Annotated in this window: 48 protein-coding genes and 2 pseudogenes (1 of these 50 running past the window's edge); 15 read left to right on the top strand and 35 right to left on the bottom strand. The window is 60.8% G+C overall.

All coding sequences use genetic code 11. The features are described from left to right. Positions 1-124: 124 nt before the first annotated feature. From IFT99_RS24135 to IFT99_RS24085, 11 genes are all read right to left on the bottom strand, one after another. Positions 125-769: a methionine ABC transporter permease gene (locus IFT99_RS24135; protein WP_192135597.1), complete on the bottom strand. Its 645-nt coding sequence runs from the start codon at positions 767-769 to the stop codon at positions 125-127. After that, complete coding sequence (locus IFT99_RS24130; protein ID WP_192135595.1) at positions 759-1,889, bottom strand: methionine ABC transporter ATP-binding protein; 1,131 nt, start codon at positions 1,887-1,889, stop codon at positions 759-761. The genes IFT99_RS24135 and IFT99_RS24130 overlap by 11 nt, the downstream gene beginning before the upstream one ends. Positions 1,890-1,891: 2 nt before the next feature. Beyond that, positions 1,892-2,686, bottom strand: a complete 795-nt coding sequence (locus IFT99_RS24125; RefSeq protein ID WP_192135586.1) for a MetQ/NlpA family ABC transporter substrate-binding protein — start codon at positions 2,684-2,686, stop codon at positions 1,892-1,894. A 90-nt stretch (positions 2,687-2,776) separates the two neighbouring features. Beyond that, entirely contained in the window at positions 2,777-4,141 is a 1,365-nt protein-coding gene (locus tag IFT99_RS24120) for an LLM class flavin-dependent oxidoreductase (RefSeq protein ID WP_192135584.1), read from the bottom strand. Continuing rightward, entirely contained in the window at positions 4,141-5,346 is a 1,206-nt protein-coding gene (locus IFT99_RS24115; RefSeq protein ID WP_192135618.1) for an SfnB family sulfur acquisition oxidoreductase, read from the bottom strand. The genes IFT99_RS24120 and IFT99_RS24115 overlap by 1 nt, the downstream gene beginning before the upstream one ends. A 37-nt stretch (positions 5,347-5,383) precedes the next feature. Further along, complete coding sequence (locus tag IFT99_RS24110) at positions 5,384-6,625, bottom strand: SfnB family sulfur acquisition oxidoreductase (protein WP_192135583.1); 1,242 nt, start codon at positions 6,623-6,625, stop codon at positions 5,384-5,386. A gap of 506 nt (positions 6,626-7,131) precedes the next feature. Beyond that, positions 7,132-7,866 carry a hypothetical protein gene (locus tag IFT99_RS24105; protein WP_192135581.1) on the bottom strand — a complete coding sequence of 245 codons (735 nt, stop codon included), beginning with the start codon at positions 7,864-7,866 and terminating at the stop codon, positions 7,132-7,134. A 571-nt stretch (positions 7,867-8,437) separates the two neighbouring features. Then, positions 8,438-9,181, bottom strand: a complete 744-nt coding sequence (gene tcyN, locus IFT99_RS24100; RefSeq protein WP_065991020.1) for an L-cystine ABC transporter ATP-binding protein TcyN — start codon at positions 9,179-9,181, stop codon at positions 8,438-8,440. Positions 9,182-9,184: 3 nt separating this feature from the next. After that, positions 9,185-9,853 carry a cystine ABC transporter permease gene (gene tcyL, locus IFT99_RS24095; protein WP_192135579.1) on the bottom strand — a complete coding sequence of 223 codons (669 nt, stop codon included), beginning with the start codon at positions 9,851-9,853 and terminating at the stop codon, positions 9,185-9,187. Beyond that, positions 9,850-10,647 (bottom strand): cystine ABC transporter substrate-binding protein, encoded by a 798-nt coding sequence (gene tcyJ / locus IFT99_RS24090; RefSeq protein ID WP_065991028.1) that lies wholly within the window; start codon positions 10,645-10,647, stop codon positions 9,850-9,852. Before tcyJ ends, tcyL begins: the two co-directional genes overlap by 4 nt. Positions 10,648-10,877: 230 nt before the next feature. Continuing rightward, positions 10,878-11,879 carry a D-cysteine desulfhydrase gene (locus tag IFT99_RS24085; protein ID WP_192135577.1) on the bottom strand — a complete coding sequence of 334 codons (1,002 nt, stop codon included), beginning with the start codon at positions 11,877-11,879 and terminating at the stop codon, positions 10,878-10,880. A 215-nt stretch (positions 11,880-12,094) separates the two neighbouring features. Between IFT99_RS24085 and epsC the strand changes: the two genes are divergently transcribed. Together epsC and betT are read left to right on the top strand one after the other, a co-directional pair. After that, the gene (epsC, locus tag IFT99_RS24080; RefSeq protein ID WP_197986109.1) at positions 12,095-13,039 is read left to right on the top strand and encodes a serine O-acetyltransferase EpsC; all 945 of its coding nucleotides are present in this window, start codon (positions 12,095-12,097) and stop codon (positions 13,037-13,039) included. 709 nt (positions 13,040-13,748) lie between these two features. Further along, positions 13,749-15,743 carry a choline transporter BetT gene (gene betT, locus IFT99_RS24075; protein ID WP_192135575.1) on the top strand — a complete coding sequence of 665 codons (1,995 nt, stop codon included), beginning with the start codon at positions 13,749-13,751 and terminating at the stop codon, positions 15,741-15,743. 110 nt (positions 15,744-15,853) lie between these two features. Here betT and IFT99_RS24070 read toward each other — a convergent pair. Continuing rightward, positions 15,854-15,997: pseudogene (locus tag IFT99_RS24070) on the bottom strand (SDR family oxidoreductase); the annotation flags it as partial. Between the two features lie 152 nt (positions 15,998-16,149). Here IFT99_RS24070 and mgrA point away from each other — a divergent pair. Then, positions 16,150-17,088, top strand: a pseudogene (gene mgrA, locus IFT99_RS24065) (L-glyceraldehyde 3-phosphate reductase); the annotation flags it as partial. A 176-nt stretch (positions 17,089-17,264) separates the two neighbouring features. On the opposite strand, the gene ntrC reads toward mgrA, so the two are convergent. From ntrC to glnA, 7 genes are all read right to left on the bottom strand, one after another. Next, positions 17,265-18,701: a nitrogen regulation protein NR(I) gene (gene ntrC, locus IFT99_RS24060; RefSeq protein ID WP_074890141.1), complete on the bottom strand. Its 1,437-nt coding sequence runs from the start codon at positions 18,699-18,701 to the stop codon at positions 17,265-17,267. Beyond that, positions 18,698-19,783, bottom strand: coding sequence for a nitrogen regulation protein NR(II) (glnL, locus tag IFT99_RS24055; RefSeq protein ID WP_065991042.1), 1,086 nt, complete (start codon positions 19,781-19,783; stop codon positions 18,698-18,700). Before glnL ends, ntrC begins: the two co-directional genes overlap by 4 nt. A gap of 303 nt (positions 19,784-20,086) precedes the next feature. Next, complete coding sequence (locus tag IFT99_RS24050; protein ID WP_192135573.1) at positions 20,087-20,731, bottom strand: DUF4124 domain-containing protein; 645 nt, start codon at positions 20,729-20,731, stop codon at positions 20,087-20,089. Next, complete coding sequence (locus IFT99_RS24045; RefSeq protein ID WP_192135571.1) at positions 20,715-21,251, bottom strand: DUF4124 domain-containing protein; 537 nt, start codon at positions 21,249-21,251, stop codon at positions 20,715-20,717. Before IFT99_RS24045 ends, IFT99_RS24050 begins: the two co-directional genes overlap by 17 nt. Before the next feature lie 127 nt (positions 21,252-21,378). Beyond that, positions 21,379-21,945, bottom strand: a complete 567-nt coding sequence (locus tag IFT99_RS24040; protein ID WP_192135569.1) for a chorismate mutase — start codon at positions 21,943-21,945, stop codon at positions 21,379-21,381. 28 nt (positions 21,946-21,973) lie between these two features. Then, entirely contained in the window at positions 21,974-22,423 is a 450-nt protein-coding gene (locus IFT99_RS24035; protein ID WP_065991050.1) for a cupin domain-containing protein, read from the bottom strand. Positions 22,424-22,590: 167 nt separating this feature from the next. Further along, complete coding sequence (glnA, locus tag IFT99_RS24030; protein ID WP_037018763.1) at positions 22,591-23,997, bottom strand: glutamate--ammonia ligase; 1,407 nt, start codon at positions 23,995-23,997, stop codon at positions 22,591-22,593. A 332-nt stretch (positions 23,998-24,329) separates the two neighbouring features. Here glnA and thiI point away from each other — a divergent pair, with 332 nt between their 5' ends. Together thiI and typA are read left to right on the top strand one after the other, a co-directional pair. Beyond that, positions 24,330-25,784: a tRNA uracil 4-sulfurtransferase ThiI gene (thiI, locus tag IFT99_RS24025; protein ID WP_192135567.1), complete on the top strand. Its 1,455-nt coding sequence runs from the start codon at positions 24,330-24,332 to the stop codon at positions 25,782-25,784. Positions 25,785-25,924: 140 nt separating this feature from the next. Then, positions 25,925-27,745, top strand: coding sequence for a translational GTPase TypA (gene typA / locus IFT99_RS24020; protein WP_065991054.1), 1,821 nt, complete (start codon positions 25,925-25,927; stop codon positions 27,743-27,745). A 207-nt stretch (positions 27,746-27,952) separates the two neighbouring features. Here the strand turns inward: typA and IFT99_RS24015 are convergent, their stop codons facing one another. From IFT99_RS24015 to IFT99_RS24005, 3 genes are all read right to left on the bottom strand, one after another. Continuing rightward, positions 27,953-28,408, bottom strand: a complete 456-nt coding sequence (locus IFT99_RS24015; RefSeq protein WP_065991059.1) for a YkgJ family cysteine cluster protein — start codon at positions 28,406-28,408, stop codon at positions 27,953-27,955. 121 nt (positions 28,409-28,529) lie between these two features. Then, positions 28,530-29,915, bottom strand: coding sequence for a GTPase/DUF3482 domain-containing protein (locus IFT99_RS24010; protein WP_065991061.1), 1,386 nt, complete (start codon positions 29,913-29,915; stop codon positions 28,530-28,532). After that, complete coding sequence (locus IFT99_RS24005) at positions 29,908-31,287, bottom strand: DUF2868 domain-containing protein (RefSeq protein ID WP_192135565.1); 1,380 nt, start codon at positions 31,285-31,287, stop codon at positions 29,908-29,910. The genes IFT99_RS24010 and IFT99_RS24005 overlap by 8 nt, the downstream gene beginning before the upstream one ends. A gap of 254 nt (positions 31,288-31,541) precedes the next feature. On the opposite strand from IFT99_RS24005, the gene IFT99_RS24000 reads away from it, so the two are divergent. Further along, a complete protein-coding gene (locus tag IFT99_RS24000; protein WP_192135563.1) occupies positions 31,542-32,054 on the top strand; it encodes a dihydrofolate reductase in 513 nt (170 codons plus the stop codon). 217 nt (positions 32,055-32,271) lie between these two features. Further along, positions 32,272-33,327: a haloacid dehalogenase-like hydrolase gene (locus IFT99_RS23995; protein WP_192135561.1), complete on the top strand. Its 1,056-nt coding sequence runs from the start codon at positions 32,272-32,274 to the stop codon at positions 33,325-33,327. Between the two features lie 44 nt (positions 33,328-33,371). On the opposite strand, the gene IFT99_RS23990 is transcribed toward IFT99_RS23995, so the two are convergent. Further along, positions 33,372-34,640: a DASH family cryptochrome gene (locus IFT99_RS23990; protein ID WP_192135559.1), complete on the bottom strand. Its 1,269-nt coding sequence runs from the start codon at positions 34,638-34,640 to the stop codon at positions 33,372-33,374. A 142-nt stretch (positions 34,641-34,782) separates the two neighbouring features. Here IFT99_RS23990 and IFT99_RS23985 point away from each other — a divergent pair, with 142 nt between their 5' ends. Next, positions 34,783-35,247, top strand: coding sequence for a DUF3429 domain-containing protein (locus IFT99_RS23985; RefSeq protein ID WP_192135557.1), 465 nt, complete (start codon positions 34,783-34,785; stop codon positions 35,245-35,247). Between the two features lie 143 nt (positions 35,248-35,390). Here IFT99_RS23985 and ilvD read toward each other — a convergent pair whose 3' ends face one another. After that, positions 35,391-37,238: a dihydroxy-acid dehydratase gene (ilvD, locus tag IFT99_RS23980; protein WP_192135555.1), complete on the bottom strand. Its 1,848-nt coding sequence runs from the start codon at positions 37,236-37,238 to the stop codon at positions 35,391-35,393. Between the two features lie 471 nt (positions 37,239-37,709). Here ilvD and IFT99_RS23975 point away from each other — a divergent pair, with 471 nt between their 5' ends. Continuing rightward, positions 37,710-38,168, top strand: a complete 459-nt coding sequence (locus tag IFT99_RS23975) for an REP-associated tyrosine transposase (protein WP_065991076.1) — start codon at positions 37,710-37,712, stop codon at positions 38,166-38,168. Between the two features lie 232 nt (positions 38,169-38,400). Here IFT99_RS23975 and IFT99_RS23970 read toward each other — a convergent pair whose 3' ends face one another. Next, a complete protein-coding gene (locus IFT99_RS23970; protein WP_065991078.1) occupies positions 38,401-39,597 on the bottom strand; it encodes a class I SAM-dependent rRNA methyltransferase in 1,197 nt (398 codons plus the stop codon). A 167-nt stretch (positions 39,598-39,764) separates the two neighbouring features. Between IFT99_RS23970 and IFT99_RS23965 the strand changes: the two genes are divergently transcribed. The 3 genes from IFT99_RS23965 to IFT99_RS23955 all read left to right on the top strand — a co-directional run bounded on the left by IFT99_RS23965 (position 39,765) and on the right by IFT99_RS23955 (position 41,993). Continuing rightward, the gene (locus tag IFT99_RS23965) at positions 39,765-40,631 is read left to right on the top strand and encodes an HDOD domain-containing protein (protein ID WP_074890184.1); all 867 of its coding nucleotides are present in this window, start codon (positions 39,765-39,767) and stop codon (positions 40,629-40,631) included. 36 nt (positions 40,632-40,667) lie between these two features. Continuing rightward, positions 40,668-41,480, top strand: a complete 813-nt coding sequence (mutM, locus tag IFT99_RS23960; RefSeq protein WP_192135553.1) for a bifunctional DNA-formamidopyrimidine glycosylase/DNA-(apurinic or apyrimidinic site) lyase — start codon at positions 40,668-40,670, stop codon at positions 41,478-41,480. A 177-nt stretch (positions 41,481-41,657) separates the two neighbouring features. Next, positions 41,658-41,993: a multidrug transporter gene (locus IFT99_RS23955; protein WP_065991088.1), complete on the top strand. Its 336-nt coding sequence runs from the start codon at positions 41,658-41,660 to the stop codon at positions 41,991-41,993. On the opposite strand, the gene ggt is transcribed toward IFT99_RS23955, so the two are convergent. The 4 genes from ggt to IFT99_RS23935 all read right to left on the bottom strand — a co-directional run bounded on the left by ggt (position 41,975) and on the right by IFT99_RS23935 (position 46,813). Further along, the gene (ggt, locus tag IFT99_RS23950; RefSeq protein WP_446731153.1) at positions 41,975-43,717 is read right to left on the bottom strand and encodes a gamma-glutamyltransferase; all 1,743 of its coding nucleotides are present in this window, start codon (positions 43,715-43,717) and stop codon (positions 41,975-41,977) included. The two genes, IFT99_RS23955 and ggt, sit on opposite strands and share 19 nt — an antisense overlap. An 80-nt stretch (positions 43,718-43,797) precedes the next feature. Further along, a complete protein-coding gene (locus IFT99_RS23945; protein WP_065991092.1) occupies positions 43,798-44,049 on the bottom strand; it encodes a YfhL family 4Fe-4S dicluster ferredoxin in 252 nt (83 codons plus the stop codon). A 99-nt stretch (positions 44,050-44,148) separates the two neighbouring features. Beyond that, the gene (gene coaD, locus IFT99_RS23940; protein ID WP_065991094.1) at positions 44,149-44,628 is read right to left on the bottom strand and encodes a pantetheine-phosphate adenylyltransferase; all 480 of its coding nucleotides are present in this window, start codon (positions 44,626-44,628) and stop codon (positions 44,149-44,151) included. A gap of 745 nt (positions 44,629-45,373) precedes the next feature. Further along, positions 45,374-46,813 carry a coniferyl aldehyde dehydrogenase gene (locus IFT99_RS23935; protein ID WP_192135551.1) on the bottom strand — a complete coding sequence of 480 codons (1,440 nt, stop codon included), beginning with the start codon at positions 46,811-46,813 and terminating at the stop codon, positions 45,374-45,376. Positions 46,814-46,959: 146 nt separating this feature from the next. Here IFT99_RS23935 and IFT99_RS23930 point away from each other — a divergent pair, with 146 nt between their 5' ends. The 3 genes from IFT99_RS23930 (at position 46,960) to IFT99_RS23920 (ending at position 49,833) form a co-directional block, all read left to right on the top strand. Further along, positions 46,960-48,156 carry an MFS transporter gene (locus IFT99_RS23930; RefSeq protein ID WP_192135549.1) on the top strand — a complete coding sequence of 399 codons (1,197 nt, stop codon included), beginning with the start codon at positions 46,960-46,962 and terminating at the stop codon, positions 48,154-48,156. Positions 48,157-48,228: 72 nt separating this feature from the next. Next, complete coding sequence (locus tag IFT99_RS23925; RefSeq protein ID WP_192135547.1) at positions 48,229-48,915, top strand: TetR/AcrR family transcriptional regulator; 687 nt, start codon at positions 48,229-48,231, stop codon at positions 48,913-48,915. A 63-nt stretch (positions 48,916-48,978) separates the two neighbouring features. After that, positions 48,979-49,833, top strand: a complete 855-nt coding sequence (locus tag IFT99_RS23920) for a sulfurtransferase (protein ID WP_192135545.1) — start codon at positions 48,979-48,981, stop codon at positions 49,831-49,833. Between the two features lie 18 nt (positions 49,834-49,851). Here the strand turns inward: IFT99_RS23920 and IFT99_RS23915 are convergent, their stop codons facing one another. From IFT99_RS23915 to IFT99_RS23890, 6 genes are all read right to left on the bottom strand, one after another. Then, the gene (locus IFT99_RS23915) at positions 49,852-50,175 is read right to left on the bottom strand and encodes an AzlD domain-containing protein (protein ID WP_192135543.1); all 324 of its coding nucleotides are present in this window, start codon (positions 50,173-50,175) and stop codon (positions 49,852-49,854) included. Next, the gene (locus IFT99_RS23910) at positions 50,172-50,900 is read right to left on the bottom strand and encodes an AzlC family ABC transporter permease (RefSeq protein WP_192135542.1); all 729 of its coding nucleotides are present in this window, start codon (positions 50,898-50,900) and stop codon (positions 50,172-50,174) included. Before IFT99_RS23910 ends, IFT99_RS23915 begins: the two co-directional genes overlap by 4 nt. A 68-nt stretch (positions 50,901-50,968) precedes the next feature. Continuing rightward, a complete protein-coding gene (locus IFT99_RS23905; protein WP_342214641.1) occupies positions 50,969-51,985 on the bottom strand; it encodes a hydrolase in 1,017 nt (338 codons plus the stop codon). After that, entirely contained in the window at positions 51,969-52,589 is a 621-nt protein-coding gene (gene rsmD / locus IFT99_RS23900; RefSeq protein WP_065991110.1) for a 16S rRNA (guanine(966)-N(2))-methyltransferase RsmD, read from the bottom strand. Before rsmD ends, IFT99_RS23905 begins: the two co-directional genes overlap by 17 nt. Beyond that, positions 52,589-54,085: a M16 family metallopeptidase gene (locus tag IFT99_RS23895; RefSeq protein ID WP_065991112.1), complete on the bottom strand. Its 1,497-nt coding sequence runs from the start codon at positions 54,083-54,085 to the stop codon at positions 52,589-52,591. Before IFT99_RS23895 ends, rsmD begins: the two co-directional genes overlap by 1 nt. Beyond that, positions 54,082-54,417: the 3' end of a M16 family metallopeptidase gene (locus tag IFT99_RS23890; protein ID WP_192135540.1), read on the bottom strand. 1,017 nt of this gene lie beyond the right edge of the window; the window shows 336 of its 1,353 coding nt (coding positions 1,018-1,353); the start codon falls outside the window, past its right edge — the gene reads right to left on this strand; it ends in the stop codon at positions 54,082-54,084. Before IFT99_RS23890 ends, IFT99_RS23895 begins: the two co-directional genes overlap by 4 nt.

Raw genomic sequence — 54,417 nt, 5'->3', positions numbered from 1 at the left:
TTTCTGGTCATGTAGAACTCCTCGATAAATGTATTTTCCACTTATCGAGGTGTCCGGGGAAATTAGACCACTGCACTGGCGCTTTCCCGGCTAAAGCCCGTCCTGCAGGGAAAGCACCCTTCGATCAGCGCTTGTTCAGCCGCAACGCCAATCGATCCCCGCCCAACTGGATCACCGCCACCAATATCACCAGCAACACGATCACGGTGAGCATCACTTGGGTGTCAAACCGCTGATAACCGTAGCGATAAGCGATGTCGCCCAACCCTCCGGCGCCAATCGCGCCCGCCATGGCCGATGAATTGATCATCGTCACGAGGGTGATGGTGAATCCCCCAACGATGCCCGGCAGCGCTTCGGGCAGCAGCACGTGCCAGACGATGTGCCAGCGGCGGCAACCCATCGCTTGTGCGGCTTCGACCAAACCGTGGTCCACCTCGCGCAAGCTGACTTCCGCAATGCGCGCGAAGAACGGCGTCGACGCAATGGTCAGCGGCACCACCGCCGCCCACACGCCGTAGGTCGTGCCGACGATCAGCCGCGTGAACGGGATCAGCGCGACCATCAGAATCAGGAACGGCACCGACCGGAAGATATTCACGAACGCCCCCAGCACCCGGTTCACAGTGGGCGCTTCAAAGATCCCGCCCTTGCCGCTGGTCACCAGAATCACCGCCAATGGAATGCCCAGCATCAACGCGATCAACGACGACACGCCGACCATCAGGAAGGTATCGATGACGCCCTGCCAGAGACGATCAAGCCACATAACCCAGTACCTCCGCCTGCTGCGCGTGTTTGCGGGCGCGATTGAGCAATTCTTCCGCCGACAGTGGCGAATGACTCACCGCCAGCAGCAGATGACCCAGCGCACGCCCTTGAATGCGTTCGACGCCGCCATGCAGCAGGCTCACCCGCCCGCCAAAGGCGCTGAACAACGCCGACAGATCAGGCTCCTTGCCGTCGCTGCCGGTGAACTGCAGATCCAGCACAACGCTGGCGTGATGATCGGAAGGGTGCGGCTGCAAGCGCGCTTGAACATCCTCCGGCAGCGCCTGTTGCAGCGGCGCCAGCAGCGTCTTGCTCACCTCATGCTGCGGGTTGCCGAACACCTGCCAGACCGGGCCTTGCTCGACAACCTGACCTTTTTCCAGCACCACCACCCGGTCACAGATCTCCCGGATCACCGCCATCTCGTGGGTGATCAAAATGATCGTCAGCCCCAGGCGCCGGTTGATCTCACGCAGCAGGCCGAGAATTGATTGCGTGGTCTCCGGGTCGAGTGCCGAAGTCGCCTCGTCGCACAGCAGAATCGCCGGATCATGCACCAATGCCCGGGCAATGCCGACGCGCTGCTTCTGCCCACCCGACAACTGCGCAGGATAAGCCTTGTGCTTGCCCTCCAGCCCGACCAACGCCAGCAGCTCGGCGACTTTGCGCTGACGCTGTGCCTTGGGCACGCCCGCGACCTTGAGCGGCAGCTCGACGTTCTGCCACACAGTCTTGGCCGACATCAGATTGAAATGCTGAAAGATCATGCCGATGCGTCGGCGCAGCGCCACCAGCGTGTCTTCGTTGAAGTCGCCGATGTCCACCTGATCGATCAGCACGCGGCCGTTGCTGGGTTTCTCCAGACGATTGATGGTGCGGATCAGCGACGACTTGCCTGCGCCGCTGCGGCCGATGATGCCGAACACCTCACCGCGCTGGATATCCAGGTCGATGCCCTGAAGCGCCGGCACCGGCCCTTGCGGACCTTCATAGACCTTGCCCAGATTAATGAAACGCACATGGGCGTGTTGCTTCTGCGGAAGGAGTTCGGCTTGCTCGGCGGCATGGGGAGCCTCAGCCCCCTCAAGCGTCAAAGCGCGTTGCGCGGATGCGGTCATGGTCAGTTCTTCCAGCCAACTTGATACAGCGAGCCATTGACCTTATCCAGCGAGGCGCGCACGACGGGCGAGTGCTGGTAGATATCGATGAACTTGGCCAGACGCGGGTCATCCTTGTGGTCCGGTTTGATGACGAACTGAATCACGTATTCCGGGTGGTCGAGGCCGTCGAACAGAATCGCCGAGCCAGCATCGAAGGTCTTCGACAAACGAATGTAGGCCGGGTAGCCCTGCACCAGATCGGCATCGTCATAAGCGCGCACCAGTTGCACGGCTTCGACCTGGATCAGCTTGATCTTCTTCGGATTGGCGGTGATGTCGTCTTCGGTGGCCTTGTAACCCACCCCCGGTTTCAAGGTAATCAGGCCGGCCTTGGCCAGCAGTTGCAGACCGCGTCCGCTATTGATCGGGTCGTTGGCGATCGCCACAGTCGCACCGGTTGGCAGCTCATCGAAGCTTTTGTACTGCTTCGAATACAGCCCGACGTTGTTGATGATGCCCGGCGCGTAGGGCACCAGATCGAAGCCGGACGCGGCCTTGGCGTTTTCCAGAAATGGAATGTGCTGGAAGTAGTTCACGTCGATGTCACCGGCGTTGAGGCTGACGTTGGGCGCGATCCAGTCGGTGAATTCCACCAGCTCGACCTTCAGGCCTTGTTTCTCGGCTTCGGCGACGGCGGTTTCCAGCGGGATGGCGAACGCCGCCGTGGTGCCGACTTTGAGCGGTTGATCAGCGGCGTGGGTGATCCCGGTAAACAGGCCCAGGGACAGCGCGAGGGTGAGGAGGGTTTTGGTCATGGGTGGTAATCCGGGTCAGTGGTCTGGTTTGAATGCTTAGATGTCTGTGAAGCCGTCTTCGTCCGGACGCGGCCCAGACCAAGCGCGCTCCTACACGTTGCGGCGCGTTCTGTAGCTCGCCCCTGCGTGGCGATCCGGCAGTCGCGCGTCGCCTTCAAATAACTTCTCGCGCAAGGTGCCGTGTTCGTACGCGGTCTTGTACGAACCCCGTCGTTGCAGCTCGGGGATCACCAGATCGATGAAATCCTCGTAGCTCTCCGGGGTGATGATGCGGGTGAGGTTGAAGCCGTCCAGACCGGTTTCGGCGATCCACGATTCCAGCTCGTCGGCGACCTGCTCGGGCGAGCCAATCAGCGTGAGGTAACGGCCGCCCAGGGCGTGCTGATCGAGCAACTTCTGGCGGGTCCAGTCGTTGTTCTTGAGGATCTTCGTCGCTGACTGAATGGCATTGCCTTTCACGTGCTGGATCGGCTCGTCGAGCGCGTAGTCGGCGAAGTCGATGCCGGTGGACGCGGCAAAATGGGCGAGCCCGGCCTCCGCGCTGGCGTAAGACCGGTACTCCGCATGCTTGGCCCGCGCCGCTTCTTCGGTGGCGCCGACGATCACGTTGAGGCCCATGAACACCTTGATGTCATCGGGATTGCGCCCGGCGGCCACGGCACTGGCGCGAACCTTGTCGACCTGTTCGCGGGTCGCGGGTTTGTTCTGCCCGCTGATAAACACGCACTCGGCGTTGCTGCCGGCAAACTGCAAACCGCGCTCGGAACTGCCCGCCTGAAACAACACCGGCGTGCGCTGCGGCGACGGCTCGCACAAGTGATAACCCTCCACCTGATAGAACTCGCCGCTGTGCTGCGCGGAGTGGACCTTTTCCGGCTGGGCATAAATGCGCGCCTGACGGTCCTCGATCACCGCGTCGTCCTCCCAACTGCCTTCCCACAGCTTGTACAAAACCTCCAGGTACTCATCGGCCTGGTCGTAGCGGCGGTCGTGTTCGATCTGCTCGGTCAGGCCCATCGCGCGTGCGGCGCTGTCCAGATACCCGGTGACGATGTTCCAGCCCACGCGTCCGCGGGTGAGGTGATCCAGCGTCGACATGCGCCGGGCGAACAGATACGGCGCCTCGTAGGTGAGGTTGGCGGTCAGGCCGAAGCCGAGGTTTTTCGTGACCGCTGCCATGGCCGATACCAGCAGCAACGGATCATTCACCGGCAACTGGATCGACTCCTTCAGCGTCACGTCCACCGACTTCTGATAGACGTCGTAGACCCCGACGATGTCCGCGATGAACAAACCGTCGAACAGCCCGCGCTCCAGCAACTGCGCCAGATCTGTCCAGTACTCCAGGGTCTTGTACTGGGTGGACGTGTCCCGCGGGTGTGTCCAGAAGCCGTGATTGATGTGGCCAATGCAGTTCATGTTGAACGCGTTGAGCAGGATCTTTTTCTTGCTCATCAGATCGTCCCCCGGCGTGGCGGGTTGACGTCATTGAGGTAGTAATTGCCGATGGCGTGATACTTCCAGCGCACCGGGTCGTGCAGCGTGTGAACCCGCGCGTTGCGCCAGTGCCGGTCAAGGCCGTGCTCCGCCAGCGTGGCCTGGGAACCGGCGAGTTCGAACAACGTGCTGCCGGCATCCAGTGAGATTTCGGTGCTGATCGCCCGCGCTTCCGCCACCGCAATCGATGCCTGGGCCAGCGTTTCGGGCGTGGTCTCGGCCTGTGCGCGATCAAGGTATTCCCCTGAACGTTCAAGCAGGGCTTCGGCGGCGTGCAGACGAATGCCGAGCCTGCCGAAGCTGTGCAGCGTCAGCGGATCATCGACAGCTTTTTCGATGCCGGAGTCGATCCATGGCCGGGTGCGGGTGCGCACGAAATGCAGCGCGTCTTCAAAGGCCGCGCGGGCGATGCCGGTGTCGATGGCGGCATGGAGAATCTGCGCCAGCGGGCCGACGGTGGTCGGGCGTTCGAACGCTGTCTGAAAAGGCACCACGTCATCGGCTTCGACGTACACGTTATCGAACACCACCGAGCCGCTGCCCGTGGTGCGCTGTCCGAACCCGCTCCAGTCGTCGATCACGCTCAGCCCCGCCGCATTCGCCGGCACGAATGCCAGCTGCTGCACGCCGTGGTCATCGACCACCGAGGTCGGTATGCGTTGGGCGTAAAGAGCGCCGGTGGCGTAGAACTTACGGCCGTTGATGCGCCAGCCGTTGCCGTCGCGGCTCAGGCGGGTGGTGCGGTCGTGGGCGGTTTTGGTGCCCAGTTCGGCCAGCGCGTTGCCGAAGCGCTGACCGGCAAGGACCTCTGCATACAGCCGCGCCTGCTGCGCCGGGCTGCCATTCACCCGCAGCACTTCCAGCGCGTAGAAGTGGTTCTGTGGAATTTGCCCCAGGGAGGCGTCGGCGGCAGAGATGATCCGAATGACGTCGGCCAGGGTGACATTGGAAACGCCTGCGCCGCCGAAGGCCTTCGGCACGCTGATGCCCCACAGTCCGGAGCGGGAAAACGCTTCCAGTTCCTGATGGGGCAGACGCCGTTCGCGATCACGCGTAGCGCTCTGTTGTTTAAAATCTTCCGCCAGCGTGCGGGCGATGCGCAGTGCCTCGGCGTCGTCACGAATGATCGCGGTCACGGCGGTCGCCTGCGTGTCACGCGGCAAGGTTTGAAGGCTCATAGGTGTGCTTCCAGTGGTCTGGTTATATCCAGGAATGACGGGCAGGCAGGGTGCCGTTCAGGTGCCAGGCGCCGACGGCGTGCACCTTCCAGCGCACCGGGTCATGGAGGGTATGAACCCGCGCGTTGCGCCAGTGCCGATCCAGATTGAATTCAGCCAACGTCGCGCGACTGCCCGACAGCTCGAACAGTTTTTCACTGGCGAGCAGGGCGATCTGAGTGGTCAGCACCTTGGCTTCGGCGACCACGATGGACGCCCGCGCCGCTGAGTGTTCGTCGATGGGTGCGGCGGCAATGTCATCGAGCACGCGACCGGCCTTGCGCAACAGCGCTTCAGCGGCGTGCAGTTCGAGCTTTAACTTGCCGATGTCGGCGATCACATAGGGATCGTCACTGGCGCGCTCCACATTGGCGTCGATCCATGGCCGTGAGCGCTCGCGCACAAAACGGATGCTTTCGTCGATGGCTTCCCGGGCAATGCCCGCATCGATGGCCGCCTGAATCAGTTGCGAAACCGCGCCCTGAATGTTCGGCGACAGGCCGAGCTTCCAGTTATCCACAACGAGCTCGCCACTCACGCGCACGTTTTCCAGCAGCACGCTGCCGCTGGCGGTGGTGCGCTGACCGAAGCCGGACCAATCATCGATGATGTGCAGCCCCGGCGTCCCGCGTGGCACGAACACCAGCACCTGTTTGCCGTCGTCATTGATGGCCTTGACCGCCACCCAGTGGGCGAACAGCGCGCCCGTCGAATAGAACTTGCGGCCGTTGAGCAAATAATGATCACCGTCCGCAGTCAGTCGGGTTCGCACGTCGAGGGTGTTTTTGGTTCCTCGCTCGGGGCCGCCGTTGCCGATGCGTGCGCCGCCCAGGATGCTGGCGAACAGGGTTTCCTTCTGAGCCTCTGTGGCGCTGCCCGTCAGCGAGTAGAGGATGCCGAAGTGGTTCTGTGGAATCTGGCCCACGGCAGGGTCAGCTGCCGAGAGGATGGCGAAAACCTCGGCCACTGTGACGAATGACACTTGGGGCCCGCCGTACGCGCGCGGCACCGAGATGCTGCCCAGACCGCTGCGGGTAAACAGTTCGATTTCCGACCAGGGCAGTTGCCGCTCGCGGTCTCGCGTAGCGGCATTGGGGCGCACGATCGCGGCCAGTTCATGGGCCGCGGCAATGGCGTCGGCGTCGTTACGCAATACGTTGGCAGGAAGCAGGGGAGGAGCCACGTCCAGGGTGTGCTGGACAGAAAGGGCGTTCAGATCAGTCATGGTGGTGACCTTCTCGAGCGCGAGCACTGGGGTCGTTGTGCTTGACCATTCGAACCTCGAATCAATACCGCGATGGCGGCGGGAAAATTGACGATGGTCCGGTGGTCCGGTGCATATACCCTAAGCGTGTATAAAAATTAAATAAACTCACATTTAGGCATAAGCATAGAAGGCGAAATGGCGGCGGCCGTCGCCAGCGCCGTGGCTTGGGTGTAGGTCAGGCATGAGCCGAAAGCCAGCGCCAGAATCATGTACTTGACGATATGTCTGCAGGGCATGGCGAACACCTCGTGAAGGGTTTCACCGCAGGCTAGCAGTCAGTCTTCGCTGGACGAGGGAGGAATTTGTAGGACGCTGATGCAGATCATGTGGGAGCTTTCTTCTCCTCTGCGGATCTGTGGAGGTGTTCACATTGCACGACGCCATGTGGCGGGCATGTGGCGGGCAGCACACGTGTCGCAGCGCGCAGAAGGTGCGCCGCGACAGCGTTCTGGGCAGGGTCGATATCAAACTTCGGCCCCATCGGTCACGTCGGTCGATACCTTGATCAGCCGTGCCGGCGCCCAGCGCGAGTTGTTGCCGACCCGGTCAATCACGCAGTAGCTCACCTCCAGATGGGGATCATCGCCGGTCTCGCGCACCAGCTCTGCCGGTATGTCAACAACGATGGGCCGGCCGACGTCGTCCTGGGTGAGGGGTGGCAAGTCCAGACGCAGGTCGCCCCAGCGCAGGGTGATCTCGTCGTAGGCATCCATGTTGGGATAGGCGTCGAGGGTGAGCTGCACGCCCTCGTCGAAATGGCGCGCCGTCAAACCGTCGTGCATGACCGACTCGGCGAAGGTCACCGGTGCCAGCCCCTGATTCTCATCGCCCTCGCCGCTGACCAATTGACCGCCGGGAGTCTCCAGTTTGACCCACAGTTTGGCGCCAGGAGACTTAATGGGTTCGCTGCCAATTTTGGTAACGCGATAGTAGGTTTTAACTTTTCCGCTTCGAAGAAAACTTTCGGGTACATGTAGGACGGATGTATGCCCGATGTCGGACTCCGATAAAAGTTTTGACGCGGCATAACAGCCTCCCCAAAACAATTCGATCAAGTCACCACAGTCCATTTCTGGCCAGGGGTCAATGTGTACCTGCAGATCGGCCGCCGCAAGGGCGCCAATCCCGTGCTTGTTCGACTGTGGGAGATACGGGGCCATCAACTTGAAAGACTGAGTCATTACAGGGGTATGGATCATCTTTTAATACTCTTCGAATGTGTGCCTGGGTCAAGGCAAGTCAGGTAGTTAATTCATCGCAACTGCAACGTGGAAACGACTGGCACTAGTACACGCCGGGATGCGCAGGCATGGCAAACATTACAAACGGTGGCAATTGGTGAGTTGCCGTTTGGGAAAGAAAATAAACACGGAGCGATTTCAGCTAATTGTGTTGCGGTGTTTGTGTCAACGGCATTTAAGTTTTTAAAGTCTGTGAGAGACAAATGCAGAAGTTTCCTACACTCGGGCGTTGCTTATGGGAGGGAGTTACGACTCCGGTCCTACCTGAGCGGCCGGGCGTGCCGCCTTTGACAGCCAGCGAGTGGATGAAAAGTGTCAGCGGCAGTTATTTGTGGGCGGAGAAATGGTCAATCAACGTTGCGGGGAAGCGGAGAGAGTGAGGGCTGTACATATAGAAAAAATAGATAGATGTGCGGCGGTTAGCCGGCGTCGAAACAGTAAGACTTTTAGTGGATCAACGCTTTTCTAAATATGAACGACAAAGAAAACGGCGCCTGTTGGCGCCGTTTTGAACACATATCGTGTCGGACTAGTTCCTGCTGCGCTCAAGAAACTGCCTTGTGCGTTCTTCTTTGGGATTGGCAAACAGCGCTTTCGCCTCACCCTGTTCAACGATGACGCCCTTGTCGATGAAAATCACCCGGTTGGCGACGTCCCGCGCGAAGCTCATTTCGTGGGTCACGATCACCATCGTGCGTTTCTCCAGCGCCAGGGCGTGAATCGTATTCAGCACCTCGCCCACCAGCTCGGGATCGAGCGCAGACGTCGGTTCATCGAACAGAATGACTTCAGGCTCCATGGCCAGCGCACGGGCAATCGCCACCCGCTGTTGTTGGCCGCCAGACAGCCGACGCGGATAAGCGTCCTCTTTCCCCGCGAGGCCGACTTTCGCCAGCAGCGCGCGGCCCAGCTCGATGGCCTGCTCGCGCGGCATCTTCTTGACCACGGTCGGGCCTTCGATGACGTTTTCCAGCGCCGTGCGGTGCGGGAACAGGTTGAAGTTCTGGAAGACGAACCCGACATGCTGGCGCAGTTGCCGGATCAGTCCCTGTTGCTGGCTCAGCGGACGGCTCAAATCGACTTTGATGTCGCCCACGACAATGCTGCCGCTCGTGGGCACTTCCAGCAGGTTCAGGCAGCGCAACAAAGTGGTTTTGCCCGACCCGCTTGGGCCGATGATCGCCACCACCTCGCCAGGCTCGACCTTCAGGTCGATGCCCTTGAGCACTTCGTTGCCCTTGAATTGCTTGGTCAGTTTTTCAACCGTGATCATGCCTCAGGACTCCACGTCGTGGCGGTTGGCCCGTGCTTCCAGGCGATTTTGGAAATGCGCCAGGATGCTGCACAGCACCCAGTAGATCACCGCAACGGTGAGATACATGGTGAAAATTTCCAGCGTCCGCGAAGAGATCAGCTGCGCCTGGCGGAACACTTCCGGCACCTGAATGGTGGCGGCCATCGCCGTGTCCTTGACCAGCGAAATAAAGCTGTTGCCCAGTGGCGGCAACGCGGTGCGTGCAGCTTGCGGCAAGATGGCGCGGCGCATCGTCTGGGCGCGCGTCATGCCGATGCTCGCAGCGGCTTCCCATTGCCCTCGGTCCACCGAACTGATCGCGGCCCGAAGGATTTCGCAGGCATATGCGGCCATGTTCAGCGAAAGACCGATCAGCGCTGCGGTGATCGCATCCAGTTCAATCCCCAGGTCCGGCAAGCCGTAATAGATCATGAACAGCTGGACGAGAAGCGGCGTCCCACGGAAAAACGACACGTAAACCCTGGCAACGGCACTGATGACCCAGATCTTCGACAAACGCATCAGTGCCAGGCCGAAGCCCAGCACCAATCCGAAAAACATCGACCCCAGGCTCAAGCCCACCGTGTAATACGCGCCCTTGAGCAAAAAGGGCGCGGAGTCCAGCGCGAGCTGAAGGCTCTCTGGGATCATTTGGTCACGTCAGCCTTGAAGTACTTGTCCGACAGCTTGGCGAGGGTGCCGTCGGCGCGCAGCTTGTCGATGGCCTTGTTGATCGCGTCCAGCAATTCAGGCTCGCCCTTGCGCAGTGCGACACCGGACTCCTGACGGGAGAACGCTTCGCCGGAGACCGCCAGTTTGTCCTTGGTCTTGGCGACCAGTTCCAGTGCAGCGAGGCGATCGACGAGGATGGCGTCGATACGGCCGACACGCAGGTCCTGGTATTTGGTCGGATCATCGTCGTAGGTTTTGACGATGGCATCAGGCACGTTGGCTTTGAGCCATTCTTCGTAATTGGTGCCCAGGCCGACGCCGACTTTCTTGCCTTTCAGGTCAGCAGCCGTCTTGATCACGCCGACGTCTTTGGTCTGCACCAACGCTTGAATGCCCGACACGGTGTACGGTTCGGAGAAGTCGTACTTTTTCTTGCGCTCGTCGGAGATGGTCACCTGATTGATCACCACATCCAGACGCTTGGATTCCAGCGCGGCCAAAATGCCAGCCCACGGCGTGGCTTGCAGCTTGACCTTGACGCCCAGTTCCTTGGCGAGTGCTTCAGAGAACTCGACTTCAAAACCGGTCAGTTTGCCGTCTTCACCCACGAAGCTGAACGGGGGATAAGTGCCTTCCAGGCCGACATTGAGGGTTCCATTCTTTTTGATCGTTGCCAGTTGTTCGCCAGCCATAGCCTGGCTGACCAGACCGGTGCCCAGCACCAGGCTGAAGGCCGACAACAGAAAGGTGCGGCGGATTGCAGACATGTTCATGAAAGTCCCCTGTTTTAATTGGAATGTCAGGCAAGTATCAGACCCGACGAAGCTACGTTGGGATCACGCGTTTATCCAGCTTTTTCAGTCGCCTGCGAGGCTCTGCGCGCCGGCTGGCGGCGATCATAAGACCCGAACCAAGACCTGAAAAATAATAAAAATCGGACTGCTTATCAGTTTTTGGAATATTAAGCCCGTGCAACCCTGCGAGCAGGAGTGTGAAGGTGGCTCTATGCCGCCGAAAAGACGCCCTGGTACGCAAACAAGGCAGGCGCCCCGCCGGTGTGCAGGAACACGATCGGCCCGTCTTCGAAACGCTGCCGGCCAATGCCGTCGAGCAGTCCGGCCATGGCTTTGCCGGTATAGACCGGGTCCAGCAGCAGCCCTTCATGACTGGCCACCAGCCGGATTGCCGCCAGCGTACCGGCATTCGGCTCGCCGTATCGAGGGCCGAAGTACTCATCCCACAGCTGCACCTTGAATGCGGCGGGCAGTGATTCGCCCAGCAGCTCGACGGTTTGCTCCGCCAGACGCTGAACCTTGGGCGCCTGGGTTTCTTCCGGGCGCGACACGGTCACGCCAATCACCGGGAGCTCGGGCAGTTCTTCAGCCAGCGCAAGTGCCAGGCCGCTATGGGTGCCGGCACTGCCCGACGCGAGCACGACGGCTGCGAATGACAGGCCGCTTTGCTTGATCTGCTCGGCCAGTTCAAAACCGGCCTGCACATAACCCAAGGCGCCGAGGGCATTCGAACCGCCGATCGGCACCAGGTACGGCTTCTTGCCGCTGAGACGCAGTCGGCTCGCAAGTGCTTGCAACTGGTCGTCTGCATTGTCGAGGTTCTCGACCAATTCGACCTTGGTATCGAACAAATCCAGCAACAGGCGATTGCCGTTGCCCAGGTAATTGCTGTCGTCAGTCGCGGTCGGGTTTTCCAGCAGGGCGACACAACCCAGGCCAAGACGGGCGGCGAGGGCGGCGGTTTGGCGCACATGATTGGACTGAATGGCGCCCGCAGTGATCAGCGTGTCGCACCCTTGAGCCAATGCGTCGGCCGCGAGGTATTCCAGCTTGCGCAGCTTGTTGCCGCCCATGGCCAACGGGGTGATGTCGTCGCGTTTCGCGTAAATGTCGCGGCCGGCCCAGGTCGAAAGGCGTTCCAGCTTTTCAAAGGGCGTCGGGCCGCCGAGCAATTCCAGACGGTTAAAACGGGCGAGCTGTTGTTTGATCATGGTGGCGTCGACAGGTCTGCATTTGAGTCGCAGGACTATAGGCAGACGTTTCCCGCAGGGCAACCGCCCGGCGTCCGCCATCCTCCAGGCAGAAGCCCCACAAAAATAGTTATTTTTTTGCCGCGAAGGGATGTCGTAGAGTGATTCCACTTCGGCCGTTACAGCCTGACTCGCCGTTGAATTGAGGAGAAATCTGCGTGAGCACTATTCCCGACCTGTCCCCGGAATCCTGCGCCGAGGGCGTGACCGGCCACTGGCAATTGCAGCGGATTGTGGGCGAATTGCGCGCCGCGCGTGATGACTGGCGTACCAGCAACGGCCGAATCAGCGGCGAGAAGGGCGGCCGCGAGCTGCCTTCGCGGGAGGCCATGCGCGACATTCTCGATGCCTTGTGCGGCGCGCTGTTTCCGATGCGGCTGGGGCCGGTGGACCTGCGCGAAGAGAGCGAGGACTTCTACGTCGGCTACACCCTCGACGTGGCGCTGAATTCGTTGCTCGACCAGGCGCGGCTCGAACTGCGCTACGCCGCCCGCCAGAAAGGCCAGGATGCCAGCTGCGCGGACGTGCATGCGGAACGGCTGATTCAGGATTTCGCCAGCGCGCTGCCGACCATTCGCCGCATCCTCGACACCGACGTGCTGGCGGCGTATCACGGTGACCCCGCCGCGCGGAGTGTGGATGAGGTGTTGCTGTGCTACCCGGGCATTCTGGCGGTGATCCACCATCGTCTGGCCCATCACCTGTATCACAACGGTTTGCCCCTGCTGGCACGCATCAGCGCCGAACTGGCCCATTCCGCGACCGGCATCGATATTCATCCCGGCGCGCAGATCGGCCCAAGCTTCTTCATCGATCACGGGACAGGCGTGGTGATTGGCGAGACTGCAATCATCGGCGAGCGCGTGCGCATTTATCAGGCGGTTACGCTGGGCGCCAAACGCTTCCCTTCCGATGAGGATGGTCAGTTGCTGAAGGGCCATGCGCGCCACCCGATCGTCGAAGATGATGTGGTGATTTATGCCGGTGCCACGATTCTGGGGCGCATCACCATCGGCAAGGGCTCGACCATCGGCGGCAACGTCTGGCTGACGCGCGGCGTCCCGGCGGGCAGCAACGTCAATCAGGCGAGCCTGCAGCACGAGGATGGCTGTCCGAAGTAGCCCGTCATATCGCAAATTTCCGGGTGCGCACGCTGGCCTCTTCCCGGCTGAAGCCGGTCCTACTGATCGACCGCGTACGCTTCGTAGGACCGGCTTCAGCCGGGAAGGCGTTAGTCGTCATGTCGCAAATCTTCTTGCGCGCGCACTGGCCTTTTCCCGGCTGAAGCCGGTCCTACTGATCGACCGCGCACGCTTCGTAGGACCGGCTTTAGCCGGGAAGGCGTCAGTCGTCATGTCGCAAATCTTCTTGCGCGCACGCTGGCCTCTTCCCGGCTGAAGCGGGTCCTACTGATCGACCGCGTACGCTTCGTAGGACCGGCTTTAGCCGGGAAGGCGTCAGTCGTCATGTCGCAAATCTTCGGGCTGCTCACACTGGCCTTTTCCCGGCTGAAGCCGGTCCTACTGATCAACCGCGTACGCTTCGTAGGACCGGCTTTAGCCGGGAAGGCGGCGTGTGTCACTCCGCAATTTCTTCAGCGCTTTAAAAACCCTCCCGAACCCACGGAACGAAAGGCTTTCGTCGTCCGTCCTACCCTCGCCTGAGAGAGCGTCACGCCACTGTGCATTAGTCTCCAGCCGTGTTTTCGTGTTTTAATTGAACGTTCAATCAAGTTAAACCGGTGGTTCGCTGCCCGCTGATCTCAGGAGGCCTACCTTTGCCGCATACACGTTGCATGATCAATCCCCTCGCCCGCGCGGCGGTATTCATATGAATAATTCGAGCGCTCCGAACAGCTCGGCTGTTCGCATGAACGGCCCTGTTTTCTACTTTGCCGCCAGCTTCATCCTGATCTTCGGACTGGTCGTGATCGGTTTCCCGGAAGCCTCGGGTGCCTGGTTGCTTGCCGCGCAGAACTGGGCCGCCAATACCGTTGGCTGGTACTACATGCTGGCCATGACCCTGTATCTGCTGTTCGTGGTTGTTACCGCGATCTCAGGCTACGGCAAGATCAAGCTTGGCGCGGACCACGACGAACCCGAGTTCAGCTACCTGTCCTGGGCCGGCATGCTGTTCGCCGCAGGGATCAGCATCACGCTGTTCTTCTTCTGTGTGTCCGAACCGCTGACCCACATGCTGGCGCCGCCACAGGGGGAAGGCGGGACCACCCAATCGGCACGTCAGGCCATGCAGCTGCTGTTTCTGCACTGGGGCCTGCACGGTTGGGGCGTGTTCGCGTTCGTCGGCATGGCACTGGCTTACTTCGCGTATCGCCATAACCTGCCGCTGGCATTGCGTTCAGCGCTGTATCCGCTGATCGGCAAGCGCATCAATGGCCCGATCGGCTATGCGGTCGACGGCTTCGGCATCATCGCCACCATCTTCGGCCTCGGCGCCGACATGGGCTTTGGCGTTCTGCACCTGAACTCCGGGCTGGACTACCTGTTCAACGTGCCGCACACCCAATGGATTCAGGTGGGTTTGATCACCCTGATGATGGGCGCGGCAATCCTCGTGGCCATTGCAGGCGTGGACAAAGGCGTGCGCGTCATGTCCGACATCAACATGCTGCTGGCCTGCGCGCTGCTGCTGTTCGTGTTGTTTGCCGGGCCCACGCAGCACCTGCTCAATACCCTGGTGCAGAACATCGGTGATTACCTCGGCGCACTGCCGGTCAAGAGCTTCGACGTGTATGCGTACGACGGCCCGAGTGACTGGCTGGGCGGCTGGACCGTGTTCTATTGGGCGTGGTGGATTGCCTGGTCGCCGTTCGTGGGTCTGTTCATTGCGCGTATCTCCCGTGGCCGCACCATTCGTGAATTCGTCTGTGGCGTGCTGCTGATTCCGCTGGGTTTCACCCTGGCCTGGATGTCGATCTTCGGTAACAGCGCCATCGACTTGGTGCTGAACCACGGCATGGCGGCCTTGGGCCAATCGGCTATCGACGATCCGTCGATGACCCTGTACCTGATGTTGCAGACGTACCCGTGGAGCCGGACGGTCATTGCCGTGACGGTGTTCATCAGCTTCGTGTTCTTTGTGACCTCGGCCGACTCCGGCACCGTGGTGCTGTCGACACTGTCCGCCAAAGGCGGCAGCCCGGACGAAGACGGCCCGAAATGGCTGCGCGTGTTCTGGGGCGTGATGACCGCGCTGATCACCAGCGGGTTGCTGTTCTCGGGCAGCATCGATGCGCTGAAGTCAGCAGTGATGCTGACCTCGCTGCCGTTCTCCCTGATTCTGCTGCTGATGATGTGGGGGCTGCATAAGGCGTTCTATATGGAATCCCAGCGCAAGATCGCCCAGCTGTATTCGCTGGCACCGGTCTCTGGAGCGCGGCGCGGCGGATGGCGTCAGCGTCTGACCCAGGCGGTGGCGTTCCCGTCCCGGGACGAGGTTTACCGCTTCCTCGATCAGACCGTGCGCCCGGCGATTGAAGAAGTGACGGCAGTGTTCGTCGAGAAGGGTCTGACGGTCGTGACTCAGCCGGATCCGGCCAACGACACCGTAGGCCTGGAGATCGGCCACGGTGAAGAGCGTCCGTTCGTGTACCAGGTGACCATGCGTGGCTACTTCACGCCGTCCTTTGCGCGCGGCGGCATGGGCTCCAAGCAGCTCAACAACCGCCGTTACTACCGTGCCGAAGTGCACCTGAGCGAAGGCAGTCAGGACTACGACCTGGTGGGCTACACCAAGGAACAGGTGATCAACGACATCCTCGATCAGTACGAGCGCCACATGCAGTTCCTGCACCTGGTGCGTTGAGGCTGTTTCGTTTGTAGAAACACGCGTGCCCGCGACGGCGTCGTGCCAATCCCCCTGACCGGGGGCTGCCACGAAATCTTCGCGGGCACGCGCGCTTCTACCGCCTGGTTTTACGCCAGGCCACCATTCGCCCGCAGCACTTGACCATTCACCCAGCCTGAATCCGGGCCGGCAAGGAAGGACACGACGCTGGCGATATCTTCCGGCTGTCCCAGCCGTTGCAGCGGCGGCATGTTGGCGAAGTGCTGGATCTGCTAAGCGAACAATTGAATGCGCATCGCCGCCTGTCTGCGCTGAACGGGTGGCATTCGTCCACTCGCTTGAACCCCCTCGTCGCACGGAAATCCGAGTAATCTCACGGGTTTGGTTATGTGACCTGACTTCCATACAAGAAAGAGAGGACTGGATGACTTACATCGCTGCCGAAAACCGTTATGAACGCATTCCCTATCGTCGCGTAGGCCGTAGCGGCCTGGTGTTGCCAGCGCTCTCCATGGGGCTGTGGCACAACTTCGGCGACAGCACGCCGATGGACACCCAGCGCGCGATGCTGCGCACGGCCTTCGATCTGGGTATCAACCACTTCGACCTCGCCAACAACTATGGCCCGCCCTACGGCAGTGCCGAGATCAATTTCGGCCGCCTGCTCAAAGAAGACTTCAAGCAGTGCCGGGACGAGTTGATCATCTCCAGCAAAGCCGGCTGGGACATGTGGCCGGGGCCTTACGGTCAGGGCGGCGGATCGCGCAAGTACGTGCTCGCCAGCCTCGACCAGAGCCTGCAGCGCATGGGTCTGGACTACGTCGATATTTTCTATTCCCACCGCTTCGACCCGGACACCCCGCTGGAAGAAACCGCCAGCGCACTGGCCACCGCTGTGCAGCAGGGCAAAGCGCTGTATATCGGGATTTCGTCGTATTCAGGCGCCAAAACCCGGGAAATCGCCGGCCTGCTGAAAGAGTGGAAAGTGCCGCTGCTGATTCATCAGCCGGCCTATAACCTGCTCAATCGCTGGGTCGAAAAAGACCTGCTGGACACCACCGAGGAACTCGGCTCGGGCGTTATCGCGTTCACCGCACTGGCCCAGGGGTTGCTCTCGGACAAGTATCTGAACGGCATTCCAAAAGACGCGCGGGTCAACCGTCCCGGTGGCGGCTCGTTGCAGGCGGCGCATTTGTCGGAGCAGAACATCGAGCACGTGCGTGCGCTGAACGAGATCGCCAAGCGTCGCGGCCAGAGCCTGGCGCAGATGGCACTGGCCTGGACGCTGCGCGATCCACGCGTCACCTCCGCACTGATCGGTGCAAGCCGTCCGGAGCAGATCATCGAGAACGTCGGCGCCCTCNATTAATCTGTGGGAGAAGCCGTCTTCGGCTGAGTGACGCTGGGGCTGTTGGAGCCGGCTTGCTGGCGAACTCAACACGTCAGGCGACGTTTCTATCGTTGACACCGGTCCGTTCGCCAGCAAGCCGGCTCCTACAATTTCTGGTCTAGCCCATCAATACACGGGGCTGCATCCGTTCAGCCCTCATCACCCTCGTCATCGTCCCCGCCATCGATCTTCATGCCCAATTCCTTGATCTTGCGGGTCAAGGTGTTGCGGCCCCAGCCCAGCAGCACGGCAGCGTCGCGACGGCGGCCAGCGGTATGCTTGAGCGCGGTCTCGATCATGATGCGTTCGAACGTCGGCACGGCACTGTCCAGCAGGCTGGATTGGCCGCGCGCCAGCGCTTGATCCGCCCATTGGCGCAGCGCTTGTTCCCAGTTGGTCACCGGAGCAGCGTCCTGCGGCAGGCTCAGCAGTTCAGGCGGCAGATCGCTGACGTGCACTTCGCGGCCTGAAGCCATCACCGTGATCCAGCGGCAGGTGTTTTCCAACTGACGGACGTTGCCCGGCCACGGCAGGTGCTTGAGGTATTCCTCCGTTTCCGCCTTCAATAGCTTGGGCTCAACGGCCAGTTCCTGCGCAGCGCGGCTGAGGAAGTGGCGTGCCAGCGTCGGGATGTCCTCGCGACGGTCGGACATGCGCGGGATGTGAATGCGGATCACGTTCAGGCGGTGGAACAAGTCTTCGCGGAACTTGCCGGCCTGGACCAGGGTTTCCAGATTCTGGTGAGTCGCCGCAATGATGCGCACGTCGACTTTGACCGGCACATGGCCGCCCACCCGGTAGAACTCGCCGTCGGCCAGCACGCGCAGCAGTCGGGTCTGGGTATCGGCCGGCATGTCGCCGATTTCATCGAGAAACAGGGTGCCGCCGTCGGCCTGCTCGAAACGCCCGCGGCGCAGGTTCGCCGCGCCGGTGAACGCGCCTTTTTCATGGCCGAACAGTTCGGATTCCATCAAGTCTTTCGGAATCGCGGCCATGTTCAGCGCAATGAACGGCGACGCCGACCGTGGGCTGTGTCGGTGCAGGGCGTGGGCAACCAGTTCTTTACCGGTCCCGGATTCGCCGTTGATCAACACGGTGATATTGGAGTGGCTCAAGCGGCCGATGGCGCGAAACACTTCCTGCATCGCCGGCGCTTCGCCGATGATTTCCGGCGTGCGGGTCAAGGTTGGCGGAACGGCCAGGCCTTGCTGCTCTTGAGCGTGCTGATTGGCGCGTTTGACAAGAGAAACGGCTTCGTCAACGTCGAACGGCTTGGGCAGGTACTCGAAGGCACCGCCCTGATAGGACGCCACGGCACTGTCGAGGTCCGAATGCGCGGTCATGATGATGACCGGCAGGCGCGGATGCTGTTCGCGAATGCGCGCCAGCAGGTCCAGGCCGCTGGCGCCGGGCATGCGGATATCGGAAATGATCACGTCCGGTTGCTGGCGGGCCAGGCGGCTCATCACACCATCGGCGCTGTCGAAACTTTGCGTGGTCATGCCCTCTTGCTGCAGGGCTTTCTCCAGTACCCAGCGGATGGAACGGTCGTCATCGACGATCCAGACAGTTTCACTACGGCTCATGTCGACGCTGCTCCTTGTTCCAGCGGCAGGAAGATCGAGAATGTTGTATGGCCAGGATGGCTATCACACTCGATCAGCCCCTGGTGCTGACTGATGATGTTCTGGGTAATGGCAAGGCCCAGCCCGGTGCCATCCGGGCGGCCGCTGACCATGGGATAAAAAATGGTTTCTTGCAGCTCCGGCGGAATGCCGGGGCCGTTGTCGATGATTTCGATCTTGCTGACCAGACGATGGCGCACGTGGCCGATGGTGAACTGGCGCATGGCGCGCGTGCGCAGGCTGATGCGGCCCAGACGCAGCTCGTTCTGGCTGCTGATCGCCTGCATGGCATTGCGCACGATATTGAGCACCGCCTGAATCATCTGCTCGCGGTCGATCAGCACATCGGGAATGCTCGGGTCGTAGTCGCGCACGAGGGTGATGCATCCCTGGCTTTCGGCTTCGACCAGGCTGCACACGCGCTCGAGCACTTCATGCACGTTGGTCATCGCCAGCATCGGCAGCTTGTTCGAGCCGAGCATGCGGTCGACCAGATTACGCAGACGGTCGGCCTCTTCGATGATGACGTTGGTGTAGTCCTTGAGGCTCTCCTCCGGCAGCTCACGTGCCAGCAACTGCGCGGCACCGCGAATCCCGCCAAGGGGGTTCTTGATCTCATGGGCCAGGCCACGCACCAGCATTTTGGTGGTTTCCTGCTTGGACAGCTGAGCCTCCTCCTTGGTGATGCGCAGCAAGCGATCACGGGGATGGACTTCCAGCAGCAGCATCGTCTCGGCCTGGGAAAGGATCGGCGTGACGGCGTAATCAACCGTCAGCGTCTGGCCGGTCAGTGCGGTCAGCATGGCCTCACGCTTGGTAAACGGATGGGCCTGTTCGACTGCCTGACGAAGGGAGCTGAGCGCTTCGGCGGATTCGGTGAACAGCTCGCTGATGAATTGTCCGTGGCTGCGCTGACCGCTGATGGCCAGCAGCATTTCAGCGGCAGGATTCATGTACTCGAGGCGCAGGTCCGAGTTGAGCAGAATCGTGGCAGTGGTCAGGTTGTCGAGTAACAACCGATGCAACGCATCGCTGATAGTCATGAATCCCGGTGACCTCTTTTGGCTCTATGCACACGGTCTGGGCCGTGAGTGCAGGCGCTGATTGGTCTTTGCCAGCGTATGGAAACCGCTGAAACGTGTGATGTGCTCGCGCATTCATTACAAAATGCAAAAACCAAACCAAGGCTCCGAAAAGAAGCGCGGATTGAGGAATTGCGAGCGTTTTTTGCACGGCAGGCCCGGCGACAGTGCATGAATTCCTGAATGCTGAACCAAAATGGGCGTTTAGAACGAAACCTTGTTCAGGTTGCGCACCATAATAGAGCATAGCCAGTCAGGCATGGTTTAGCGGAAAAATGGAAAGAAGCTCGATTCTTCTTCTGGCTTGTCCTTGAGGGGGCATTCGGGGCGCACGCCGTAATCATCCGTTTTGCAAGGCTGTGCGAGCCGCTTCTGCGCCAGAGAGATGCGTATCAGGTGAAAGGGCTGATTGGGGGTTCGCTCCAGCACTCGGCCGTATTGATCGACGATCTCCACGGACAGCTGGTGAGTGCCGCGGTCGATGTTGGTTAGCGGAAACACCGGGCTGCGCGTCGGCCTGCCATAGGGTTTGCTGTCGAGCAGTAACCGGTACAGGTGGTCTGGCTGTAGCTCTGGCTCATTGGTGACGGTGACATTCAGGTTGCCCTCAATGTCGCGAATCGTGCTGTCAGGTTCCGGCGCCAGAATGCGCAGCAACTGATAATGAAAGATGGGACCCGCCGCTGGCTTCGGTTTGGATGGCCGACTGGGCGCCTTCGCAGGCTGATCGACCCGGTTGGTCGGCGCAATGTCGACCTTCTTCGCATTGCGGTGAGGTTGGTCGGTGAAGACCCGATTCCCGTCTGCATCGACGTAGGTATACACCTGGGCGAGGGCGGACTGAGTTACGCCGAACAGCAGGCAGAGGGCAATGGCCAACCGGCAAAAGTGTTTAAGGTCTGCCGACATGAACTCGCTGCACTGTCAGGTTGACCGTCTCGCTTTGCTGGATGGAACGCTGATTGTCCAGCACCTGAACCGAGAAGCTGTGTTCGCCCCGTTCAAGCTCCATCACCTGCAGTCGCGGGATATTGGTGGGCTGGCCGTAGGGCGCGCCGTCCACTATCAACTGCAGCAAATGCCCGGGCTGCAGACGAGGCTCAATGGCCACGCCAACGGTGAACGAGCCGTTGTTGGCACGAAGCGCTTCGTCCTGGGGCAAGTCTTTCAGCGCGAGCACCTGATAGGTGGCAGCGGTTTGCTGGTTCTGGTTCTGGTTCTGGTTCTGCGTCGCGGGCAGTGGCGGCGGCGCGGCAGGCACGACGGTCTCGACGCTGTTGAGCGGCGGCAGCTCGACAGTTTCGGCTTTGGTGCCGTTCGGCGGCTGGTTGCTGTACGCCGTGTTCCCGGAGGCATCGGTGTATTTGTAGATCTGCGCGGCAGCGGGCAGTGCAAACACCAGCAGCAGAAGGGCGAGACATTGACGCATGAACACTCCAGTGCAGCGATCAGGACAACCAACAATGGTGCCGCGCTCAATGCATGGCGCGGCACAGGATCAGCATAGAGGAATACTGATCGACGGTGTCAGTTGAGAAGCGGATCTGCGTGCCTGCTTACTGGCTTGCCTTGATCCGGCAAAGGTCGCCTGCCGCCCGTTGCAACGCGGTCACGATGACCGGATCACTTGCCTGCCGCTGGATTTCCGACTGCACCCAACCCGGGCACTTGGCATCGCTGCGATAAGGCTGAAACGCCGAGTAACTTTGCATCAACACCGGCAGCAGCGTATCCAGCCGACCCCGGATGCCATCGGTGAGACTGGATTCGGGCTTCTCCGGAGAGTGGCCGGTTTCACGCCACTGCTCTATGCGCGCGTATTGCACCATCTTGTTGGCTTCCATCTGGGCGGTCATGAACTCGCGCACGTCGTCGGCCGCCAGTTTGAATTCACCCGCCCGTGATTCGGCGTTCTGGATCACCTGGCGCTCGCGCTCACTGTCCTGTACCGGCTTGCCGCTGTGCCATTTGCTGCGCGCCACGTCATTGGCGATTTCCAGCCTTTGCTCCATGGCCGCAATAAGCGGCTGAAGTTGCCCAGGAGGCTGCTGAGCAGGCGCCGCGTGAACGCCGGCCGACACCAGGCCGCAGGCCAGGGCGGCGAGTTGGAGCTGTTTGAGCATTGTCATGTCCTCACGTATGACCAAGCGATCACTGTTTAACATTTTGGCTGGAAGAAAGTGGCATTCCCGGTGTTCCGGCGTAAAAAACGACGAGCTCCACGGCGGTGTCTCCCGTCAGGCCTCGGTGCTGCCTGGCGACCATTTCAGGCAGCACATCGCCTGGTTTCAGCTGAATCGACTTGCCGCCTTCGCGGGTTTCTACCGTGAGATTGCCGGACACGACATAGGCCGCATTGGGCATCGGGTGCTCGTGCCATTTGAGGGCGGTGTTGGCGGGGATCTTGATGTTGAGGACCGTCAGCTCAGGGTTGCCGACAGGGTAGGCGTCATAGGGTGTTCCGTCCCAGGAAGTTGAGCTTTTGAGCAGAACGGTGGACTCGACCGTTGAGACTGGAGCGGAGCTGGACGTTTGCGCGGTAGCGCATCCGCCAAGGGCGATCATCGCCAGCAGCAGGCAGGCGGGGGTGATGTTGAGCATGAAAGAAATCCTTGTGCTTGTTGAAGAGCAGAAAGCACAAGGTTGCCGGAAGCATCGTTCCCATCTGCGGTACATATTTATAGCGACTGAACAATACGCGCTCAGTAACAAAAAAGGCCTCCCGAAGGAGGCCTCTTGTTCACGCGGCTTACGCCGGCGCGACTGGATCAGCAGCTGTAGTACAGCTCATATTCCAGTGGGTGTACGAAGGTGCGTACTTTGATTTCTTCTTCGGATTTCAGAGCGATGTAAGCGTCGATGAAGTCGTCGCTGAATACGCCGCCTTTGGTCAGGAACGCACGGCCTTTATCCAGTTCTTCCAGGGCTTCTTTCAGGCTGCCGCAAACTTGTGGGATCTCTTTCGCCTCTTCAGGCGGCAGGTCATACAGGTTTTTGTCAGCAGCATCGCCAGGGTGGATCTTGTTCTGGATGCCGTCCAGGCCAGCCATCAACAGGGCAGCGAATGCCAGGTAAGGGTTGGCTGCCGGGTCCGGGAAACGTGCTTCGATACGACGGCCTTTAGGGCTATTGACGTAAGGAATACGGATCGAAGCCGAACGGTTACGAGCCGAGTAGGCCAGCATGACCGGCGCTTCGAAGCCTGGAACCAGACGCTTGTACGAGTTGGTTGCCGGGTTGGTGAAGCCGTTCAGGGCCTTGCCGTGTTTGATGATGCCGCCGATGAAGTACAGAGCGGTGTCGGACAGGCCGGCATAACCTTCGCCTGCGAAGGTGTTCTTGCCATCTTTGGAGATGGACATGTGAACGTGCATACCCGAACCGTTATCGCCGTACAGAGGCTTGGGCATGAAGGTAGCGGTGCGGCCGTAAGCGTCGGCAACGTTATGCACGACGTATTTCAAGGTCTGAACTTCGTCAGCCTTTTTAACCAGCGTGTTGAATTTCACGCCGATTTCGTTCTGGCCAGCGGTTGCCACTTCGTGGTGGTGAACTTCGACGACCTGGCCCATTTCTTCCAGAGCGTTGCACATTGCGGTGCGGATTTCGTGGTCGTGGTCGAACGGTGGAACCGGGAAGTAGCCGCCTTTGATACCTGGACGGTGGCCCTTGTTGCCGCCTTCGATGTCAGCGTCGGACATCCACGAACCTTGTTCGGAGTAGATCTTGAACATGGAGCCGGAGATATCGGACTTGAATTTCACTTCGTCGAAGATGAAGAATTCTGGCTCAGGGCCGGCGAATACAGTGTCACCGATGCCGGTCGACTTCAGGTATTCCTCGGCGCGGTGAGCGATGGCGCGTGGGTCGCGATCGTAACCTTGCATGGTCGACGGTTCGATGATGTCGCAAACCAGGATCAGGGTAGGCTCTTCGGTGAACGGATCCAGGACGGCGGTTTCGTCGTCCGGCAGCAGGATCATGTCGGAGGCTTCGATGCCTTTCCAGCCCGAGATGGAGGAACCGTCGAACATTTTGCCGACTTCGAAGAAGTCGTCTTCCAGCGCATCGCGGGCCGGCATGGTCACGTGGTGCTGAGTGCCTTTGGTGTCCGTGAAGCGCAGATCAATCCACTTAACGTCATGATCTTTGATGAGTTGAACCGACTTCGACATGTTGTCCTCCGGGGTGGATTAGGGCCTGAGTAGTAGTGGGCCCTTCAATTTGGGTGATGCCGGGCGCGATACTCGACCAAGGCAACCTGCCTCACAAGGGAGCAATTTGCATGCCAGTGCCCTGTGTTGGGATTTCCTCGGGAATACCTGTCTTTTAGCGTGTTAAACGTCGCATATTCGAAAACAGGCGCACCGTTGTGGTGCCAAGTAATTGTATACAGGGCCGTTTTGGTGCGTGGACGATTGACTTTACGATAACTGGTTAAACCTTGAGCAATTTCCGCTATAATCCGCGCCCCCCTTTTTCGACCGGGACCTAGCGCGCTGTTTTCATGAAATTAATCGTCAAAGTCTTCCCAGAAATCACTATCAAAAGCCGGCCTGTGCGCAAGCGCTTCATCAAACAGCTGGCCAAGAACATCCGTACGGTGCTCCGCGATCTGGACCCGGCGTTGGTGGTGGATGGCGTGTGGGACAACCTTGAGGTCGAAACCAGGGTCGAGGATGCCAAAGTGCTGCGCGAGATGACCGAGCGGCTGAGCTGCATGCCCGGCATCACGCACTTTCTGCAGGTTGACCAGTATCCGCTGGGCGACATGGAAGACATCTATGAGAAGTGCAAGCTGCACTTCGGCGATGCGATCCCCGGCAAGATATTCGGGGTGCGCTGCAAGCGAGCGGGTCATCACGACTTCAGCTCCATGGAAGTCGAGAGGTACGTCGGCAGCAAGCTGCGCCGTGAATGCAACGCCGCCGGCATCTCGCTGAAGGCCCCGGAAGTCGAAGTCAGAATCGAAATCCGCGACCAGCGCCTGTTCGTGATTCACAGCCAGCACAACGGCATGGGCGGTTATCCGCTGGGTTCGCTTGAGCAGACCCTGATCCTGATGTCCGGTGGTTTTGACTCCACCGTGGCCGCGTACCAGATCATGCGTCGTGGCCTGATGAGCCATTTCTGCTTCTTCAACCTGGGCGGACGTGCCCACGAGCTGGGCGTGATGGAAGTCGCGCACTTCATCTGGAAGAAGTACGGCAGCTCCCAGCGCGTGCTGTTTGTCAGCGTACCGTTCGAGGAAGTTCTGGGAGAAATTCTCGGAAAAGTCGATAACAGTCATATGGGCGTAGTATTGAAGCGTATGATGTTGCGCGCCGCGACGAACATTGCCGACCGGCTGGAAATCGACGCGCTGGTCACCGGCGAGGCGATTTCCCAGGTGTCCAGCCAGACGCTGCCCAACCTGTCGGTCATTGATTGCGTGACGGAGAAGCTGGTCTTGCGGCCGCTGATCGCCAGTCACAAGCAGGACATCATTGACCTGGCCGATCAGATCGGCACCGGCGATTTTGCCCGGCACATGCCCGAATACTGCGGGGTGATTTCGGTGAACCCGAAGACCGCTGCCAAGCGCAACCGGGTCGAGCACGAAGAAAAATCGTTCGACATGGCCGTGCTCGAGCGTGCGCTTGAAAACGCTCGTCTGGTACCGATCGATCGCGTGATCGAGGAATTGGGCCAGGACGTTCAGATTGAAGAAGTTGGTCAGGCGCTGGCCGGGCAAGTGGTCATCGACATCCGTCACCCGGATGACGCTGAAGACCGCCCGCTGGCGCTGACTGGCGTTGAAGTACAAACGCTGCCGTTCTTTGCATTGAACAGCCGTTTCAAGGAACTGGATGATACGCGCCAGTACCTGCTCTATTGCGACAAAGGCGTCATGAGTCGCCTGCATGCTCATCATCTGCTCAGTGAGGGGCATGCCAATGTGCGCGTTTATCGACCGAGCTAAGTGCCCGGGGCTGTTTGCCTGTGGCTTGCGTCACCGGCCCCCCGACACCAGTCGTCAGCCGTAACGGCTTTCGCCGGCTCCACCGTTCATAGCTGCCTACAATCAGACAGCTGACCGAATCCTCTGATCGAGATACACAAGTGATCGAAAATCTACGCAACATCGCCATCATTGCTCACGTTGACCACGGTAAAACTACCCTCGTTGACAAGCTCCTGCGCCAGTCCGGCACCCTTGAGCGCAACGAGCTCAACGACGAACGCGTGATGGACTCCAACGACCAGGAAAAAGAACGCGGTATTACCATTCTCGCGAAGAACACCGCGATCAACTGGAATGGCTACCACATCAACATCGTTGACACCCCGGGCCACGCCGACTTCGGCGGTGAAGTAGAGCGCGTGATGTCGATGGTTGACTCCGTTCTGCTGCTGGTCGACGCCCAAGACGGCCCTATGCCGCAAACGCGTTTCGTGACCAAGAAGGCTTTCGAAGCCGGCCTGCGTCCAATCGTCTGCATCAACAAGGTTGACCGTCCAGGCGCGCGTCCGGACTGGGTTCTGGACCAGATCTTCGACCTGTTCGACAACCTCGGTGCTACCGAAGAACAGCTGGACTTCAAAGTCGTCTACGCCTCGGCCCTGAACGGTATTGCCGGTCTGGATCACACCGACATGGCTGAAGACATGACCCCGCTGTACCAGTCGATCGTCGACAACGTCCCTGCGCCAAAGGTTGACCGTGACGGCCCGTTCCAGATGCAGATCTCGGCACTGGACTACAACAGCTTCCTGGGCGTTATCGGTGTTGGCCGTATCGCTCGTGGCCGCGTCAAGCCAAACACTCCGGTTGTTGCGATCGGTGCTGACGGCAAGCGCCGCAACGGCCGTATCCTGAAGCTGATGGGTCACCACGGTCTGCACCGCATCGACGTCGAAGAAGCTGCTGCTGGCGACATCGTTTGCATCAGCGGTATGGAATCGCTGTTCATCTCCGACACTCTGTGCCACCCGGACACAGTGGAAGCGATGAAGCCGCTGACCGTTGACGAACCCACCGTTTCGATGACCTTCCAGGTCAACGACTCGCCGTTCTGCGGTAAAGAAGGCAAGTTCGTGACGTCCCGTAACATCAAGGAGCGTCTGGACAAGGAGCTGCTGTACAACGTTGCTCTGCGCGTTGAAGAAGGCGACTCGGCTGACAAGTTCAAGGTCTCCGGCCGTGGTGAGCTGCACTTGTCGGTACTGATCGAAACCATGCGTCGCGAAGGCTTCGAAATGGGTGTCGGTCGTCCTGAGGTGATCATCCGTCAGGTAGACGGCGTGAAGCAGGAACCGTTTGAAAACGTGACCATTGATACCCCGGAAGAATCCCAGGGCAAGGTCATGGAAGAGATGGGGCTGCGTAAGGGCGACCTGACCAACATGGTGCCGGATGGCAAAGGCCGTGTGCGTCTGGAATACAACATCCCTGCTCGTGGCCTGATTGGTTTCCGTAACCAGTTCCTGACCCTGACCAACGGTGCTGGCATCCTGACCTCGATCTTTGACCGCTACGACACCATGAAGTCCGGCGACATGTCCGGTCGTCAGAACGGCGTTCTGGTATCGGTTGAGACCGGCAAGGCACTGACCTATTCCCTGGAAACCCTGCAGGCGCGCGGCAAGCTGTTCGTCGAGCACGGTCAGGAGATCTACAACGGTCAGATCGTTGGCTTGAACAGCCGCGATAACGACATGGGCGTGAACCCAACCAAAGGCAAGAAGCTCGACAACATGCGTGCTTCGGGCAAAGACGAAACCATCGCTCTGGTTCCACCTGTTCGCTTCACCCTGGAACAGGCTCTGGAATTCATCCAGGACGACGAGCTGTGCGAAGTCACCCCTAAGTCGATCCGTCTTCGCAAGAAGATCCTCGACGAAGGCGAGCGTACCCGTGCTGCCAAGAAAGCCAAGGCGTAACTAGCCCCGGCTGAACGAAAACGCCCCCGGTCGAAAGGCCGGGGGCGTTTTTGTTTGTCTGCGTTTTGGTTTGGCCGGTGTCGATGCTGTGAGGGCGATGCCGCTCAATCCGGCCTCTTCCCGGCTAAAGCCGGTCCCACTAAGGTCTGCGCGCCTTTGGTAGGACCGGCTTCAGCCGGGAAGGCGTACACGAGCACTATAGAAGGTTTAGAACTTCAACGGCACCCGGCCGGAGTTCGAATTCAACGTACCGGTAGCTTCGCGCACGACTTCTTTCGGTTTATAGGCGCAATAACCCGGGCGCGGGCCGATCTTCGGGTGGTTGCGGCAAGTGTCGGGGCGTTTGTCATAGATGGTGCACAGCCGGCTCTTGCGATCCAGGTACAGGCAATCGTTGTTGCTCATGCGCTGGAGGGTGAAGATCCCGGACTTCTGATTGAAGCGCTCGACGATCCCGTCCTTCTGCAAGCGTTTGGCGATGTTCTTCGGGTTATCGCCCTGTTCGAACTCGTCGACGATGCCGATGCGGATCAGGTCCTTGATCTTCACTTCCACAGGGAGCGTGCAGCAACTGGAAACACAGCCTCCGCACATGTAGCTGGAATATTTCTGCCAGGTCTCGATGCGGTCGAGTTCTGCAGCGGCGATCAAGGTGGGTTTCATGCGCGTGTGCTTCCGGGTGTATCGGGCGCGCGATCATACCGGTCCGCGCGCAATTCCCCTATCGCAAAATCGTCGGGGCGACTGTCGGCTGCTGACCGGTAGAGCATTGCGGCCGCCCATTTCAGACCAGCACGGTCTTTGCCAAGGCCTCGACTTGCTCCTGCCGCTCGCTCTGGTTCAGCTTTGCGCCAGGATTCAGCGACGACCATTGCGGATGCGCTCGCGCCTTGTGCAGCGCCTCCGGCAGCTTGCCTTCGCGCCAGGTCTTGTCCAGAGGCGCGGTCAGTTTGATGCTCTCCATGGCGGCGTGGCCGCGCACTTCCAGCGCTTGCAGCAATTGCCGTTGGCGCAGCGCCAACAGTCGCAGCACGGCATCGTCGACCGTCAGTTCGCGCTGCCCCTTGAATTTGTCCATCAGCCGCCCGCCGTAACTGCGCGCTGTTTGCAGAGCGCCGCCGGCAATCGCGCCGACCAGTGCCGCCGCACCCAGCGTGATGCCGCCCACCAGCAAGTCCACGCCTGCACCTGCCGCCGCGCCCGCAGCAATACCGCCACCCACACGTACGCCCAGCAATTTCAGGGTTTCGGGATTGAACAGGTCATCCCCCCAGCGGCCATCCATCAACGGCAAGTCGCTGGCCGAGGCATCTTCTCGACGAAACGCGTAGAGCTTGAGCAGTGATTCGACGCAACGCTGCTCGCGCTGGCGCACGGCTTTGCGCAGATCGTCGATGGCCGCCTGTACCTGACCGGAGTCCGTCGCAACACTTCGGCGGCAGGCAGCGCAGTCCAGCAACAGCTCGGAGATCAGCCTGGCGGCGCTCTGCTTGCGAGCCTCACGCTGGGCCTGCTGATCTGCGATGAGACGCTCCAGTCTGCCGCGGGAGGTTTCCAGCAGCAGGGCCAGGCTTTCATACAGACGGCGTTCGCCATCTTCGGGCGGTGCAACGCTGTCAAAACGCACCAGCGCGTGCAGGCCGAGACGCGCCAGCGCTTCACGCCAGTCCGGTTCGCGCTGCTGCGCACTGCTGACAAAATTGAGCACGGGCAGCAACGGCTTGCCGCAACTGGCAAGCACCGCAAGCTCGTCGCGGTACTTGGCAAGCACCGGCTCTCGCGCGTCGATCACGTACAGGCCGGCGTCGGAGGCGAGTAGCTGACGAAGCACTTTGGCCTCCTGTTCAAAACGCTGGCGCGCCTCGCTGCCTTCCAGAAAGCGCCCGAGCCGCGCCGGGCCGTCGAGCCGTTCGCCGGGTCGGTCCAGCCGCTCGAGGTAATCCAGCAGGGCGATGGCGTCTTCCAGGCCGGGCGTGTCGTACAGCTCCAGCAGCGCCTCGCCATCCACCGACAACCGCGCGCCTTCGACGTGCCGGGTGGTGCTCGGGCGGTGGGAGACTTCGCCGAAGCCGACGTCGCGGGTGAGCGTGCGCAACAGTGAGGTTTTGCCGACGTTGGTGTGGCCGACCACGGCCAGTTTCAACGGGCGAATTGCGTCCTTGTCAGTCATGCCCGCTCTCCAGCCAGGTCATCGGCGCACTGTCGGTCCAGTGCAGTTCAAGCTGCTGCAGCGCCGTGTGCCAATCCTCCAGTCGGTCGGCGTCCAGCACCTGTCCGGTGGGGGCCGGCAACAGCCAGATGCGCGTCGCGGTGGCGCAGCGAGCCAACTCGGCAATCAACGCCAGGCTGCCGCGATCCGGCGAGCGACGTGGATCGCAGGCGATGGCAAGACGCGCAGGCGGGTAGCGTGTCAGTTGGTCGAGCAGTGTGCGCCTTGACTCACGGGAGTCGAGAATGCCGGCGTTGACCACGCTGTCGGGAAGCTCGGGCGGCCACGGCTGCTGATTGTCCAGCTCGATGGCGACCAGCAGCGCGCCCTGGCTTTCGCTCGCTGACGGACCGGTGACCACGGTGTGAAGCTCGGGAGGCGCGGCATCGTTAACGCCCAGCCGTTCGCTGCTGGGCATCAAGCGCTCGCGCAGCTCGACGAAACCGGGATGGCTCAGATCCAGTGACAACCCTCGTCGACCCACGCGCCAACGCAGGTAACACAGCATCGTCAGCAGCAAGCGCGGCACAATACCGAACACCACCAGCACGCCGACCAGCCATCCAGCCCAGGCCTGACGGGCGTTTTCGATGGCGAGCGCGTTATCACCGCTGGCGCGGATCATCGACTCGGTGGGGACGCTGAAACCGAGAGGCGAGGGGATTGCTCCCAGGCCTCGGGTCAGGCTGACAAAGGTGTCGCTGCCCAGAATGGTGGTTTCCCAGACGAAGCCGTAGCGCCGCGTCGCCATCAGTAACAGCAGCAGCGTCAGGGCGCTGACCAAGGCGAGCAGCCACAAGCCGTTGACGCAGATACCCAGCACCCAGCGGTTCAGGCGCTTGCGTTGCAGCAGCAATATCAACGCCGGCGCGAGCTGCGCCGCCTGGGCATCGCGCGCCAGTTTCTCGCTTAGCCACAGCCAGAGGCGACCGAGGCCGGCGGTACTTTCCCCGACGAAGAGCACGCCGATGGCCCAACTCAACAGCAGAATCAGGTTAAGCCCGAGCAGGCTGCCGAGCGCCCAGAACACATTGACGGGCGTCTGGCCGTCGCCCAAGGCAGCGAACGCCAGTCCGGCGCCGCTGACCACCGCGAACACCGCCAGCACGATCAACGCCAGGCGCGCGCCTTGTTTCCAGTGATGCAGCGCCTTGAGCATGCCGTCGCGTTCGGCGAGCCACAGGGCGCGGTGTTTGATCCGGGTTTGCAGGTCGCCCGCCGAGGCGCGTGCGCGGCGGTTGGCTTCTTCGTCTTCGAGCGCGCCGGCGTGTTCTTCACGCAGGCGCACGGCTTCGGTCAGCCAGAGTTCATCAAGGGGAGTCAGTGCAGTCACGCGGCGTCTCGTCGGTAAAGTCGTGGTTGAGCATAACCGGTGTGGCTGCGATCGCGCATTGCCAAGGGTTTGCGTTGCTTGGACAACCGCCATCGCGAGCAAGCTCACTCCTACAGGTTCGTCGTTCGAAATTTCCCGGCCTGGTGCGCACAGTGTAGGAGTGAGCTTGCTCGCGATAGGGACCTTCCCGGCGAGGTCATTCGGCTTGTACTCCGGTGAAGGAATCAGAGGGTGGCCTCTGATATCCTCGCACTATGAAAAAACATCTCCCCCTGAGCTTGATCGCCGCACTCGCTGAAAACCGGGTCATCGGCGTCGACAATTCCATGCCCTGGCACCTGCCGGGCGATTTCAAATACTTCAAGGCGACCACGCTGGGCAAGCCGATCATCATGGGTCGCAAGACCTGGGATTCCCTGGGTCGTCCGCTGCCGGGGCGGTTGAATCTGGTGGTCACGCGCCAACAGGATTTACGGCTTGAGGACGCCGAGGTTTTCACCTCTCTGGATGCGGCGGTGCACCGCGCTGAAGAGTGGGCGGCCGAGCAGGGCGTCAGCGAAGTGATGCTGATTGGCGGCGCCCAGCTTTACGGCCAGGCCCTTGAGCACGCTGACCGCCTGTACCTCACCCGCGTTGCGCTGAGTCCCGAAGGCGATGCGTGGTTTCCGGAATTCGATCTGGCGCAGTGGAAACTGGTTTCAGACACGCCAAACCCGGCGCTGGATGACAAGCCTGCGTACAGTTTCGAGGTTTGGGAGCGGGCCTGATATCGCTCTCGCGAGCAAGCTCACTCCTACAGGGGAATGCGGTCAACTGTGGGAGTGAGCAGCCCAAGCGCTGTCACCAAAACGTCGTTTTCATGTCATCTGTCGTGAATGGCGATCGGGGTGACGCCATCAGAACGGACGTTGTCGCTGACGCATCCAAACAGTCATGGCTTTTTGTTACGGTCCTCCTCGAACCAAAAAAGGGGAGGGGATCACCATGAAATTCGTACCAACATTATTGGCCACCGCGCTGTGTCTGGGTCTGGCCGGACAGGCACTCGCCACCGAACTGACCCACTGGCCTGCGCCTGCCGCCAAGCAGCTCAACGCCATGATTGCGGCAAACGCCAACAAAGGTAATTTCGCCGTTTTCGACATGGACAACACCAGCTACCGCTACGACCTGGAAGAGTCGCTGCTGCCGTTCATGGAAAACAAGGGGCTGATCACCCGCGACACACTCGATCCTTCCCTCAAGCTCATCCCGTTCAAGGACACCGCTGACCACAAGGAAAGCCTGTTCAGCTACTACTACCGGCTTTGCGAAATCGACGACATGGTCTGCTATCCGTGGGTCGCGCAAGTGTTTTCCGGCTTCACCCTCAAAGAGCTCAAGGGCTACGTTGACGAGCTGATGGCCTCGGGCAAGCCGGTGCCGAGTACGTATTCCGAAGGCGATGTGGTCAAGACCATCGAAGTGCAGCCGCCCAAGGTCTTCACCGGTCAGGCCGAGCTGTACAACAAGCTGATGGAAAACGGTATTGAGGTCTATGTCATGACCGCGGCGTCAGAAGAGCTGGTGCGCATGGTCGCCGCCGATCCCAAATACGGCTACAACGTGAAGCCGCAGAACGTCATCGGCGTGACCACACTGCTGAAGAACCGCGAGACAGGCGAGCTGACCACCGCCCGCAAGCAGATCACCGCCGGCAAATACGACGAAAAGGCTAACCTCGGTCTTGAGTTGACGCCTTACCTGTGGACCCCGGCGACCTGGATGGCCGGCAAGCAGGCAGCGATTCTGACCTACATCGATCAGTGGAAAAAACCGGTGCTGGTGGGCGGCGACACCCCCACCAGCGATGGCTACATGCTGTTCCACAGCGTCGACGTCAGCAAAGGCGGCGTTCATCTGTGGATCAACCGAAAGGACAAGTACATGACCCAGCTCAACGGCATGATGAAGACCAATGCCGAGGCTCAGGCCAAAGAGGGCTTGCCGGTCACGGCGGACAAGAATTGGGTGATCGTCAAGCCGGACGAGATTCAGTAAGCCGTCTCATTGCGCGGCGCGGCGATTTGCCGTGTCGCACTTTTTCAGGCCCATAACCTGCGGTATGCGCCGTCGGCATCATGTTCGTCGGCCTGCTTCACGGTGTTGAAGCGCCGACCGCCCCTCGGGTCCGTTCCGTAGCCGGCGATGTACAGCCAATTGCCCTGATTGCTGTAAACGTCGTAATCCACCAGCTGCGCCTCGAACCACGCGGCCCCGGCGCGCCAATCACCCTTTAGATCGAAGATCAGGTAACTGGCGACGATCTGGCGCATGCGGTTGGACAGATAGCCCGTCGCTGCCAATTCCCGCATACCCGCGTCAATCAACGCCGCTCCGGTTTCACCCCGACACCAGCGCGCAAACCCCTGTGGATTTTGGCCCGGCTCGCTGCCACCTTTCAGGCCGCTGGCGTGATAGAGAAGCCGGCCGTATTTCAGATGCAGCAAGCGAAAGTAATCGCGCCACAGCAACTCGAAGTAGATCCAGTACGTACTGTCATTGGCGCCATGTTCGGACTCAAAAGCCTTCAGCGCCTGATCGACCTGCGGCGCTGAAAGCGAACCGCGTGCAAGCCAGGGCGAAAACTTGGTGGAGTCGTCCACAGCGCTCAAGTTGTTGCGGGTGGCTTTATAGCTGTTCGCCAGGCCCCGGCGAAAATACTGCTGCAGATGCTCGATGGCCGCGTGCTCGCCGCCGTGAAATGCTTGCTGTTGGTAAGGAAACGCCGAGCGGGAGTCCGGAACCGCAGACGTTTGCAGCGTGACCGGTTCAATCCTCACACCTTGCGGCAGCGCTGGAATTGTCGCTGGCGATGGTATGGCGGGGCGGGCAGAAGCGTGGGCCTTTTCCACAAGACGCCGAAAGCTGCTGAATACGTCGGGCAGCTGCTCGACCGCCATTGGCAATTCATCCAGCGTAAACAGCGTCGATTGCCAGTGATCCTCCACGGTCAGTCCCGCCGCGCGGAGGGCTTGCACCTGTGCTTCCTCTTCCGGCGCCGCGATGCGTTCGCAGATGATCGTATCGATGCCCAGCTCGTGGGCCAGGGCGACGAGGCGTTCAACGGACTCACCCTCAATCTGCATCAGCGCGTTGCCTCGTGCGCTCAGCTGCCCGGCCAGTGCGCTGACCGCGGTCTGTTCGAAATACTGGCGGTGGGCGCCGATGCGCTCGAATCCCCACGGCGTGGACGTCACCACGGGTGTGCAGTAAACCGGCAGCAGCGTGTGGGCAAGTTCGCATGCGTGGGTGAATGCGGGGTTGTCGGCAAGCCGAAGGTCCTGACGGAACCAATAGATCAACGTATTCATGTGAAGGTCTCAGCGCCCAGGGATCGAGGCCTTGATCAGTGGGTGACAGGACGTGGTCCTTTTTCCGGTCGAGCAAGAGAAGCTAAACAGCATTGCACTTTTGAGCCATAGTCTTTCAAGTAAATGACTGAAAGGGGCTCAAATGAAAGCGTTGTCGCTGTCTTCGTCGCCAAGGTACGTGGCGCTGCTGGGTTATGGCGGTTTGCTGCCGTTCGTTGGGCTGCTGTTGCTGATCCTGTTTGCAGTCGACTACCGAGCTTTCTTGACGCACGCGCTGCTCGCTTACGGAGCGGTGATCCTGAGTTTTGTGGGCGCGCTGCATTGGGGATTCGCCATGACCCTGCAAGGCTTGAATGCCGACCAGTGTCGCGAGCGGTTCATCTGGAGTGTCATCCCGGCGCTGATCGCCTGGCCCGCACTGTTATTGCCGGCACCGTTGGGGCTGTTGCTGCTGATTTTCGGTTTCGTCACGCACTACTGGCAGGACCGGCGTCTGGTGAAAACCACAACACTGCCCGACTGGTATTTGCCGATGCGCCTGCGTTTAACGTTGGTCGCCAGTCTTTGCCTGCTGCTGGGAGCGATCACTGCAGCCGTTGGCTCCTGAAACCGCCGGTGTCCGGATCTGTTGGAGGCTAATTGAAGGTTCGGCCGGGTGTTCGACCCGTGTCCGAGCCTTACCTCCTCCAAGCGGTTGGCAGGCAAAAAAACACCCCGACATGCGGGGTGTTTTCCAGTGCGGGTTGATGCTTACGGCATCAGCTTGTCGAGCATCGCCTTGTCACGCACAGCACCCTTGTCGGCACTGGTCGCCAGCAGGGCGTAGGCCTTGAGGGCGGTGGTCACTTTGCGCGGGCGTGACTCAACCGGTTTCCAGCCTTTCTTTTCCTGCTCGGCGCGACGTTCGGCCATTTCCGCGTCGTCGATCAACAGATTGATCGAGCGATTCGGAATATCGATCAGTACTTTGTCGCCGTCACGGACCAGACCGATCGCGCCACCTGCTGCGGCTTCAGGAGACGCATGGCCGATGGACAGGCCAGAGGTCCCGCCCGAGAAACGCCCGTCGGTCAGCAGCGCACAGTCTTTGCCCAGACCTTTGGATTTCAGATACGACGTCGGGTACAGCATTTCCTGCATACCCGGGCCGCCTTTCGGACCTTCGTAACGGATGATCACGATGTCGCCGGCCTTCACTTCGTCCGCCAGAATGCCGCGAACAGCGCTGTCCTGGCTTTCGAAGATCTTGGCGTTGCCTTCGAACACGTGAATCGACTCGTCCACGCCAGCGGTTTTCACCACGCAGCCGTCGAGCGCGATGTTGCCGTACAGCACGGCCAGGCCACCTTCCTGGGAGTAGGCGTGCTCGACACTGCGAATGCAGCCGTTCTCGCGGTCGTCGTCCAGGGTGTCCCAACGGGTCGACTGGCTGAAGGCCGTCTGGGTCGGAATGCCCGCAGGGCCCGCTTTGAAGAAGTGATGCACCGCTTCGTCGTCAGTCTGGGTGATGTCCCACTTGGCGATGGCTTCTTCCATGGATTTGCTGTGCACGGTCGGCAAGTCGGTGTGCAGCAGGCCGCCACGGGCCAGCGAGCCGAGGATGCTGAAGATGCCGCCGGCGCGGTGGACGTCTTCCATGTGGTACTTCTGGATGTTCGGCGCGACTTTGCACAGCTGCGGCACTCGGCGCGACAGGCGATCAATGTCGCGCAAGTCGAACGGAATCTCGGCTTCCTGGGCAGCGGCCAGCAAATGCAGGATGGTGTTGGTCGAACCGCCCATGGCGATGTCGAGGGTCATCGCGTTCTCGAACGCCTTGAAGTTGGCGATGTTACGCGGCAGCACCGACTCGTCGTTGTCTTTGTAGTAGGTTTTGCACAGGTCGACGATGGTGCGCCCGGCCTGCAGGAACAGCTGCTCGCGGTCGGAGTGGGTCGCCAGCGTGGAGCCGTTGCCCGGCAGCGCAAGGCCCAGTGCTTCAGTCAGGCAGTTCATCGAGTTGGCGGTGAACATCCCGGAGCACGAACCGCACGTCGGGCAGGCGCTGCGCTCGTATTCAGCGACTTTTTCGTCGGACGCGGTGGAGTCGGCAGCGATGACCATGGCGTCGACCAGGTCCAGGCCGTGGCTGGCGAGCTTGGTCTTGCCGGCTTCCATCGGACCGCCGGAAACGAAGATCACCGGGATGTTCAGGCGCAACGAAGCCATCAGCATGCCGGGGGTGATCTTGTCGCAGTTGGAGATGCAGACGATTGCATCGGCGCAGTGGGCGTTGACCATGTATTCGACGGAGTCGGCGATGATCTCGCGGCTGGGCAACGAATACAGCATGCCGTCATGGCCCATGGCGATGCCGTCATCCACCGCGATGGTGTTAAATTCCTTGGCGACGCCGCCTGCTCTTTCGATCTCGCGCGCCACCAGCTGACCCATGTCCTTCAAGTGGACGTGGCCCGGAACGAACTGGGTGAACGAGTTGGCGATGGCGATGATCGGCTTCTTGAAATCGTCGTCCTTCATGCCCGTGGCACGCCACAAGGCGCGCGCGCCGGCCATATTGCGGCCGTGGGTGGACGTTTTTGAACGGTAATCAGGCATTGGAACACTCCGGCTAATCGGCTGAATGAGGAAGGGAGTGAGCTTCTAGTGACGTCGTGTGCAAAAGGCAGTGACCGGATGCAGCGAAGAAACCGAACGATACGGGATCACCGTACGCCCAGCCTGAGCTCATAAACCCGCCGGGGATGACTGGCGATGAATAGCGCTGATTCTACACCTGTGAGGGCGGGAGGGAATGGCGGGAAGTGGGGCTGCGGACTCATCGGTCTGATTGCCAAACGGGTCGGTGGGGGATCCGACCTCAATCGCGAGCAAGCTCACTCCTACAAAGATGCCCCCTGATTCGAGCGATCAATGGTCCCGGCACGAATGCAAAGTTCGGCGCGGAACCACTGTAGGAGTGAGCTTGCTCGCGATAAGGATCTTGCAGACACATCCGGAATCTCTGTTTGGCGTCTACCCCTCAGGCACTGTTCTAGCCTTCCTGGTAATCACCAACGGGAGCGACTAATGCCGGAATTACCGCGTGGAAGATATCTAAGGAGCGGGAGATTTTCGGAGTCGGGACGGATTTACCTCGTCACGTCGGTCACCCATAACCGGGAGCAGGTTTTCAGCGACTGGAAGCTTGGACGATTGGTTGTGAACGAGTTCCGCGCCGCTCAGTCCTCGGGGGCGGCAGATTCGTTAGCGTGGGTCATCATGCCCGACCACATCCACTGGCTGCTTGAACTGACGGGAGGTGAACTCACTCGGATTTTACAGGGAGTGAAATCGCGAAGCGCTCGCGCAATCAATCAGTCGCGAGGAACGCACCGGCAAGTCTGGCAGAGGGGTTTTCACGACAGAGCATTACGACGGGAGGACGATCTTTTGATGATGGCCAGATACATTGTCGCCAATCCGTTGAGGGCTGGATTGGTCAAACGGGTCGGAGATTATCCGCTGTGGGACGCGAGTTGGTTTTGAAGCAGAATCGCGAGCAAGCTCACTCCTACAGGTACTGTGCATCGCCTGTAGGAGTGAGCTTGCTCGCGATCTGTTGCGAAGCGACAGCAATCCTGCAATGCATTCAGTCAGGCATATCACTGTCGTCTGATTTGCTGCCGGTTCCCGGCAGATCGCGGGACAAGCCACGCTCCTACAGGTTCTGCAGATGGCCTGTAGGAGTGGGCGGCTCGTTACGTCACGCTATCAGCCATCAGCTGTTCGGCAACAACCGGCAGGTGATGCTTTTGATGTAGCGCGTTTCGGGGATTGCAGGGTGGACCGGGTGGTCCGGGCCCTGGCCGCCGCGCTCGAGCAGCTGGATGTTGCGGTCCAGATGGCGGGCACTGGTCAGGAGGATGTTTTGCAGGTCATCTTCCGGCAGGTGCATCGAGCAGGAAGCGCTGACCAGAATGCCGTCCTTGCTGAGCAGGCGCATGGCTTGCTCGTTCAGGCGGCGGTAGGCGCCTTCGCCGTTTTTCATGTCCTTCTTGCGTTTGATGAACGCGGGCGGGTCGGCAATGATCACGTCGAAACGCTCTTCAGCCGCTTTCAGTTCCTTCAGCGCCTCAAACACGTCGCCTTCGATGCAGGTGACCTTTTCCGCGAAGCCGTTCAGTGCGGCGTTACGCTCGACACCGTCCAGCGCGAAGGCTGACGCGTCGACGCAGAAGACTTCGCTGGCGCCGAACGCACCGGCCTGGATGCCCCAGCCGCCGATGTAACTGAACAGGTCCAGTACACGCTTGCCCTTGGCGTACGGTGCCAGGCGCGCGCGGTTCATGCGGTGGTCGTAGAACCAGCCCGTCTTCTGGCCTTCCATCACCGGCGCTTCGAACTTCACGCCGTTCTCTTCCAGCGCGACCCACTCCGGCACCAGGCCGAACGCGGTTTCAACGTAGCGGTTCAGCCCTTCGGCGTCGCGCGCGGCGGAGTCGTTCTTGAGCAGAATGCCCCTCGGCTTGATCACTTGAATCAGCGCGGCGAGCACGTCGTCCTTGAGCTGCTCCATGGCTGCTGACGCCAGCTGCACCACCAGAATGTCGCCGAAGCGATCCACCACCAAACCTGGCAACAGGTCGGAGTCGCCGTAGACCAGACGATAAAACGGCTTGTCGAACAGACGCTCGCGCAGCGACAGGCAGACGTTCAGGCGATGAACCAGCAGCGACTTGTCCAGTGGCAGCTTGATGTCGCGGGACAGCAAACGTGCGCAAATCAGGTTTTGCGGGCTCATTGCGACGATGCCCAGCGGCTTGCCGCCCGCAGCTTCCAGAATGGCTTGAGCGCCCGGAGCAAAGCCGTTGAGCGGGGTGGCAGCGACGTCGATTTCGTTGCTGTAGACCCACAAATGACCGTTGCGCAAACGGCGATCGGCGTTGGGCTTGAGGCGCAAGCTAGGCAGGGACATGACGTCGCTCCGGAAAAAAGAGCGGGAGTATAGCGCGTGAACCCGCTGACGGGCGCGCCGTGGTCGATTACCGTCTGGCTGTCCGTCGGATCCGTTGGATCGTCATCCAGTTGTCGACCCGTGGCCGCGAGGGGTTAGAATCGTGGCCTGACCCCGAGTGTGAAGTTATGTCCCAAGAGCTTACGTCCGAGCAGATCCAGCAGGCGTTACAAGGCATCAGCGTTCCGCCCCAGCCGCAAATCATGGTGGATTTGCAGATGGAGCAGTACATGCCTGACCCTGACTTGGGTGCCATCGCCCGGTTGATCGCCCAGGATCCGGGGCTCTCCGGCGCGCTGCTGAAAATCGTCAATTCCAGCCATTACGGACTGACCAACAAAATCGCCTCGATCCAACGGGCGGTGAACCTGCTCGGCAGCCGCTCGGTCATCAACCTGATCAACGCACAGTCGATCAAGGGCGAGATGAGCGATGAAACCATCGTCGTGCTCAACCGTTTCTGGGACACCGCCCAGGACGTCGCAATGACCAGTCTGACGATCGCCAAGCGCATCGGCTCGCAAACGGTCGACGAATCCTACGCACTGGGCCTGTTTCATGACTGCGGCGTGCCGCTGATGATCAAGCGTTTCCCCGACTACATGAGCGTGCTCGAAGAGGCGTATTCCAACACCACCGCCGAGTGTCGGGTGGTCGACACCGAGAACCGGCTGCTGAACACCAACCACGCCGTTGTCGGTTATTTCACCGCCAAGTCCTGGCGTTTGCCTGAACATGTCAGCAATGCGATCGCCAATCACCATAATGCGCTGGCGATTTTCAAGGACGACTCGGGTCGCAACGCGCCACTGAAAAACATGCTGGCCGTGCTGAAGATGGCCGAGCATGTCTGCGAATCCCACCGTGTATTGGGCAACGAGCCCGTCGACCACGAGTGGAACAGCATTGGTCCCCTGGTTCTCGATTACGTTGGCTTGTCCGACTACGACTTCGAAAACCTCAAGGAAAGTATTCGCGAGCTGAGCGCGCACTGACCCTGCGCCTGACCTTGCCCTTCACCGAGCTGCCGCATGCCTGAATTACCTGAAGTCGAAACCACCCGCCGGGGCATTGCGCCGCATCTGGTGGGCCAGCGCGTGAGCCGCGTGATTGTGCGTGATCGTCGGCTGCGCTGGCCGATCCCCGAAGACCTTGACGTGCGCCTGTCAGGCCAGAAAATCGTGGCTGTCGAGCGTCGTGCCAAGTATTTGCTGATCCAGGCGGAGGTTGGCACGTTGATCAGCCACCTCGGCATGTCGGGTAATCTGCGCCTGGTGGACGCCGGTCTGCCGCCGCTCAAGCACGAGCACGTCGACATCGAACTCGAGTCCGGCCTGGCCTTGCGCTACACCGACCCTCGGCGTTTCGGCGCCATGCTCTGGAGCCTCGACCCGCTTAACCATGAATTGCTCGCGCGCCTTGGGCCGGAACCGCTGACCGAGGTGTTCGACGGGCTGCGTCTGTTCGAGCTGTCCCGTGGCCGGGCAATGGCGGTCAAGCCGTTCATCATGGACAACGCGATCGTCGTGGGTGTCGGCAACATCTACGCGACCGAAGCACTGTTCGCCGCCGGCATTGATCCGCGCCGTGCCGCCGGGAGCGTTTCCAAGTCGCGCTATATAAAGCTGGCGATTGAAATCAAACGCATCCTGGCCGCCGCCATCGAACGGGGCGGTACCACGCTGCGTGATTTCATCGGCGGGGACGGCCAGCCCGGTTACTTCCAGCAGGAACTGTTCGCCTACGGACGCGGCGAGGAACCGTGCAAGGTGTGCGGGACCACGCTGCGAGAAGTGAAGCTGGGTCAGCGGGCGAGTGTTTATTGCCCCAAGTGCCAGAAGTAGTTCCAGACAGCAGCAGAGCCGTCGGCCTGGATCGCTGACTGCCGCGGGATCGCGAGGGTTTATCCGATCCCTCCTACAGGGCGTGTCTTGTCAGTGAGACACGCCGCCCCTTGCGTAAGCCCGCGCCCTGTTTATAGTGAACAGCTTCATATCTGCCTTAGCTTGAAGGACCATGCCATGAGCCCGTTTCGCATGCTTGCTGCCACCCTGGCCGTGTTCTTCGGCTTGCAATTCACGCCTGCGCTGGCTCAGGACGCGACCGGCAGTGGTGACCCCGTCTACGAAATCGAAAGCCCTCCCGCCTACGCGATGATCGGCGACCTGCTGATCGCGCGGCCGATTCTCATTGCTGCCACCATCATCGGCGCCGGGTTGTTCGTGGTTGCACTGCCGTTTACCGCCGCCGGCGGCGGCATTGGCCGAACCGGCAAGGCGCTGGTGGTGGATCCGGGCAAGGCGGCATTCGTCCGCTGCCTGGGTTGCACCGGCGACGGTTATGGCAAGCAGGACTGATCGGCGCAGGCGCGCATCAGCTTCAGCGCGTCACTGGGTTTGAAAGTCGTTGATACGCCAATGCCACGCGGGTCACTGGCCGCTTCGACCCGGGCACTGTTCTTGTGCCATAACAGCACCTGCTGATTGCCGAAATCCTTCGCCGTCTCCTTCAGCGCATAACCGCGCTCGCGCAGGTCCGCCAGTTCCTGCTCCGTGAATGTCTCCGGCTCGTACTCCACCACATCCGGCGTGTACTGGTGGTGGTAGCGCGGCGTTGATGCCCAGTTGGCAATCGGCTGCTCGTCCAGATACTGCAGCATCGACAGCAGCACCATGCTGGGGATGCGGCTGCCGCCCGGGGTACCGAAGGCAGCGAGTGATTGCGGGCCTTCGATGAAGCTCGGGCTCATGCTTGAGATCGGTCGCTTGCCCGGCTCGATGGCATTGGCGTGTCCGCCGGCTGAGGCCGAGTTGCCCTGACCTTTGGGGTCTATGGCAAAGTCGTCCATCTCATCGTTGAGGATGATCCCGGTGCCGGGCACGGTAAACGCTGAGCCGAAGGGCAGGTTTAGCGACAGTGTCGCCGTCACGGCGTTGCCTTCGTTGTCCAGTACGGCGAAATGGCTGGTGTTGTCGCCCTCACGCCAGCGCGGCGCGGGGGGCAGGGTGTTATTGGGCGTGGCGCGGTGGGGATCGATGCTGGTGGTCAGCTGCAGCAAGTAGTCGGTGGACAGGAGTTGAGCCACCGGGTTGGGCACGAAGTCCGGGTCGCCCAGCAGCACGCGATCACGATACGCACGGCGAAGCGCCTCAATCACAAAATGCGCCCGCTGAATGTTCTCCGACCCCCGCCACGGCAGCTGTTGCAGCATCGACAGGCTTTGCGCCAGTGCAATGCCACCTGCCGAGGGCGGCGGTGCGCTGATCAGTTCCCGTTGATCGGCCATCTGAAAGCGCAGAGGCGTTCGCGTGATGACTTCATATTCTTCGAAATCATGGTAATTCCAGATGCCTCCGGCACGACGCACGCCGCTGACCATCGCCTGTGCCACCAAGCCACTGTAGAACCCGGCGCGGCCATTATCGGCAAGGCGCCCCAGGGTTTGCGCCAGCTCAGGCTGGGTGATGACGTCACCCAGATTCGGCACGTCGTTGTTGCGCAGGAACAGGCGCGCGCTCTCTTTATTGTTGCGCAACGCGAACAGCCGCCAGCTGGCGCGCTCGCGATAAACGCTGTCCACCTTGAAGCCGCGGTAGGCGACCCGGATGGCGGGCGCCAGCGAGATCGAAAGCGGCAATCGGCCATAGCGTTCGGCGAGCTCGACCAATGCCGCGGGAAGCCCGGGGATCGCGGCCGCCAGTGGTCCGTTAAGGGACAGGTCCGGCTGGAGGATCCCGTTGCGGTGGAACATTTTGGGTTTTGATTTGAGCGGCGCCTTTTCGCGCGCGTCGAGAAACTGATACTGAACGGGGTCGCCGGATTGGCGCAGCAGGAAAAACCCGCCGCCGCCGAGGCCCGACCCGTAAGGTTCAACGACGGCGAGCGTGGCACTGATGGCAATGGCGGCATCGAATGCGTTGCCGCCATCCACCAGGATTTCCCGGCCGGCGGCGGTGGCAATGGGATGCGGGCTGGCGATGGCAGCCTGATCGGGGTGATCGGGGCTGGCCTGGGCCGAAAAAGCGCACAGCAGAAACACTGCGCCTGACAAAACAGGTATCCGTTCCAGCATAGAGATCATGCGTATCTCGCTCAATTCAACGGGCGTTATAAGCCAGTGTCTTCGGCGAAAGCACGTATGCCGACAGGATATGCGTTCGGTTATGCCTTGCTGGTGATCAGGTTGTACTTGGCCATGAGCTCGTCCTTGCTCTCCACGTGGTTTTCATCCAGCGGGATGCAATCCACGGGGCAGACTTGCTGGCACTGCGGCTCGTCATAGTGGCCGACGCATTCGGTGCACAGGTTGGGATTGATCACGTAGATCTCTTCACCCTGGGAAATCGCTTCGTTCGGGCACTCGGGTTCGCAGACGTCGCAGTTGATGCAATCGTCGGTGATGATCAGGGACATGGATACTCCTGCCACGGTCGACACCGGGGCATATCAAAACGAATGCGGCGAATTGTGCCGCATTAGCGCTCGGTATGCACCTTACCTCGACGCAAGGCCTCAGGCTTTGAAACGTTCGCTCAGCGCCTGGGCCACGGCGGGGTGGACGAATTTGGTGATATCACCGCCCAGCGCTGCGATTTCCCTGACCAGCGTAGATGAAATGAACGAATAGCGTTCCGACGGCGTAAGAAAAAGACTCTCGATGTCCGGGGCCAGTTGCTTGTTCATGTTGGCGAGCTGAAATTCATACTCGAAATCCGACACTGCACGCAGGCCGCGCAGCAGGATGTTGGCGTTCTGTTCCTGAGCGAAGTGCGCCAGCAGTGTCGAGAATCCTACGACTTCCACGTTGTGCAGGTGCTTGGTCGCTTCGCGGGCGAGCGCAACACGTTGCTCCAGCGGGAACAGGGGGTTTTTCTTGGGGCTGGCGGCGACGGCGATGACCACTTGATCGAACAGGCGCGAGGCGCGCTCGACCAGATCGCCATGACCCTTGGTAATAGGGTCGAAGGTGCCGGGGTACAACACTCGGTTCATCGCGTCGTCCTGGTCGGAGTTCGTTGGGGACTGGATGGTAGCGCAGCAGGCTGAGCGGGCCAAGCTGCCGAGGAGTGTAGTGGGAAGCTTTGCGGTGCAGCGCGAGACGCCTTCCCGGCTAAAGCCAGTCCTACAGGACGATCGCGTTCAAATAGTGGGACCGGCTTCAGCCGGGAAGAGGCCAGTGTGGGCACCGTCAGATTTGCGGTGTGACGCGAGACGCCTTCCCGGCTAAAGCCAGTCCTACAGGACGATCGCGTTCAAATAGTGGAACCGGCTTCAGCCGGGAAGAGGCCGGTGTGGCCACCGTCAGATTTGCGGTGTGACGCGAGACGTCTTCCCGGCTAAAGCCTGAGCTACAGGACGATCGCGTTCAAATAGTGGGACCGGCTTCAGCCGGGAAGAGGGCAGTCTGGGCACCGTCAGATTTGCGGTGTGACGCGAGACGCCTTCCCGGCTAAAGCCAGTCCTACAGGACGATCGCGTTCAAATAGTGGGACCGGCTTCAGCCGGGAAGAGGCCAGTGTGGGCACCGTCAGATTTGCGGTCTGACGCGAGACGTCTTCCCGGCTAAAGCCTGTGCTACAGGACGATCGCGTTCAAATAGTGGGACCGGCTTCAGCCGGGAAGAGGCCAGTGTGGGCACCTTCAGATTTGCGGTGTGACGCGCTAAAGCCAGTCCCACAATGTTCCACAGCCAGCTCAATGCACGGGGGTGTTGGGTCAGTCAGAATTCGCAAGCGCATCAGCGCACGAACAGTCGCTGAATCAGCGTCTGGATCGCCTTTCCATAGGGCGGGTAGAGCAGCCGCGCCGCGTTGAACCGCCGTTTGATCAACACGCCTTTGGCATGACTAAACGTCAAAAACCCCTCGTGTCCGTGGTAATGGCCCATGCCTGACGCGCCGATGCCGCCGAAAGGCAAGTCGTCCTGGGCGACATGGAGCAGGGTGTCATTCAAGCAGACGCCGCCCGAATGCGTCTGCTCCAGCACGCGGCTCTGTTCATGCCGTTCGTAGCCGAAGTAGTACAGCGCCAGTGGCCTGGGCCGCTGATTGATGTAGGCGAACGCCTGCTCGATCTGGTCGTAGGGCACGATCGGCAGCAGCGGGCCAAAGATCTCGTCCTGCATGATCAACATGTCGTCGCTCACATCCAGAATCAGGCTGAACGGCATCCTCCCGTCCTGCCCCTCGGGGAAAAGCTGAATCACCCGAGCACCTTTGGCTTGCGCGTCGGCGAGATACGAATTCAGGCGTGCGACATGCCGCTGATTGATGATCGCTGTGTAGTCCGGGTTATCCGTCAATGTCGGATAAAACCGTGTGACCGCCTCCTTATAGGATTCGACGAATTCGTCAACGCGATCCTTGGGCACCAGCACGTAGTCGGGTGCCACGCAGGTTTGTCCGGCGTTGAGGGTTTTGCCGAAAGCGATGCGCTCGGCGGCGTCCTTGAGCGGTACGTCGCGGGACACGATGGCGGGGGATTTTCCGCCCAGCTCCAGCGTCACCGGCGTGAGGTTGTCCGCCGCCGCGCGCATGACATGCCGCCCGACGCTGGTGGCGCCCGTGAACAATAAGTGATCGAACGGCAATGTCGAGAAGGCCACGCCAACCTCCGCCTCGCCCAGCACAACGCCGACGTGATCTTCCGCAAACACCCGCGCCAGCAGGCTTTTCAGCAGCGCGCCGGTGGCGGGCGTGGACTCGCTGAGCTTGAGCATCACGCGGTTACCCGCCGCCAGTGCGCCCACCAGCGGCCCGATGGCCAGGTACAGCGGGTAATTCCAAGGCACCACCACGCCGATCACGCCCAATGGCTGGTAAACGACTTTGGCGCTGGCGGGCTGGAACGCCATGCCGACGCTTCGGCGGGAGGGCCGCATCCATTTCTTCAAATGACGCTGGGCGTGGCGGATGTTGTGCAGGCAGGGCATCAGCTCGGCGAGAAGCGTTTCGTCGGCGCTGCGGTGGCTGAAATCAGCGTTGATTGCATCAATGATCGCCTGGCGCTCGCTGCTGAGCAGCGTGTGCAAGCGATCGAGCCATTGTTTGCGCTCTTGCAGGACCGGCATCGGATTGGCGGCGAATGCGCGTCGTTGCTCGTCGAATACCTGTTCCAGATGGCGGCGCGGGCAAGGAGCGTCGTCTGCATATGGCAGAAGATTAGAGTCGACGGGCATCGCGGCGGTCCTTGTTGAAGTTATGCAGTGCTTTTAGAGTCATTGCTCTATGAAGTCAACGGCCCTTGCATTCGCTCGCAGACGCACGCCAGACTGTCCGGGCAAAAACTGAACTGCCGCCCCGCACCACCTGACACGGAGTCTCAATGCGCACGGACTATCTGGCGTTTTTTCTTTCCCTTTTTCTATCCCGTCTTGCCGATCAGGTGCTCCTGTTTCTGGTGCCGCTGATTGTTTTCCAGACCACCAACAGCGCTTCCCTGGCGGGGCTGGCGTTCTTCGTCGAGACATTGCCGCGCTTCCTTGCATTCCCGGTTTGCGGCGCGCTTTGCGATAAATACTCGCCCATCCGGCTGCTGCACATCAGTCAGGTTTACCGGGCTGTTATCTGCCTGGCCGCAATGGGGCTATATGGCCTGTTTGGCGGGATCTACTGGCTGATCATTCTGTCGGCGGTCTGTGGCGTCCTGACCACCCAGGGGATCATGGCCCGGGAAGTGGTGATGCCGCATATTTTCCCGGATTACCGCTACGGCAAGACGCTGTCCTACTCACAGATTGCCGACCAGACCGGCCTGGTGCTCGGGCCTTTGCTGGCGGCGCTGGCGCTGGAAATCTGCCCGTGGTGGGGCGTTGTCATCGGCGTGGCGCTGGTTTTCGTCGCGGCGGATCTCGCCATGCGAGTCTGGCAGCGCAACAGCAATATTACGCTGGAGCGGTTCGATCAGGACGTAGGCCGCTGGACACAGCCGTTGAAAATCGCCTTCGGACACATCTTCCGATTGGCCGAGCTGAAGAAGATCATTTTGCTGGCGGTCGGCGTCAACCTGATCGTCGGTGTCACGCTGGCCAGCTCGGCGGCGATGGTCATCGGCTCATTCAGTGAGAGTAAAGATTACTACGCTGGGCTGCAGGCGGCGGGCGCCTTGCTGACCATCGGAATTCTGTTTGTCCTGGCACGGGTCAGCCTGCCGCTGAAACTGCTCGGTGCGATGTCATACATTGCCTTGCTGCTGGGGGCATTCATTACCGCCACGAGCGCGTCATCCGAGGTCTACCTTGTCGGCTTTCTGCTGATCGTCGGCTTCGACAAGATGTTCAACGTGTACATGCGCAGCATCCGTCAGCGGGTCATCCCCGCGCGCGACTTCGGCAAGACCGTGGGCGTCATCACACTGCTGAACAACCTGTCGCAACCGCTGGCCGGTCTGCTCGTCGGGATACTGACAGCGCCGATCGGGCTGCGCGGCGTCATCTTGATCAACATGCTGGCGGCAGCCGGGCTGGGTATCGGCGTCGCAGCGGTGGTTCGGATCAGGCTGGCGACTGCCCTGGAGCGATGAAGTCTGCAACGGGCCCAACGCTTGCGTTAAGATCCGGCACATCCCTGTTACGTTTCGACGTTCGAGTTGAACATGGCGCCGCGCATCAAAACCGTACGCATCAACACCCGTGAACGCATCGTGCACAGCAGCCTGGAGCTGTTCAATCAGCAGGGCGAGCGCAGCGTCAGCACCAATCACATCGCTGCGCACATGGAAATGTCGCCTGGCAATCTGTACTACCACTTCCCCAACAAGCAGGCGATCATCGCCGAGTTGTTCACTGAATACGAAACGCTGGTCGACAGCTTTCTGCACCCGCCCAAGGGTCGCCTGCCGGGTGTTGAAGACAAGCGCCATTACTTGATGGCGATTCTCGACGGCATGTGGCGCTATCGTTTTCTGCACCGCGACCTCGAGCATCTGCTTGAAACCGATCCAGAGCTGGCGGTGCGCTACCGACGCTTTTCCCAACACTGCCTGATCAAGGCGATGTCCATTTACAGCGGCTTTGTCGACGCGCAGATTCTGAGCATGGATAAGGTGCAGATCGAATCACTGACGCTCACTGCCTGGATCATCCTCACGTCATGGGTACGTTTTCTGTGCACCACACGGGAAAACGCCGCGCACCTGAATGAGGACGCGATTCGTCGCGGGGTCTATCAGGTGCTGATGCTGGAACTGGCCTACGTGACGCCCCAGGCGCGGGAAGCGGTGAATGCGCTATGCGCAGAGTTTTATGTGCCATTGGCCAAGGCGCTGGAAGACGCCGGCTGAATCAGCCTGGCTGTCTGAACTGATTGTCATATCGCCATTTTTTACTGCCTGCAGGAGCCTGTCATGTCCATCGCGCAACTGATCAGCCCGCAACAATTGTCAGAACGCCTGACCCGGCCCGGGCTAGTGATACTGGATTGTCGTTCGTCGCTGGACGATCTGGACTACGGCCAGCGCAGCTACGCAGAGGGCCATATCGAAGGGGCTTCTTACGCTGATTTGCTCAATGACCTCAGTGGGTCCATCACCAAAGGTGTCACCGGTCGCCACCCGCTGCCGGATCCCCAGCGGCTGATCGAGCGCTTGCGGTTCTGGGGTGTGAACGATCAGAGCGACATCGTGCTGTACGATGATGGCCCGGGTGCTTATGCCGCCCGAGCCTGGTGGTTGCTGGCGTGGCTGGGCAAGCGCGACGGCGTGTTTGTGCTCGATGGCGGGCTAAAGGCCTGGCATGGGGCGGGTCTGCCGCTGAGTCTTGATCCGCCGCATCAGCCCGAGGGTTCGTTCGACGGCGTGCCGGAGGACGCGATGGTGCTGACGGCCGGGCAGCTAAAGGCCCGCATCGGCGATCCCGCCATGACCTTGATCGATGCGCGTGCACCCGCGCGGTTCCGGGGTGAGGTCGAGCCCATCGATCCTATCGCGGGGCACATTCCGGGCGCGCAGTGCGCGGCATTCACCGACAACCTAGGGTCGGATGGCCGGTTTCTCCCACCGGAGCAACTGAAGCAGCGGTTCGCCGAGGCGCTGCATGGTCGCCCTGCAGAAGCGCTGGTCGCTTATTGCGGTTCCGGCGTGACGGCCTGTCACAACCTGTTTGCCCTGGCCCTCGCCGGGTATCCACTGGGGGCGCTGTACGCGGGCTCGTGGAGCGAGTGGATCAATGATCCGCAGCGGGGCGTCGCGACCGGGGGCTGAGGTGGCGGCGTGTGTGCCTCACATCTGCCCCATCGCCCAGCGCAGCCAGAAGAACACCAGCAACCCGCCGCCGATGGTCGCCAGGAGATTGCGGCTCATGGCCGCAATGCCAATCGACACGATCCCGGCCAGCAAATAGGCGTTGTCCAGGGACAGCTGCCAATGCGCGCCGTCGGGCAGCAACATGCCAGGCACGACGATGGCCGTCAGCACGGCGGTGGGTACGTAATGCAGGCCTTGGCGCACCAGCGGCGAGAAACGCAGGTTCGGCCAGGCGAACAGGCTGTAGCGCATCAGAAAAGTGATCGCAGCCATGCCCATAATCAGCCACCAGTACGTCATGGGCGCACCTCGTCCGGGTGCATGTCGTCCTGCCTTTTTGGCTGCCGTCTTTCCAGAAGCACCCCCGCTGTGATGCCACTGAAGGCTGCGGCCATGAGCCCCAGCTTGTAGGGCCACGACCATGTCAGCAGGGCAACTGCGCCGGCGACCAACGCGGCGGCAATCTGCGGCTGGTTGCGCAGCAGGGGCACGACGATGCCTATGAAGGTCGCCAGCATCGCGAACTCCAGGCCCCAGCTGGCCATATCGGGAAAAGCCTGACCAAACAGCACGCCCACCAGTGAGCTGCTGACCCAACAGGCATACAGCGAACTCGCGACACCCAGCCAGTACCAATGTGCGAGTGGCGTCCGGCCGTGGACCAGGTAGTGGCGTTGGACGATCGCGAAGGTTTCGTCTGTCAGCCAGAACGCCAGCAGCAGTCGCCAGCGCTGTGGCAGTCCCTGAACCTGTGGCTGCAAGGTGGCGCTGTACAGCACATGGCGCAGATTGACGATGAAGGTCGTCAACAGAATCACCACCGCGCCGGCCCCGGCGCCCATCAGGCTGATGACGATGAATTGCGCCGACCCTGCGTAAACGAACATCGACATGCCGACGGCCTGCCATAACGTCAGCCCGCCCACACCGGCGAGGGTGCCGAAGATAATGCCGAACGGTGCAATGCCGACCAGCATGGGCACGCTGTCGCGAAGGCCGCGGACGAAGAATGGGTGACGGGACATGGTTTTTCTCCTTATGCCCCGGATGGTAAGCGGGCGGCGCATAAGTGTCTTGAACGATCGTGCAGACGTTAGCGGTTTATCTGCGCGCCATGGACGTCCGCCAGCCACGCCGGAATCCGCTGCTCCAGGTAATACGTCGGCTTTCTGATCGTGCCGCCGACAAAACCCACATGCCCGCCTCTTTTCTGCAGGTCGAACGCGGTGCTGGACGACAGCTCAGAGGCTTCAGGCAGGCTGTGCTTGAACACGAACGGGTCGTCCAGGGACTGGATCAGCAGGGTGGGCGTACGGATGGCGCCGAGGAAGTACCGACTGGAGGCGCGGCGATAGTAATCATGGGCGTCGACGAATCCATTGAGCGGCGCTGTCACGCGCCCGTCGAAATCCCAGAACGTGCGCATGTCTTTAAGCGAACCCAGCGCCGCCAGTTCTGCCAGGCCGTCGCTGAGGCCTTCATGCTGAAAGCGTCTCTGCTTGTCCTTGATGTAGCCGACCATCTCGCGCATGAAATGGCGTTGATAGACTTTGGAGAAGCCCAGCCCGATCCGGTCGGCGCATTCATCCAGCCTAAACGGCACCGACACCGCCGCAGCGCCTTGCAGGTGGCTGTCGAGCCCGGTTTCGCCGAGGTGCTTGAGCAAGATGTTGCCGCCGAGGGAATACCCGACCGCGTAAAGCGGCGCCAACGGTCTTGCCTTGCGCAGATGATCGATTACGGCGGCAAGGTCTTCACTGGCCCCCGAGTGATAGCTGCGGGGCAACAGGTTTGGCTCCCCCGAGCAACCTCGCCAATTGAGGGCGACGCTCGCCCAGCCGCGTTTTTCCATGGCGTGCTGCAGCCCGGCGACATAGGGGGAGTTGGACGAGCCGGTCAGACCGTGCAGCACGAGCACGACCGGCACGTTTGCGTCGTGCGGGCCGTGCCAGTCCATGTCGAGGAAATCGCCGTCTTCCAGCCAGATGCGCTCACGCCTACGCTCGAGGTGCGTGGTCGGACGCCAGAGCGGTCCCCACAGCGTCTGCAAGTGCGGGTTGCCCAGGCCGAAGGCCGGGACGAACACGGGAAGGTCAGCTCGCGACGGCACTTCGTTCCCACACCGCGTAGTGAACCTGACCGGCTTTCTTCTCACGGTGCAGGCGCCAGTTGGCAGGCATGCCCAGCGTCGACGGCGCGGTCTCGCTTTCGGTGTAGATCCACGCGCTGTCCGCCAGCCAGTTGCGCTCTTCCAGCAACGTGCACGCAGGCATCAGCAAATCCTGGTGGAACGGCGGGTCGAGGAAGACCACGTCGAACTGTTCAGCCGGCTGGGTTTCCAGATGGCGGAGTGCGTCGCCCGTCGCGGTTTTGCCGACGGTGCAACGCAGCGTGCCGAGGTGTTCGCGCAGGCTGGAGATCGCCATCGAGTTGGTGTCCAGCGCCAAGCCCATGCTGGCGCCGCGCGACAGGGCTTCAAGGTACAGCGCGCCGCTGCCAGCGAACGGATCGAGCACGCGCGCGCCCTCGATGTACGGCGCCAGCCAGTTGAACAGGGTTTCCCGCACACGATCCGGCGTCGGGCGCAGACCGGGGGCGTCAGGGAAACTCAGACGCCGACTGCGCCATTCGCCGCCGATGATCCGCAGTTGGCCGAGGCCCGTGTGGATTTTGTGCCCTTTGTGGATACGCGGCGGCTTGGAAGTCGAGGTCATCAGTGCTCCGGAACGCCGAGCGGTTGCTCAGCGGGTTTGTCGGTAGGGGGTGGCAGCGGCTTCTGCGGGACGGTCGGACCTGCGGTCACGATCACCAGCTTGTCAGCGTCCAGATGTTTGTTCATCACGGTCTTGATCTGTTCGACCGTGACGCTCTGGGACTGCGTCATGAAATCTTCAAGGTAGGTCAGCGGCAGATTATAGAAGCCGACCGCGCCCAGTTGGCCAACGATGGCCGCATTGCTGGCGGTCGCCAGAGGAAAGCTGCCGGCCAGTTCGCGCTTGGCATCGTCGAGCTCTTTCTGGGTCGGGCCGTTGGCAAGGAAGTCACGGGTAATGTCCTTGACCAGCTTCAGGGTGTTCTCGCTCAGTTCGGCTCGGGTCTGCAGGCTGATCATGAAAGGACCCTGCGCCTGCATCGGCGTGAAGCCTGAAGACACACCGTAGGTCAGGCCGCGTTTTTCCCGGACTTCGGTCATCAGGCGGCTGCCGAAGCCGCCGCCACCGAGGATCGAGTTGCCCAGTGAAAGGGCCGCGTAGTCAGGGTCGCCTCGGGTAATGCCCAGTTCAGCCAGCATCAGGTGCGTCTGCTTGGACGGGAACTCGATGTGGGTTTCACTCGGCTTGGGTTCGGTCGGGGCAACGGTTTGTGCCAGCGCCGGGCCTTTCGGCAGCGCGGCGGACACTTGGGTTGCTACCGCTTCGGCTTCTGCGCGCGTCAGGTCGCCAACCAACGCGATCACTGCGTTGCCAGCGGCGTAGGCCTTGGCATGAAAGGCCTTCAGTTGAGCCAACGTCAGAGGCGCGATGCTTTTAGCCGTGCCCATGCTCGGGTGCGCGTAGGGGTGATCGCCGTACAACCGCTTGAACAGCTCGTCGCCTGCCAGCTTGCCCGGGTTCTGCTTCTGATATTCAAAGCCCGCCAGCAACTGGTTTTTGATTCGCGCCAGCGAGTCCGCCGGGAATGTCGGTTTGCCCACCACGTCGGCAAACAGTTTCAACGCGGGCTCGCGTTTGTCGGCGGCGCTCAGGCTGCGCAGCGAAGCGATTGCCATGTCGCGATAGGAGCCGTTGCCGAAATCAGCGCCCAGCCCTTCGAAACCTTCGGCGATGGCGCTGACGTTCTTGCCTTTGATGCCTTCGTTGAGCATCGCGTTGGTGACCAGCGCGATGCCGGGGGTGGCGCCATCCTGACTGCTACCGGCCGCGAACAGCAGGCGCATGTCGAACATTGGCAGCTCATGGGCTTCAACAAAGAGCACGCGAGCGCCTTCGGCGGTATTCCACGACTGGATGTTCAGCGAACGGCGCGCCGGCGCTTTACCGTCCAGTTCCTTCAGGGACTCCAGCGTACTGGCGGCCTTGTCGATGGCTTTCGGGGCTTCGGCGGCGGTCTCTGCCATCGCCCATGGGGCACCTAACAGACCAAGCGTTACGGCGAGTGCGAATGAGCAGGCCCGCGTTCGCGCAAAGCGGGATTCGTAGCGCTGGCTCATTGGGCTTTCTCCTCAGGCAAAACATGCGCAACGGCGAGGCGCTCGCGGGTGAAGTAAGTACGGGCGGCTTTCTGGATGTCTTCCGGCGTCACGCTTTGCAGCCCTGCCAGTTCCTGATCGATGAGCTTCCAGGACAGGCCCACTGTTTCCAGTTCGCCAATGGTGCTGGCCTGACTGGTAATGGAATCGCGCTCATAGACCAACCCGGCGATCACCTGGGCCCGGACCCGCTCCAGCTCTTCCTTGGCGGGCGGCTTGGTTTTCAGCTCGTCGAGCAGGCGCCAGATGCCGGCTTCAGCGTCGGCGAGGGTTTTCTTCTTCTGTTGATTGGG

Source organism: Pseudomonas sp. CFBP 8772, from assembly GCF_014841665.1.
GTDB classification, from domain to species: domain Bacteria; phylum Pseudomonadota; class Gammaproteobacteria; order Pseudomonadales; family Pseudomonadaceae; genus Aquipseudomonas; species Aquipseudomonas graminis_B.
This window is presented reverse-complemented; position numbering and strand designations above follow the sequence as displayed.

Excerpts from the sequence above, each read along its gene's own strand:
- IFT99_RS24135 (WP_192135597.1), bottom strand. The coding sequence starts at position 769 with ATGTGGCTTGATCGTCTCTGGCAGGGCGTCATCGATACCTTCCTGATG.
- IFT99_RS24130 (WP_192135595.1), bottom strand. The coding sequence starts at position 1,889 with ATGACCGCATCCGCGCAACGCGCTTTGACGCTTGAGGGGGCTGAGGCT.
- IFT99_RS24125 (WP_192135586.1), bottom strand. The coding sequence starts at position 2,686 with ATGACCAAAACCCTCCTCACCCTCGCGCTGTCCCTGGGCCTGTTTACC.
- IFT99_RS24120 (WP_192135584.1), bottom strand. The coding sequence starts at position 4,141 with ATGAGCAAGAAAAAGATCCTGCTCAACGCGTTCAACATGAACTGCATT.
- IFT99_RS24110 (WP_192135583.1), bottom strand. The coding sequence starts at position 6,625 with ATGACTGATCTGAACGCCCTTTCTGTCCAGCACACCCTGGACGTGGCT.
- IFT99_RS24105 (WP_192135581.1), bottom strand. The coding sequence starts at position 7,866 with ATGATCCATACCCCTGTAATGACTCAGTCTTTCAAGTTGATGGCCCCG.
- tcyN (WP_065991020.1), bottom strand. The coding sequence starts at position 9,181 with ATGATCACGGTTGAAAAACTGACCAAGCAATTCAAGGGCAACGAAGTG.
- tcyL (WP_192135579.1), bottom strand. The coding sequence starts at position 9,853 with ATGATCCCAGAGAGCCTTCAGCTCGCGCTGGACTCCGCGCCCTTTTTG.
- tcyJ (WP_065991028.1), bottom strand. The coding sequence starts at position 10,647 with ATGAACATGTCTGCAATCCGCCGCACCTTTCTGTTGTCGGCCTTCAGC.
- IFT99_RS24085 (WP_192135577.1), bottom strand. The coding sequence starts at position 11,879 with ATGATCAAACAACAGCTCGCCCGTTTTAACCGTCTGGAATTGCTCGGC.
- betT (WP_192135575.1), top strand. The coding sequence starts at position 13,749 with ATGAATAATTCGAGCGCTCCGAACAGCTCGGCTGTTCGCATGAACGGC.
- ntrC (WP_074890141.1), bottom strand. The coding sequence starts at position 18,701 with ATGAGCCGTAGTGAAACTGTCTGGATCGTCGATGACGACCGTTCCATC.
- glnL (WP_065991042.1), bottom strand. The coding sequence starts at position 19,783 with ATGACTATCAGCGATGCGTTGCATCGGTTGTTACTCGACAACCTGACC.
- IFT99_RS24050 (WP_192135573.1), bottom strand. The coding sequence starts at position 20,731 with ATGTCGGCAGACCTTAAACACTTTTGCCGGTTGGCCATTGCCCTCTGC.
- IFT99_RS24045 (WP_192135571.1), bottom strand. The coding sequence starts at position 21,251 with ATGCGTCAATGTCTCGCCCTTCTGCTGCTGGTGTTTGCACTGCCCGCT.
- IFT99_RS24040 (WP_192135569.1), bottom strand. The coding sequence starts at position 21,945 with ATGCTCAAACAGCTCCAACTCGCCGCCCTGGCCTGCGGCCTGGTGTCG.
- IFT99_RS24035 (WP_065991050.1), bottom strand. The coding sequence starts at position 22,423 with ATGCTCAACATCACCCCCGCCTGCCTGCTGCTGGCGATGATCGCCCTT.
- glnA (WP_037018763.1), bottom strand. The coding sequence starts at position 23,997 with ATGTCGAAGTCGGTTCAACTCATCAAAGATCATGACGTTAAGTGGATT.
- thiI (WP_192135567.1), top strand. The coding sequence starts at position 24,330 with ATGAAATTAATCGTCAAAGTCTTCCCAGAAATCACTATCAAAAGCCGG.
- IFT99_RS24015 (WP_065991059.1), bottom strand. The coding sequence starts at position 28,408 with ATGAAACCCACCTTGATCGCCGCTGCAGAACTCGACCGCATCGAGACC.
- IFT99_RS24010 (WP_065991061.1), bottom strand. The coding sequence starts at position 29,915 with ATGACTGACAAGGACGCAATTCGCCCGTTGAAACTGGCCGTGGTCGGC.
- IFT99_RS24000 (WP_192135563.1), top strand. The coding sequence starts at position 31,542 with ATGAAAAAACATCTCCCCCTGAGCTTGATCGCCGCACTCGCTGAAAAC.
- IFT99_RS23995 (WP_192135561.1), top strand. The coding sequence starts at position 32,272 with ATGAAATTCGTACCAACATTATTGGCCACCGCGCTGTGTCTGGGTCTG.
- IFT99_RS23990 (WP_192135559.1), bottom strand. The coding sequence starts at position 34,640 with ATGAATACGTTGATCTATTGGTTCCGTCAGGACCTTCGGCTTGCCGAC.
- IFT99_RS23985 (WP_192135557.1), top strand. The coding sequence starts at position 34,783 with ATGAAAGCGTTGTCGCTGTCTTCGTCGCCAAGGTACGTGGCGCTGCTG.
- ilvD (WP_192135555.1), bottom strand. The coding sequence starts at position 37,238 with ATGCCTGATTACCGTTCAAAAACGTCCACCCACGGCCGCAATATGGCC.
- IFT99_RS23975 (WP_065991076.1), top strand. The coding sequence starts at position 37,710 with ATGCCGGAATTACCGCGTGGAAGATATCTAAGGAGCGGGAGATTTTCG.
- IFT99_RS23970 (WP_065991078.1), bottom strand. The coding sequence starts at position 39,597 with ATGTCCCTGCCTAGCTTGCGCCTCAAGCCCAACGCCGATCGCCGTTTG.
- IFT99_RS23965 (WP_074890184.1), top strand. The coding sequence starts at position 39,765 with ATGTCCCAAGAGCTTACGTCCGAGCAGATCCAGCAGGCGTTACAAGGC.
- mutM (WP_192135553.1), top strand. The coding sequence starts at position 40,668 with ATGCCTGAATTACCTGAAGTCGAAACCACCCGCCGGGGCATTGCGCCG.
- IFT99_RS23955 (WP_065991088.1), top strand. The coding sequence starts at position 41,658 with ATGAGCCCGTTTCGCATGCTTGCTGCCACCCTGGCCGTGTTCTTCGGC.
- ggt (WP_446731153.1), bottom strand. The coding sequence starts at position 43,717 with ATGATCTCTATGCTGGAACGGATACCTGTTTTGTCAGGCGCAGTGTTT.
- IFT99_RS23945 (WP_065991092.1), bottom strand. The coding sequence starts at position 44,049 with ATGTCCCTGATCATCACCGACGATTGCATCAACTGCGACGTCTGCGAA.
- coaD (WP_065991094.1), bottom strand. The coding sequence starts at position 44,628 with ATGAACCGAGTGTTGTACCCCGGCACCTTCGACCCTATTACCAAGGGT.
- IFT99_RS23935 (WP_192135551.1), bottom strand. The coding sequence starts at position 46,813 with ATGCCCGTCGACTCTAATCTTCTGCCATATGCAGACGACGCTCCTTGC.
- IFT99_RS23930 (WP_192135549.1), top strand. The coding sequence starts at position 46,960 with ATGCGCACGGACTATCTGGCGTTTTTTCTTTCCCTTTTTCTATCCCGT.
- IFT99_RS23925 (WP_192135547.1), top strand. The coding sequence starts at position 48,229 with ATGGCGCCGCGCATCAAAACCGTACGCATCAACACCCGTGAACGCATC.
- IFT99_RS23920 (WP_192135545.1), top strand. The coding sequence starts at position 48,979 with ATGTCCATCGCGCAACTGATCAGCCCGCAACAATTGTCAGAACGCCTG.
- IFT99_RS23915 (WP_192135543.1), bottom strand. The coding sequence starts at position 50,175 with ATGACGTACTGGTGGCTGATTATGGGCATGGCTGCGATCACTTTTCTG.
- IFT99_RS23910 (WP_192135542.1), bottom strand. The coding sequence starts at position 50,900 with ATGTCCCGTCACCCATTCTTCGTCCGCGGCCTTCGCGACAGCGTGCCC.
- rsmD (WP_065991110.1), bottom strand. The coding sequence starts at position 52,589 with ATGACCTCGACTTCCAAGCCGCCGCGTATCCACAAAGGGCACAAAATC.
- IFT99_RS23895 (WP_065991112.1), bottom strand. The coding sequence starts at position 54,085 with ATGAGCCAGCGCTACGAATCCCGCTTTGCGCGAACGCGGGCCTGCTCA.